Source organism: Acinetobacter sp. P1332, assembly GCF_044057475.1.
Classification (GTDB): Bacteria; Pseudomonadota; Gammaproteobacteria; order Pseudomonadales; family Moraxellaceae; genus Acinetobacter; species Acinetobacter johnsonii.
Map to the genome: position 1 here is coordinate 3452245 of NZ_CP171157.1, position 57671 is coordinate 3509915.

A 57671-nucleotide genomic window follows, 5' to 3' on the forward strand; every position below is an offset into this window, starting at 1 on the left:
GCTTTAATATTAGATGCTTTCCATAAATCGTCATCAATATCCAGCAAAATAACCCCTGTACCATCGCTGAACTCGTAGTGGTCTTCATTGAGATGTTTCAGCAGTGTCCCTTTTAAAGTGACCGCCGTTTCATCTTTGAGCTTTGCAATGGCTGACACAGAGACATGATTCTTTGCTGCTTCTTGTAAAATGATATGGTCATCTTTAGCCCATGCACCAGTGGCAAGACTTAAACTTGTAATACATAACCCTATTTTAAAAAGATTTTTTCATCTTATTTTCCTCATGTTTTATTGATCTTGATCAAAAAAAATAACGTCCACACCGTACTTTCTTGTAAATAAAAAAGCAGCATCCTGTATGCTGCTTTTCATTTTGAATTATTTTTCAATCAAATGATCTAGACTCATTTTTCCTGCACCATGCAGCATTAGAAAAAATAGACCACCTACCATGGCAAAATTTTTCATAAAATTAATGCTGACTTGTGCGCCATCGTGAAAAATAAACGCGGTAATAACACTAAATAGGTCTAAGCCAAACGCAGCAAAGCGGGCTTGAAAACCAAATAACAGCGCTAAGCCACCACCAAACTCAACTAAAATGGTTAAAGGTAATAGCGCTCCAAGTCCTCATCGACTCCATATACCCTAAAGTTACGCTATAAGCTGAAATTTCTCCCTAGCCTGCAACAAGGAAAATATAAGCCATCAGTACACGGGGAATTAAAGCTAAAACTGCATCGGTATTGGGTTGATTGACAATATTTTTGGCCACAACATTTCGATTAAATATTTTTACACCTTTAAATAGGTTTTATTTGAAGTTGTAGCTATCTTAATGTTCTCTATTTTTAGAATAAATATCCATTTTCATCACACATCGTTTTAAGATAAGAACACTGATAGCTAAATTTATTTACGTTTTAATACTGACTTCTGATAACGAGACTGCTAGGATTTCCGCACTCTTTTGCTTATTTGTGCCCCATGGAACTGATTGATTTTATATTACATGTCGATGACCATCTGCTTGAGTTTATCACCAACTATGGGGTTTGGATTTATGCAATTTTGTTTCTCATCATCTTTGTGGAAACAGGTTTGGTGGTCATGCCGTTCCTACCCGGCGACAGCTTATTGTTTGCCGCAGGTGCCTTAGCAGCATCCACAGGTGCAATGAATCCGTGGACTCTTGGTGTTTTACTTTTTATCGCGGCCGTACTGGGCGATACGCTGAATTATCACATTGGTCGTTATATTGGACCGCGCGTTTTTGAAATCGAATCCCGTTTCATCAATAAACAACATCTGATTAATACACAAAAATTCTTTGAAAAACATGGTGGTAAAACCATTATTTTTGCGCGTTTTATTCCTTTTGCGCGGACTTTTGCACCTTTTGTAGCAGGTGCAGGAAAAATGGATTACAAATTTTTCCTATCTTATAACCTAATTGGCGCATTCTGCTGGATTGGTTCATTCATTACTTTAGGCTATATTTTTGGTAATGTGCCTGTGGTCAAAGATAATTTCACGCATCTGATTTTCGGCATTATTATTATTAGCATCTTGCCGGGAATCATTGGTTTTATTCGTGCCAAATTAAAGAAAAAATCAACCACTGAAGCTTAAGCAAAAAAACGTAGAATCACGGGAAACATACACACCACCAACAACATGGCCGATCCTTTATATAAGAGATCGGCTTTTATTTGTTTGGACTCACCCGATAAAATGGCACGGCCAAAAGACATCCAGAACAGTGCCGTTGGCAATAACACCAGACTAAACACCGCAAACACCAAAAAGAAATTGGTGGGATTATCCCAGGCTTCATAGGGAAAAATACCCGCAGCAAATAAGACCGCTTTCGGATTTTTCAAAGTAGAAAAAAACAATTGTTTAGGTCGAATCGAGGTAAAACGTTGATTATGTTTTTCTAAGTGTGAGCTTTTCCACAAATGAAAAGCCAGCCAGAACACATAGACTGCACTGAGTGCATGTAAAAGGTCTATCAGATAAGGCCAAGTCGGGGTGCTAAGATGAATCAGGAGTGCCCATAAATTGATGGCATAGAAATACCCTAACAGTTCTGCGGGTACAAGTAAGCTGGTCTTCGCCAGACCTTGCTGATGTGCAGAGCTTGCGAGTAAAGCATTGGTTGGTCCCGGAATCATCAAGACAGCAATCATTGCCAATACAAACAGCCAACTCTCAATCATAGACATCCAACAACAGCATTAAAGATGCGCAATTTAGCCGAAAAAGAGCGGTTTCCTCAAGCCAAAGTCGAAAAAAATACAGAACCCATGAGGTAAAAAAGTGCGTGTTAAAACGATAGTCTATTGTTTTATTGAAATTATTTTCGAAACATTTTGCTAAGATTTTAATGACTGCTGAAAGGTTGAACCCTTCAGCAGGATGAATAAATGCGGCATTAATTCGTCTTATTTTGCACGGTAATCGCACAGCCTTTGAATTTTGCAGCCTGTACAATCGCCTCTTGCTGACCCAAAAGTCGTGAAATTTCAGTTTTTTTAGTATTCGATGATTGTCCCATATTCACTGAAACGCTTGGACCAAAGCCCCAACCGCCACCATGACTCCATCCACCACCCAGACCTAGACCCACGCCGACACCCGTACGTTTCGCAGTAGGTACACCTTCATCTAAATGTTGCTGAATCCGATTATATTCCGCTTGTAACTGTTGGCAGTTCAAAGCTTGATACTGTGTAGGAGAGACATAAGTCGGTTTAACCGTTGTGGCGCAGGCGCTCAATAACAGCGTAGTGCCCATTAAAAAAGCAATTGTGATCTTTTTCATGCTGAATCTCGCAATTTATTATTCTCAATCTCATTGAACAATGATTGATAGGCCTGCGTCAATTTATGATCGTGTGCCAAATGAATTAAGGGTAAATTTTTGTGATGCGATTCTTTCATCAGCACCGATGGGGGCAACATACTTTCTAGTACAGGAAGACCTTCATCCTTCAGCTGTTGCACCACTTCACGCGGAAGTTTGGCCTGCGCTTGGAACTGATTCACGACAATGCCTTCAATTTCCAAATGATCATTATGATCGTCTTGAGTTTCAAGCACATTTTCGATCAAAGTTTGCAGTGCACGTTTAGAAAAGACATCACAATCAAACGGAATCAGGACTTTATTAGCTGCAATCAGTGCCGACAAAGTAAAGAAGTTAAAGGCTGGCGGTGTATCGATATAAACACGATCATATTTTCCAGCAAGCTGTTGTAACGCATCACGCAGTTTATAAATTTTATGTTTTGACTCTAACGCATAAGCCAATGCCCCAAGGCTTGGGCTGGCTGGAATCACATCCAAATTTTTAAAAGGGGATTGGTGTACATAACTTTCTAAGCCTTTAGCTCGTCCTTTGAGGATCGAACCAATGGCACTGCCCAATAAACTTTTATTTTGAGTCATTCCAAGCACTTCTTCAAAATAGTTTTCAATATTGGGTTCTAAAGCTGGTTTGTCTGCCGAATACGTTGCGTCATCGCCCAGCACATACTGACTCGAATTCGCTTGCGGATCGAGATCAATCAATAAGGTTCTTAGGCCTTGATGTGCACTAATTGCCGCCAAATTTACTGCAATACTGGACTTACCGACACCACCTTTTTGATTAAATACCACACGTGTATGCATGAAATCCCCTCCTTCTTGTTATTTTTCCGCTATAGATAGCAGTGTAGCGCAGAACAATCGCTGTGCCGATGATTATGTCTAACAATTAGCCAAAGTTTGGTTTAATCATGACTAAACCTAAAATGGATATCATCGCAACCACGGCCAAGAATAAGCCCGCTCGGCGCTGTGTAAGTAAAATGCTGTCTTCTTTTTTATAAGCCTTCGACAAAGCGGACAACATCACTAAAAATAAAACCACTTTGGCATAAAACCATGTTTGCACATCAAAGTTTTTCATCACTAAAAGGACAATCCCGGTCAGTACAATCACCAGCATACTTAAATGCTGAAGAGCAACAAAAGCCGTTCGACCCGCTGGATTAGGCTGATTGCCTTGGACGCCTTTAAATAGCGTCATGGCACGCGCCAAAATCACGACACATGCCAAGCTGACCGCACTCATATGCACGATCTTAATCAATAATTGTGTTTCCATGACTGAATCTCTGCTTAGCTTTTCGGGGCATGTGCACAATTTGGACTAGAAGTGTCTTGTCCTTGCCACTCCTCGGGTAAAAAAGCATGTATAGCCAAAGCATGAATTTTACCAGGACTGAGTAAGTCTCCTGCTACCGCATAAATTTTTTGATGGCGCTGAACTAAGCGTAATCCCGCAAAAATCTCACTCACCACGATCACTTTAAAATGTGATTCTTTACCTGGAAAATAGCCGCCATGACCAGAAGATTCATTCACGACTTCTAAATGTGATGGGGAAAGCTGTTGTAAGCGTTCAATCAATTGCTGCTCCAAGCTCATACCTGTCTCCAAAAATAATGATTCGTTCAGAGTATACCTGTTCCTTCAAGATGTTGAATGCATAAAACCCTTTCAGCTAGCATGAGGCACAACTTTTCACGAGCAAAAGTTAAAAAAATCTCAAGGCATCGTCTAAAACTGGCTTTATTTTATGCAATTAAACTCAGCTTTTTCATAAAGCTATTGACCCTGAACTTGCTTGCTGTATCATACAGCGCTATGCGGGAATAGCTCAGTTGGTAGAGCACAACCTTGCCAAGGTTGGGGTCGCGAGTTCGAGTCTCGTTTCCCGCTCCAAATTTTTTTCAGTGTAAGTTTTAGCAAAAACTGCTCAATACGCGGGAATAGCTCAGTTGGTAGAGCACAACCTTGCCAAGGTTGGGGTCGCGAGTTCGAGTCTCGTTTCCCGCTCCATTTTTTAGTGTAAGTTTTAGCAAAAACTGCTCAATACGCGGGAATAGCTCAGTTGGTAGAGCACAACCTTGCCAAGGTTGGGGTCGCGAGTTCGAGTCTCGTTTCCCGCTCCAAATTCAAAAAAGCCCTCATCGAAAGATGGGGGCTTTTTTATTAGATTTTTTAGGTGGTGTTTTAAAAAGTATGCTGACATTAAATGAAGCCATTATTGATGTAAAAGAAGGTTAAGTCGAAGGCTTTAAAATGGTTTTCAAGCATTTTGGAGAAATTGCAACTTCTTCTAAAACCACGCCTTATTCGATGCCTTATTTTGCAATTATTACCTTCAATTCCTACAGTAAAAAACTTACCAATACTTTGCTTGCAGTTTTTAAAAGCAGTGATGAAACTGTCCCAATGATCACTTGCAATTCGGGTGTAGTGAATACCTAATTGTTTAAGCTTTGTCTTCAACCTTTGGACTGTAGCTAAATCTCTCTTACCCCAAACATAAGCAACAATCTCACCTGTTTTTCGATGGTAGGCGTAAATAAGCCATTGTTTATTATTTTTATTTCCAACAAAAGTCCAGAATTCATCTACTTCGAGAGATTCATAATGACTTTGTTTAGGCTGAATTTGATAGGCCGATTCAGTTAAAGTCCGTAAGACTTTACCGATACTAATGCGCTCAACTTCAGCGATATCTCGTATACCGCTGCCTCTGACCATTAACTGTAATATTTTACGAGTAATGCCAGAATTACATCCTAGACAGCTCAGAGCATGGTCACCAATAAACTGACGTTTGCAGTCTTTGCATTGGTAGTTTTGTTTCCCATCTACTTTGATACCATTTTTCTTTATACTGTCACTGAGGCAGGTTGGACATTTGATTTCTAGAGTTATTTGCATTTCTCTATTTTATCAAAATTCAACCTGCTTTTTTTTAGCATACTTTTTGATACACCACCTAAATTCTATGTATCAGTAACCTCTGAAACAGAGATCAGTTATGCGTAAAACATTAGAAAAAATTGCAAAACAAAAAAAGGTATTGTCTAAATCTGTTTTATCAGCTGCAAAACAACTTGGTTTGACACAGGATCAGCTTGCTATCGTTCTCAATTTAGATTCAGTGGAAACTTTAAATTCGCTTGAGTTAGATCCCGTTTCAAGTCAGGGAGAACTCGCAATTATTTTAATTCGTATTGCGATATCATTAGATGCTCTAACAGGTGGAGAGGCTAAATGGATGCAACATTTTATGAATGTCACCCAATAAATTGTTGAGTGGTATTCCAATAGAACAGATTCAGAACCCTCAGGGATTGGCCTCTGTTTTACAATTGGTGGAAGGCCTTCAGACTAAACTTTAAGATAAGCAAAGTATTACAGAAAAATTTGAAAGTGATAGTCCTCTCCAATAATTCAAATGCGAGGTATAAGAATCCCCTCTTCTTTTCAAGATGTATATGTCTGACCTAATTCCGTCAATAATACAGTCAGCAAAGCTGAATGGCCTAGATCCGTATGCCTATTTAAATGATGTGCTGAAAAGGCTGCCGACACATAAATGACCCAAATAGAAGAATTACTAACACACCGCTGGAAACCTGAACCGAATTAAAAAATAGCTATGGGGTTCAGCGGACGCTTACGTATTAGATTCCTTTAGATTTTAAATATCTAATTAGACTCCTTTAATCTAATAGGATCTAATCAGCCCATTAAGCACCTCATTACCGATCAACTAGCACAGTTAATAACTCCATTATTTTGTGGTTTAATACATATATATAGACATAAGATACAATATTATGGATTTAAAATTCAAAAAACCTGAAGAGGTTGTTACTTCATTATGTGAAAGGCTTCGCAAAGAACGACTTTATCTGGAAATGACTCAGGCAGACGTCGCTACACGTGCTGGTGTTAGTGTGAATACAGTATCTAATCTGGAAGCTGGTCGAAATGTTTCATTTGAAAATTTAGTACGTGTTGCCATGGTATTAGGCCGATTAAAAGAATTAGAGGAACTCTTTAAACCTCATTTAAACAGTGTAAATGACATTCTCCGCTATGAGAGCAATACGGCTCGCCAACGTATCAAAAGGAAATAAGTCCATGCTCAAAAAACTTAATGTTTACTACAATGGATGGGGTGAATATTGGCTTTGGGGTACACTGGTCTCCTCAACCGCAATCACAGGTCGGCCATTAATCGCCTTTGAATACAGTGCAGAAGCGATCAGTAAAGGTTTAGAACTTTCCTCTTACCTACTTCCGTTAAAAGGTGACCCATTAAGAACGAACTTTCATGCACATCAAATGGGATTGCCAGGTCCTATATATGATGCCTTGCCCGATGGTTGGGGCATGCTTCTTATGGATCGCTTATTTAAAAAAAATGGATTTAATCCTGCACGGATTGGGCCATTAGAAAGACTCACGTATATTAATACACATGCGATGGGAGCATTATCCTTTGAACCTTCAGCAACTGAGTTAGCATTAACTGAAAATATCCCACTGATTAAACTCGCTCAAGAAGTTCAGGAAGTTCTCAAAGGAGAAGGTGCAGAATTTTTACAGCATTTATTAATTATGGGTGGATCTCCACAAGGTGCAAGGCCAAAAGCGCTCATCTATCGTGATTCTGTCACCAACGAATTCTCAACAGTTAGCTCACATCAACATGAAGCTTGGCTGATCAAATTTCCCGCTCAGCAAGAGCATCCTGAAGTTTGTGCAATTGAAGCTGTTTATGCAGAATGTTTGCGTCATTGTCATATTGATACCCCTGACACTCAATATTTTACTCTTCCGAATGGATTAACCGCATTTGCATCAAAGAGATTTGACCGCCACGATGGCATGCGTATCCCTATGCAAAGTTTAGCGGCCTTCACCGGAGCTGATTTTAAATCACCAGGGAGTTTAGACTACAGTACCTTTCTTCGCGCTGCACACTTTTTCACCAATGATGTTCGTGAAAAAGCAATTGCATTCAAGCGAGCTGTTTTCAATGTAGTCTTCAATAATCGAGATGATCATTGCAAAAACTTTTCATTTCTGATGTCCCAAAATGGGCAATGGAAACTATCCCCTGCCTATGATGTTACTTTCTGTGAAGGGCCAGGTGGATATCATCAAATGGATATCATGGGTGAGGCACTGGATATTCCTCGACAAGCTCTTGTAAAACTTGGTACTCAGGAAGCGGAACTTTCTGCCCAAGAAGTCGATGAAATTATTAGTTCGATTTGTAAGGTTGCAATCCGATTCAGCAATATCGCTCATGATCTATTACCTGGACAAATTCAAGCAGAGACTATCCAAATGATCCAAAATAGGATTGAGCATAATATCAATTTATTGCACTAAATAGCTTTTACAAAGCTTGAACCGTACCGGGTTTGTCGGAGACCAAACTTTCTGAGATGAGACGCATTGCTTCGCAAGACGTAGCGAAGCGTAGTGATCCGATGAAAAACCTAAATATACCCCTGAAATCAGAGATAGAGCGGTTCAATTATTGATTGAATTTGAAAAAGATTATCCATCGAATTGGGCTGCGATTGTGCCTAAAATTGGTTGCACTCCTGAAACTTTACGAGTTTGGTACCAAAAATATTTAGATCAACAAAATTCAATTAAAGTACAGCAACTTCCATATCAAGAACGTATTAAACAGCCCGAACGTGAAAATAAAGAAGTGCAACGTGCGAATGAAATTCTCCGTAAAGCAGCCACTTTTTTCGCCCAGGTGGAGCTCGAACGCCCACACAAATAATGCTGGATTTCATCCATAACAATAAAGACCTATATGGCGTTGAGCCGAATTGTAAGATTTTACCGATCGCAGCTTCTACCTATTAATTTAATTAAAAATGGGGGTATTACCCCTAGATCTAGTTGATGGGAAGCTTCGCTTCGCAAGGGAACATCAAACAAAGCGAGATCTACATGATTTGCATCATGCTGAATAAATTAAACGAATTTGGAAAGAAAGCTCCGGGCGTTATGGCATTTTAAAAACATCAGACAGCCTATCTAAGAGATTATTTATTGGTCTACTATGATAAGACTAACCCGTTAAGCTAGGTGGCCTAACTTAAATAAAAAAGTCTCCGACAAACCCGGTACAGTTCACCAAACTAAAATTTCTCAAACAAGTTCATCACGTCATTTTCCGTCAGTTTCGCTTCGCCCTCATGATCGGTACTTAGAATAGAGTGTGCCAGTTCTGCTTTATTTTGCTGTAAGGCAAGAATTTTTTCTTCTATGCTTTTATTGGTAATCAGCTTATACACAAATACTGGCTTGTCCTGTCCAATCCGCCATGCACGATCTGAAGCTTGATCTTCAGCAGCAGGGTTCCACCATGGATCATAGTGAATGACCGTATCTGCGGCAGTTAGATTCAGACCGACCCCTCCTGCTTTCAGACTGATTAAAAATATCGGCACTTGTCCAGACTGAAACGCTGTAATGACTTCATCTCGCTTTTTGGTCTTTCCAGTCAGCTTCACATAGCCAATTTCTGCGTGATGGAGGTGTTGCTCAATCAGTTCCAACATTGAGGTAAACTGAGAGAAGATAAGAATTTTTCGCCCCTCCTCCACCATTGGAACGACCATATCCATCAACTGTTCAAGTTTGGCAGAGTTTGCCTGCCCAATTTTCACTGAATCCAGCTTTAGTAAGCTAGGATGGCAGCACACCTGACGTAGCTTCAGTAAGGCATCTAAAATTTGAATTTGACTACGTTTAAAGCCTTTTTCTGCCACAATTTTCTGAATATTTTCCTGCATCGTGGCACGAACAGCCTCATATAACTTGGATTGCTGGTCATTCATATCAATATTGACTTCAATCGTGGTTTTTTCTGGCAATTCTTTGGCTACGTCAGTTTTCAAGCGACGTAAAATGAAGGGCTTAATCCGGTTGACCAGCTTTTGCCTTAACTGCTGATCACCGCGTTTTTCAATCGGATGACGGTACTTTTTATTAAAAATTTCTTGTGAATATAAAAATCCTGGCATCAGGAAATAAAATAGTGCCCACAGTTCACCCAAATGATTTTCCATCGGGGTACCTGTTAGACACAAACGATGTCGTGCTTTTAATTGCCGTACTACCTGTGCAGCTTTGGCACGCGGATTTTTAATATTCTGCGCCTCATCTAAAATGAGTTGATGATATTCATATTGCTTTAATTGTTCTTCATCTCTCGCTAGAAGCGGATAGGTGGTTAACACAATATCATAGTGCGGAATCTGCTCAAAATTCTGATGGCGGTCGGGCCCCTGTAGCAGCAATACCTTCAGCTGAGGGGTAAATTTCTCCGCTTCTTTGAACCAGTTATGCATCAGCGATGTGGGTGCAACAATTAAGGCGGGACTGTCCTGCAAATATCCAGCCTGCTTTTCCATGAGTAAATGGGCTAAAGTTTGTGCTGTTTTCCCCAAGCCCATATCATCTGCCAGAATCCCGCCATGCTGGGTTTCCCTTAAAAACTGTAACCAGCCTAAGCCCTGCTGCTGGTATGGACGCAACTCCCCCTGAAAACCTTGTGGTGTCGGCAGTTGTTGCTGATAGCCTTGTTTGAATTTCTGTACAAATTGCTGCAGGCGATCACTGACCTGCCATGTCATCCCAAGATTATGCTGCAATTCTAATAATTGACTCGCATCATAGCGATCAATACTGCGCTCTTCTTGCTGTAAAATGCTCTGCAGATGCAACAATACCGGCTTAATATCCCTAGCGGATAGAGCCAAATCAGGTTGATCAACTGCAGTTTTCACGGTGAAAATTTGACTGTCATGCAGATGAATAAACGTCCGCGGATCAAGTAAATCAGGATTTACTCGCACCAAAGCTACGAGCGCATCAAGCAAATTATAAGAATTGCCTGCACTGTCTTGAACCGTCGCCCCGATATTGAACCAGTCCTGCTGGCCTTCAGATTCAGTGATAGAAATATTTAAATTTTCAACATATTGCAGATTAAAGGGGCTGTTTTCCAGATGCTCTATCTGCCAGCCCATCAACTCAATTTGATTGATGGGCATCAGCTGTTTGATCCAGTCTCCATAGAAAGCAAAAACCATAGAATCAAGACGTTGTTTATCCAGTTTTAATTGATGGTCATAACTAAGATCTTTCACCCACTTCAGTGATTCGACCAATAGCTGTAAACGCTGGATTGACTGTTGTTCCTGAACTAAGTCCCGAAGCTGTCGCACCATTTTGCCATGCTGTTCATCAATAAAACTGTCACCTGATGTACCTGCTTTAATTCGCCCACCTGCATAGGAGAATTCAATTTCGGCACAAACAGACTCTTCCCATTTCCAATCAAATTTATTTAAAACACCGAAGCGTAAAATTGGCTGGGGACTTCCCTCAAGGACATCAATATGCTGAATAGACTCGGGCTGAGGCAGATTTTTCACGTCTGAATATTGATGAGTCAGTTTCTCAAACTCTGGCAAGAGCTTAGCTGGAAGATCAGGCATCTGTAAAAAATGGTACAGAAGATTTGCCGTATATTCACCATATAACTGGCCCACCGTGTTCTGTTGAATATCCACATAACATCGTGGATGGCTCGCGAGAATCTGAATATGAGGATTTGATTTTAAATCGAGCCGAATATCACCATTGACCAATTCAATGTTTAAATGCTCTGTCTGTTTGTTTAAACCTTGTTGCCAGATCAGTTCGATGTGATAGCCTTGTTCTGACCATTGAAGTGCAGTATGGCTCTTTTTTTTCCAGTACACATCGCCACTTTGAATAAAAGATTTGAAATGCTCCAATAAAATGCTTGAGATATCAAGATTGCTTTGATAAAAGCGTTCGTCACTGTTTATTTTGGCATAATAATAAATCTGGTTAAATAATTGTCGTTTTTGTTCAGGTAAAGTCAGATGCTTTCTGGTGATATTTTCATATTGGGTATAATAACTTTCCCCCGCAATTGAGCCGTTTTTATTGCGTCTGGCTTTCTGAACATCAACTGTCAATTTCTTTAAGCTGACAGACTGATCTAGCAGGTAAATTAAATAATTGTTTGTTTTGACAGATTGCTCTGGTTCAGTCTGTTGTAAATACCGTTTAAAATCATTCAACCAGCGCTGCGCCTGATCATCCTGCCGTTGGCGTTTTGCGATTCCCTGCGGGGATTGAGATTCAGCATAACGCTGTTGAAATTCCTGACGATATTCTTGAAAGAATAACCGCGCTAAAGCAGCAGCATGTTTACAGTTATATCCAACCGGACAAGTGCAGTCGTCATCGATTAAACGGTCTTTTTTAAGATTATAGGTAATCGCGGTATCGTAATAATCTGTCCCTTCAATTTGAGCATACATCGTGACATCATCATTTTCCTCAAAGAACTCAATTGTTTCTCTATCAATGTGTTTAGCATAGCTCAGACTGCGCTGAAGAGTTGCAGTACTAAAGCGAGATAGAAAGTTGATCAATGAGGACATAATTACCAGACACCAAAAATGTTTATACAATAATAACGGACAAAGCTGTCATTTCAGAACAGTAGTGCTCGCCAACGTATCAAAAGGAAATCAATCCATGCTCAAAAAAACTTAATGTTTACTACAATGGATGGGGTGAATATTGGCTCGATTTGTAAGGTTGCAATCCTATTCAGCAACATCGCTCATGATCTATTACCTGGACAAATTCAAGCAGAGACTCTCCAACTGATCCAAAATAGGATTGAGCATAATATTCATTTATTGCACTAAATAGCTTTCACAAAGCCTCTATAGAGGGCTTATTCTAACCGTTGTTTTATCACAGCATAAGCTACACCAGTCACCACACTTCCAATCGCAATCGCCAATAAATATTTTAATGGATAATTCATCGCATTCGGAATGATCAGTACCATTACACCGCCATGCGGAGTGACTAGTTCACATTTAAATAATGCAACCAAAGCCCCAGTTACAGCACCACCTGCGATCGCGCATGGAAGCACTCGAATCGGGTCTTTGGCAGCAAACGGAATAGCACCTTCCGAAATGAAACATAGGCCCAGAACTACAGCAGCCTTCCCTGCATCTTGCTCAGGTTTGGTAAATTTATACTTTGCTAGAAAAGTTGCAATTGCCATACCCAATGGTGGTACCATACCCGCAGCCATGGTAATCGCCATCGGTCCGTATGTTTGTGACGTAAGTAAGCCCACCGTAAAGGCATAAGCCGCTTTATTTATTGGCCCCCCAACATCAATACACATCATACTCCCAAGGATAACCCCCATGATCATGGCATTGGTCGTCCCCATATTGGCAAGGAAGTGTGTGAGTAATTCAAACAATTGTGCAACAGGCTGTCCAACCACATAAATCATGATTAAACCAACAGCTAAACTGGCCAATAGTGGAATAATCAAAATTGGTTTTAATGCTTCTAGGCTACTTGGGAGTTTAAGCTGTTTCGATAAAAATAACGCAATATAACCTGCAATAAAACCTGCAACTAATCCACCGAGAAAGCCTGCCTCTAATTGTGTTGCAAGTAAACCGCCAATCAAACCTGGAGTTAAACCCGGACGATCCGCAATAGAATAAGCAATGTAACCTGCCAGCATAGGTACCATAAGAGTAAATGCTGCAGCACCTATTTGCTTTAAGGATGCGGCAAAGCTTCCTTCAACAGGATTGAGGCCAAACATAAACGAGATGGCAATGATCAAACCTCCCGCCACCACCATCGGCAGCATGAAAGACACCCCTGTTAAAAGGTGTTTATAAATTCCAGTTTTTTCTTTGTTTTCATTTTCTGTCTTAGTGGCTGTTTGCTTACCCGTTTCAAGCACTTTGGCTTCAGCAATTGCATTTGCAAAAGTCTTATCCGTTTGCTTAAGGGCAAATCCTGTACTGCAGCGATATACACGTTTGCCTACAAAGCGATCTGTATTTACCTCAATATCCGTTGCTAAGATCACCACATCTGCTTTGGCAATACTTTCTGCCGATAAAATATTTTTAGCCCCAACCGATCCTTGGGTTTCAACATCAATCTGATAACCGTGCTTTACTGCACCTTGTTGTAAGGCTTCGGCCGCCATAAACGTATGCGCAACACCAGTTGGACATGCTGTAATGGCGACAAACCGTGTAACCCCTACATTGGCTGCAATAGTTTCATCTAAAACATCTGAATGCTCAAGAACCTCTTGCAAAAGCATGATCGCATCGTGTTGTGCGTTATTCAAACCAATGACTTTCACAACCTTGTCACGCAGTTGAGTCGCATCTGCCGACTTCTGTCCAACAAAAACAACCGTATCAATAACATTTGATAAATCGAGATGCTCAACTGATGTCGCCACATCATTGGAAATACCAAGTGCTGTTGCTGCTTTGGACAGTTTTTTGGCCAAAATCACTGCATTAATCGGCTGCTCGGGACTATGTGGCACAAATAAAATATGTTTAATCTCTTGCATCGTATTAACTCAATGATTGGACTGAGATTTGCGATTTCAAATCTTCAATAACAGCAAAGTCTGGAAGGGCAAACCCAATTTGGGTCACAGCATTGCTCGCAATTGCGGTTGCTGTTTTCAATGTTTCTTCTGGGGAAGTTGAACTCAACAAGCCATGAATCATACCTGCCAGCAAGGAATCTCCCGCACCCACCGTACTTTGGACGGTGACCTTCGGTGCAGTAGCATGCAGGGTTTGCGTGCGGTGAAGCCAGTTCACCCCGTTTTCACCCATCGAGACCACCATATGTTCGATCTGACTATTTAAACTGGCAAAAAGATGCTGCTGTTCTGCAAACGTTTCTGCTGGCAAATGGTAGGTTTCTGTCAACTCATCTGTATTAGGCTTAATCAACCAAGGATGGGCAGCAATTGCTGCTTTCAACGCAACACCACTGGTATCTACTGCGACTTTTTTACCCGCAGACTGTAACCATAGAATCAGTGTCGAAAGCTCTTCTGCAGAAAAACCTTGTGGCAAACTGCCAGCAATTACAATCACATCAACCTCTAAAATCAGTTGAGATAGGCGTTCACGTAGTTGTTGTTTTGCTGAGGTATCTACAAAAAAGCCCTTGCCATTGATGTCAGTCATCTGACCAGAAGCTTCTGCAACTTTAATGTTTTGTCGTGTTTGACCTGCAACATAAATAAATTGGTTATCAAATTGCTCTTGCTGGATATGATGGTCAAAAATTTGACGGTTTTCTTGCCCCAAAAAGCCACTCACAATCAGTTCATGTCCCAAATCCTTAAGGACCTGTGCCACGTTTAAGCCCTTACCTGCTGCATGGCTTTGAGCTGTTAACTGACGATTGACCTCGCCAACTTTTAGTTGATCCAATTGCACGGTGAGGTCAATTGCAGGATTCAGAGTAATGCTTAATATCTTAGCCATTCGGTAATTACTCCACCAATGAACGTACGGCAGACGCACTGTCACAACTTAAGGCTTGCTGTGCGACCTGTTGGCAATTTATATAGTTCAAACCACGAATTTGCGCCTTCACCAATGGAATACTGGTACTCGACATACTCAACTCATCCACGCCCAAGCCTATCAATACAGGCACAGCTTTTGGATCAGCAGCCAATTCACCACAAATGCCCACCCATTTACCATGCTGATGTGCTGCCCGAACAGTTTGATCAATCAATAACAAAATACTCGGATGTAAGCCATCAGCTTCGGCAGACAACAGTGGATGACCACGGTCAATCGCCAGAGTATATTGAGTCAAGTCATTGGTTCCAATACTAAAAAAATCAACTTCTTGAGCAAGAATTGGAGCCAATAATGCTGCCGCAGGAACCTCAATCATAATACCGACTTGTAAGTTTTCACATGGATGCTGTATGCGAACCTCATCCAAAATCGCTTTTGCTGCTCGCCATTCTTCAACCCGCCCAATCATAGGAAACATAATCCTTAATGGACGATTATCCGCCGCTTTCAGCAAAGCAACCAATTGTTGACGTAACAATTCTGGCTTACGCAAGGTCAGACGAATACCACGTAAACCCAAGAATGGATTTTCTTCCTTTTCAATAGGCAAATACGGCAAAGGCTTGTCTCCGCCCACATCAAGTGTACGTACCACCAATGGACGACCCGCCAAAGCATCTAACACCACCCGATAATCAGCTTCCTGTGTAGCCTCATCAGGCGCACTGCTGTGTGACATAAAGACCAATTCTGTGCGTAGCAAACCAATTGCTTCTGCCCCATCGGCCACAGCCTGTATCGTAGCGCCCACTTTGCCAATATTGGCTGCGATTTCAACTTGATGTTGATCCAGTGTGATGGCAGGTTCTAAACAATGCTGTTCCGCTTGTTCTCGTAACTCACGCTGGCGTTGGCGCTCTGCAATGGCATGATCAATCTGACTTTGCTCGGGTGAGACCACATACTCACCACTATCCCCATTAATTAGCACGGTGGCATGGTTCTCAATATTTAAAACAGCTACACCTGCACCTACGACTGCTGGAATAGCCAGAGCACGTGCCACAATGGCACTATGGGCACTCGCTCCACCAACCGCGGTCAAAATGCCTGCAACACGATCTTTATTCAGACGCGCTACATCACTCGGACCAACATCATGCATAATTAAGATATAAGGTTGCTCGGGTTCTGTGACATCGGCCACACCGCACAAAGCAGCCAAAACACGCTCACCAATATCCCTTAAATCAGCCGCACGCTCTGCCAGTAAACGATCGCTAAGTGCAGCCTGTGCGGTAGCAGCCACTTCAATATGATCATGCCAAGCTGCAGCAGCAGACAACCCCTGTTTTAAACCGCGTTGTACACTTTGGAGGAGGTCTGGGTCATCCAGCATTTCCAAATGTGCCATGAATATCTGCTTAATGGCAGTAGATTCAGTATGTGCAATGAATTGACGTAAGCTATTTTTCACCTGATGAAGTGCAATTTCAAGCTTTTCATTCTCAGCTTTAAAACTCTGTCCGCGACGTTCATAACTAAATTCACGTGGCTTCACCACATGAGCAGGACCAAAAGCAAGGCCAGTTGATGCCGCAATACCGCAGCTACCCGTATCGCCATGTGATTCAAAAGGCATTAATTCCAAAGTATTTACGACTGGGTCACTAATGCTATGCTGATGAGATACAAGGTCAACAGCTTCAACCTCTTCTCCTAAGCCCTGTTGAACTGCATCAATAATCTGTTCTAAGCCTGCTTCAGCATCGGTATCAGGTTGTGCAATAAAAGTCAGCGTTTGACCACGACGGCATCCCATGGCTAATAATTTGGTTAAACTTTTTGCCGAAACGTATGCCCCCTCATCTACAGCAACGAGAATATCCCCTGCAAATTTCTTGGTCATATTGACTAAGTGTGTCGCGGGACGCGCATGTAGACCATGAGCGTTAGCTAAGACAATACGACGAGATGGCCAATCAGGAATCAGTTCAGCACCAATTAACTGCGCCAACTGGTGACTATCTTGCTCTTGGTTGAGGGTATGAACTTGTTCAGTATCAAACAAAATATCCATTAACCGTTGAAACCGTTGCATATCCAGTTGCTCATTACTGGCAATGCACACCAATGTCTTGAGCATTTCCTGCTGATGGCTTAAAACCTGTTCCGCTTTTACCAAACTTACAGCTGGGCTCAAAACATGCTGGTTAGAAGTGATCGACCAGACCCCCTCCCCTAAATGAATCATGCTGTTTAGGTTTAAACCCGACAGAAAACCACACTCCACCATTTTTTGCTGTTTCAGCAACTGTGTTGCCTGCCAAATTAAATCTTCTACATCAAGTGCGGGAACTTGGGTGGCAATTAAATTTTCATGCAATGCCAAAGATGCGGGTTGGGCTTGTAATAATGCAATAATTTGCTCTGCAGATTGAGCCTGTTTCACTTGATCAGCGACATCATTAATTAAAGCTCGCGTCAAAATTTGTAAGACTTGCAAATGCTCATCTGATTTCGCAGCAATCACCACTGCTAAATAAATTTTATTTTCACCGTCCCAAACAACTCCTTCAGGAAAGTGCGCCAGACGAATCCCAGTTTTTAAAATACATTGGCGAGACTGAGGCGTCCCATGCGGAATGGCAATTCCTTGCCCTAAATACGTTGCACTTTGTTGTTCGCGCCCGGTCAACCCATGAATATAATCAGGTGTAACCAACTGGTCTTCGACCAAGATATCGACTAGACATTGCAACGCTTGTGCCTTATCAGTGGCGTGTTGTTTCATTCGAACATGTTGTATATCTAGCGCGAGCATAAAACGTCCTTGCAAAGCAGCATAGTGAGAAGCCATGCCTTTTTTACTGGAAAAAAAATAAAAGTCGAATTCTACTCAGGATTTACCCGAAAATCTGTATATTTTAGTCAATCATTTAAATGATTGTTATCGTGAATAAAGGTTTAATATTTTATGAAGAAAAATTTTCATAAATTATAAATAGTTAAGAATAGTTAAAAAAAGAGAAGGAAATATGTTCCTCCTCTTTTTATTTTTCAACTAGATATAGTATTGCGCTCTTTTTTTGGCAAATTTATCGAGCTGCTTTAAAAAGCCTTCAAAATAGTCTTTTTCTTTTTCTTCAGTACGATATCCAGCGTAGAGAGTACGACGCAAACCTTCAGGTGCTACACAGTCCAAACGACGTGAAGTCACCCAGCCTTTTTGTTCATATTCATTCACTACCCAGTCTGGCAACGCACCAATACCACGACCACTTGCCACCAACTGGATCAACATTTGAGTCAGATCGGTGGTACGGATTTGTTTTGGCAGAATATTGGCTGGAATAAACAGACGCGACATAATATCCAAACGATGTTTATCAACTGGATAGGTAATAAGAGTCTCTTCGGCAAGCTCTTGTACAGTAATCTCTTTAGCGCGAACCAAAGGATGGGTATTGGATAAGACCAAACGTGACTCGTACTCAAAAATTGGGAAATATTCTACCCCTTTTAATGCAATCGGATCGGCTGTAATCAATAGGTCAAATTCGCCCGTCTGTAATAATTCATGCGGGTTCGCCTCAAAGCCTGAAGCAAAGTCCAAATCAACATCAGGATATTGCTGACGATATTGATTTAACAACGGCATTAACCAATCAAAACAACTATGACACTCAGAAGAAAAGGTAATGCGTCCTGTTTGCCCATGTACGATACGGGTAATGTCGCTTTGTGCAATTTGTACCTGCGGCAATACTTCATCAGCCAGTTTTAACAAACGCTGTCCCACATTAGAAAAGCTAACGGGACGGCTACGACGGTTCACCACCTCCACGCCAAACCATTGATCAAGCTCACGCAACTGGTGCGATAGTGCTGAAGGGGTTAAACACAAATCCCCTGCGGCAGCAACCAATGAGCCATGCTCTCTTAAAGCGGTTAAGGTTTTTAAATGGCGGAGTTCTAACATCTGGCGCGGCCCAATTTTTTAATCTTGATGAATACGGTATAGCTTAACCTATAAAAGTGAGATTCACTTATTTTTTTTCACCTTAATATATTTTTAATTAGTTTATTTCATTTTAATATCTATGATCTGCAACAAAAACACTCGCCCCATTTACAGAGAATGAAAAAATTTAAGCATTCAAATTCACAATCTTCATGATCCGTACATGTGCGCCAATCGAGAAGTAAGGCTTTCTTTTATAACTGTGGATGACTTTTAAGCCCATCTCTTAATCATGCCTAGGTTGAAGCGTGATTCCTTCAGTTTTTTGAGAGGTACAACAACCGAATCCAGCCCACCAACTGTCCTATTTAACTCGTGGCTATGCATCGAACTCTTGTGATATGTCTACTTTGATATAATGAAATCATGTGACAGCAAGCAGCATGCTCTTGTACCTGAGTTAAATTCAGCTCAAATATTGAGAACTGATGATTCTGATCTTCTATCCAAATTGAGCAGGCTAAAGCGCTGAAAAAGCATAAAGTACTGGCGAGTAAAACTTCGAATAGCCCTAGTCTTCAGGCTTTTTTATGTTCCACGTGAAGCATTATGTAAACATCGAATAAAAGTCGCTTGTCTCTCAAACTGATGAAATGCAAAACAGAGCATACAAAAACAAAAAAGCTTCCGACTAGGAAGCTTTTTTTAGATCTTAGATTTAACCATCAATCGTGAGCTTTAAAATCTCAGCTTTGGTATAACCCCGTTCTTTTAAAAGATGTTGAATGGCTTTTTTCTCATCTTGATCTTCAAGGAATTTACAGCGTTGGATCAAACGCATATCGGTCTCATACTGAAAGTTATGACGACACTCCAATTCCTTATTGGAAGGCGTAGTAAAAAAATGAAGCACAGCTAGATACTCTCTTTCTTGCTGTTGAAGTGGCCCGCCTTCAACGAATACCTATCTAACACAACTGTTAAACACCCTTTGGGTAAATGATGACGAATCTCGCCCCATTATGCAAGTTTGGGCCTCTCAAATGTTCTCTCTCTACTCATCTTCAGCGTTCAATACAGGTCCTCATCATCTGCCAAAGTCGATTTTAATCATGAAAATTCATCAGCTCATCCTGAGAATTCTTCATCCAATCGTCGTTGATCCGCTCGTTAGACGTTTTAAACTGTCTGGTTTAAATAGATAAAAATCATTCAATATGTCGAAGCTCGAACGTCAGAAACTTAGCCTCCCCACAGGTCATGACAAACTGCTCTTGCATTCCTGCTGTGCGCCTTGCTCAGGTGAAGTCATGGAAACCCTCATTGAATCGGGTATCGATTTTTCTATCTTTTTCTATAACCCCAATATTCATCCTGTAAAGGAGTACTTGATTCGTAAAGAAGAAAATATTCGCTTCGCAGAAAAACATCATATTCCATTTATTGACTGTGATTACGACACAGACAACTGGTTTGCACGTGCCAAAGGTATGGAAAATGCGCCAGAGAAAGGTATCCGTTGTACCATGTGTTTTGATATGCGTTTTGAACGGACGGCATTATATGCAGCAGAACATGGCTTTAGCCTAATCAGCAGCTCTCTCGGCATTTCCCGTTGGAAGAATATGCAACAGATCAATGAGTGCGGGCACCGCTCTGCTTCACATTATGCAGGCATTCACTACTGGGACTATAACTGGCGCAAACATGGCGGTGCGGTACGCATGCTGGACATCAGCAAACGCGAAGAATTTTATCAACAAGAGTATTGCGGCTGTGTGTATTCACTGCGGGATAGCAACCGTTGGCGCATGAGCCAAGGCCGTGAACGGATCAAACTCGGACAAAAGTTCTATTCCAATGCCATGGATCAGGACAGCTGATTTCAGCCAGCAGCCTCCACATACCAATTTTTCCAAGAGCTGGTTCCACGCACCGTAATCGACACGGTCGGAATCAGTTTTTCTTTTAATATCTTTGTTTGTCCAACGGCTTTGGCTAAGCGTGCTTTGACGGAGTGAATGCATTCACGGTCACCAAATTCACAGCGGTCTAAGCTGGTTCCACCACAGGGCCCATTGGCCAAGCCTTTGGGGCAAGTTTCAGGGCAAATATACAAGGTCTCGCCTAAACGGCATTGACCACAACTTTCACAGCCCACCACCGCATGCTTACTCAAATGTTCTGTTTTCAGTAGTGCTTGATTGGCACGCGAGCGATCCCAAACATTAAAATTAAAAATAAACCGCCCCACGCCTTTGGCCAGTTTAGATTCAAATAAAGCATCATGCATCAAATGCAGATGTTGGTACTTAATAATCTGACTCGATGTCGCAGGCCGTGAATAATAAGCCAGCTTCGGATGAAACTCTGTACCGGTTTGCACCTGCCAAAGCGTATTCCAGAGTCGTTCACACTCAGCAAAACTCAAGTGCCGATATTCTTCAAGATAACGCTCCAGTAAGCTTTGTTCTTCAGGCTGATGGCAAGCCGATAAATACACCCCCGCAAAACCCAAATGTCGACACACTAGAATCTGTAATGCGCAGCGCACATAAACGCGATCACTTAAACCCTGTTCTTTTTCCTGTTGCAACACCTGCAACATATGCGGGGTGATCACTATACCAGCCACTTTATGCTTCAGCATAAACTTAGCCCGTGCCAAGGTCAGTGGCATGACGCAGACTAACATTTTCTGAGCATACTGATGCTGCACTAAAAATGCATGCGCATCCTGTAAAGCAGCCATGTCATAGCCCAATTGGGTAATCACATAATCGGCCCCTGCTTTCATTTTTTTATGCAGTTTTAAATATTGCGCCTCTTTTTCCGCTTCCGCATATTTAAACGGATTAAACGCGACACCAATATGAAAACCACCTTGGCGTTTGGCTTCCATGACAGCATTCACGGACTCCAAATAACGGGTCCGCGGTTCTAGGTCGTGGCTATAGCAGTGCTGTTTTAATTTATCACCCGTTAAGAGCAACAAGTTCTTTTGACCCTGTGTTTTTGCATCTTGCAAAAACTGCTCAAAGTCTTGTATATCGCGAGCCTTCCCCGAAAAGTGAATGACTTTTTCAATCTCTTGTGGATACTGTTTGGCGACTTGCAAAGGCGCTTCATCGTCATCTGCATGCACCCGATCGGCCAGCGTCATAGCCACAGGAAAGCCTGCAAATTCAGTTTTGACAGACCACTGGGCTTGGCGTGCGCTTAAGTATTCAACCAATACGCAAAATTGTTGCTGTGCAAAATATTGAGCAAGTAAGGACATCACAGGAGAAATAATCCAGAGGATTAAAAAAGAAGAATTATAGTACAAATCAAAAATAGATGACGAATCGTATGATTTTTCGCGACGGCACATTCAATATTTTTTAACTCATCCTCTACCCGATGAGTGAACTCAAATATCTACCCCGATCTGATTGATCAGTTGCAGTACCCTGCTAAAACTGAACCTAATGGTCAAATTCAAAAAAGAAGGTACTCCAACGCTCAACCACACGCCGCCCATAGCACAACATTTGTCTAGACCTCTTATTTACTACGCCGATTGACTTATTTTCGATAAGATTGTTTTTTTATGCTTCTCAATTGTTTAAAGCCTGAGCACATTTCAGCTTTTTAAAATAAAGGCATCTTTTCAAGCTGGGACTGACTGTGTATAACAATGAACGACTTAAGGAAATAATTCGCACATAGGCAAAAGCCTGAAAAAAGCTTAAACTATGTGCCAATGAAAACAAATGATATGTCGTCTATGGCGACAACGATGAAGGTGAAGGTTGATGCCGCTCAATACCGTTGAAGAGCTAGTTGCAGATATCCGTGCAGGTAAAATGGTTATCCTGATGGATGACGAAGATCGTGAAAATGAAGGTGATTTAGTTATCGCAGCAACCCATGTTCGCGCAGAAGACATCAACTTTATGATCACCCACGCACGTGGTTTGGTGTGCTTAACGCTCAGCCGTGATCGCTGTAAACAATTGAATCTTCCTTTGATGGTCGATGCCAATGGCGCACAACATGGCACCAACTTCACGCTTTCAATTGAAGCGGCAGAAGGGATTTCTACAGGGATTTCACCTGCGGAACGTGCGCATACCATTCAAACGGCAGTAGCAGCACATGCCAAACCATCAGACATCGTTCAACCAGGTCATATTTTCCCATTGATGGCGCAGCCTGGTGGCGTTCTACACCGCGCAGGTCATACCGAAGCAGGTTGTGATTTATCTCGTCTAGCGGGTTTAGAGCCTGCATCAGTCATCTGTGAAATCATCAATGAAGATGGCACAATGGCGCGTCGTGCCGATCTTGAAATTTTTGCTGAAAAGCATGGTTTAAAAATTGGTACCATCGCGGATCTGATCCACTATCGTATGACCAATGAACAAACCGTTGAACGGATTGATCAGCAAAGCATTGATACCGAATATGGCACGTTTGACTTATACCGTTACCGCGAATTAGGCAATCCAGATATTCACTTGGCTTTGGTGAAAGGTGAACCAAAAGAAGGGGTAACCACCGTTCGTGTTCATGGTTTCAACCCTGTTCGTGACTTGCTTAAGTTCAATAAAAAGGACGGCGAGCCAGCATGGAATCTCGACAAAGCGCTGCAAGAAATTGCAAGTAGCGATCGTGGTGTTTTGGTTTGGATTGGTCAACGTCACTTACAAGACCTAGGTCCAGCGCTAGACAGCCTTACAACACCAAAACCGACCAAATCCAATGCTGCTTTATCTCAGCAGTACCAAACCATTGGGGTAGGCGCACAAATTTTACGTGATTTAGGCGTAGAAAAGATGAAGCTTTTGAGCTCACCTTTACGCTTTAATGCACTCTCTGGGTTTAATTTAGAAGTGGTGGAATATATCACCGCACATCAAACAACTTAAAAAATCATCGAGGTTGCTATGGCAATTCGCCGTATTGAAGGTATGTTACATCTCGCTAGCGAAGGCCGTTATGCGATTTTAGTGGGTCGTTTTAATAGTTTTGTTGTCGAACATCTATTAGAAGGTGCAATTGATACATTGAAACGTCATGGTGTATCAGAGGATAATATCACTGTTGTTCATGCACCAGGCGCGTGGGAACTTCCTGTCGTGGCTAAAAAATTAGTGGCGTCTCAACGCTTCGATGCCATCATTGCACTGGGTGCTGTGATTCGTGGTAGCACACCTCACTTCGACTTTGTTGCAGGTGAATGTGCCAAAGGTTTAGGCGTGGTTGGCCTAGAATCTGGTCTTCCAGTGATTAATGGTGTATTGACTACGGATAGTATTGAACAAGCGATTGAACGCTCGGGTACAAAAGCAGGTAATAAAGGCGGCGAAGCTGCTCTTACTGCAATTGAAATGGTTAACTTGTTAAAGGCTATTTAACGCTATGTCGCAAACATTGCAAGCAACTTATGCAGCAAAACGTAAAGCACGTCGCTTTGCTGTACAAGGAATTTACGAATGGCAAATGAGCCACAATCCAGTCCATGAGATTGAAGCACGTACGCGTGTGGAAAATGCCATGCACAAAGTGGATCTGAGCTATTATCATGAATTGTTAACCCAAGTGGTTGCCAATCATGAAGCATTGGATGCGCTCTTAATCCCTGTGCTTGATCGCGAAGTTTCTGCGCTTGATGGCGTTGAACTTGCGACCCTTCGTTTAGGCGCATATGAACTCAAGGAACATCTTGAAATTCCATATCGTGTGGTTTTAGACGAAGCGATCGAGCTTGCTAAACATTTTGGCGGTGCAGACAGCCATAAATACATCAATGGTGTATTAGATCGTTTAGCAACAACTTTACGTGCAGCAGAAAAGCAACAAGCGAACTCACAGTAGTAGATTTGTTTGTATGGCTGAGTTTTCGATCATTGATACCTATTTTAATCGTAAGAGTCCTCATTCTGTCGATTTAGGCGTCGGTGACGACTCAGCCTTGCTCACCCCACCACCACATCAACAATTGGTCATTTGTGCCGATACCTTGGTTGCTGGACGTCACTTCCCGCTTGATACCAGCCCACATGCGATTGGCTGGAAATCTGTCGCGGTCAATTTATCTGATATCGCCGCAATGGGCGCGAAACCTCAGAGTATTTTACTGGCTTTGAGCTTACCCCAAATTGATCATGACTGGCTCAAAGGTTTTAGTCAGGGTTTATATGATTGCTGTGATCAATTTGGCGTGAGTTTAATTGGTGGAGACACCACCCAAAGCCCACATCTCACCATTTCCGTGACTGCACTGGGCTGGGTTGATATCGGTCAAGCCGTTACTCGCTCTGCCGCTCAAGTGGGTGATTTGATTTGTGTCAGTGGCACTGTCGGCGATGCTGCTTTTGCCTTGCAACACTTGGGGCACCCTCTCCAGCAACGTTTAGACTACCCCACCCCACGCTGTGAACTGGGGCAAGCACTCAAAGGCTTAGCGCACAGCATGATTGATGTGTCGGATGGCTTAGCACAAGACTTAAGTCATATTTTAAAAGCATCCCATGTGGGCGCGACCCTACAGCTTGATCAATTGCCCATCAACACCACGCTACAAGATTTAACACGAGAACAACAATGGCAATATGCTTTGGCGGGTGGCGATGACTATGAATTATGCTTTACAATAAGCCCGCAGAATTATGAAAAACTTTTGCAACAACAAAACCATAGCAGCATCAGTGTCATTGGAAAAATTGATGCCGAAAGTGGTCTGCGTTTTCAACAAAATGGCTTAGACCATTCCTTGCAATTTAATGGATATCAACACTTTGCATAAGCCCCCTATCCTCTTTCGTCAGATGTCTTGGTATGACCGTTTCATCGTATTTTGTGGTGTAGGGTTTGGCTCAGGGCTAGCACCCAAAGCACCAGGAACGTTTGGTTCTGCATTCGCACTGCTGTTCGTCCCGATTTGGCTTGCAATTGGCTTATCGAACACCATTATTGCCATCATCCTCATGTCTCTAATTGGCATTTATATCTGTGGGCATACTGCCAAAGTGATGGGCGTCCATGATGATGGGCGTATTGTATGGGATGAGTTTGCTGGCCAGTCCATCACCTTTTTGCCTGTCCTGTATTTAGGGCAAATGAATTGGCTCTGGCTGCTGCTGGGTTTTATTTTATTTCGTATTTTTGATGTGTGGAAACCGTGGCCGATTCGTGTCATTGACCAAAAAGTCGAAGGTGGCTTTGGTATTATGCTCGACGACCTGATTGCAGGACTTTGGGCTGCACTTTGTATTTGGATTTATTTTTATTTCACTGTGGCTTAGGCCATTTTTAGGATTAGAACATGTCAACGACTGTTATTATTCTTGCTGCAGGTAAAGGAACACGTATGCGTTCTTCTTTACCCAAAGTACTACAACCACTTGCAGGACGTCCTTTACTTGGTCATGTCATCGACACTGCAAAAAAATTAAATGCAGCCAATATTATTACAATTTATGGGCACGGCGGAGCACGAGTTCAAAAAACATTTACTCATGAAAAGATTGAATGGGTGGAACAAGCTGAGCAACTCGGAACAGGTCATGCAGTGCAAATGACACTCCCAGTCCTTCCACAGGAAGGCAGCTCACTGATTTTATCAGGCGATGTACCTTGCATCTCTCAAAACACGCTACAAAAATTACTCAATGCGACAGCCGAGACAGGCATTGGCTTAGTGACTTTAACTTTAGCCGATGCAACTGGTTATGGCCGTATTGTGCGTGAGAATGGGAAAATTCAAGCGATTGTTGAACATAAAGATGCAACCACAGAGCAGCATCAGATTAAAGAAATTAATACTGGTATTTACTGTGTCAGCAATGCCAAATTACATGAGTGGTTACCACGCTTAAGCAATAATAATGCGCAAGGTGAATATTACCTGACTGATATTGTAGCAATGGCCTTAGCTGATGGGATGCAAGTCGCATCGGTTGAGCCTGAACAAGCCTTCGAAGTTGAAGGAGTGAATGATCGTATCCAACTCGCCGCATTAGAACGTCAATTTCAAACAGATCAAGCCAAAAAGCTCATGCAGCAAGGTGTCCATCTGATTGACCCAAGTCGCTTTGACCTTCGTGGACATTTAATCGTTGGGCAAGACGTACGCATCGACATCAATGTGATTATTGAAGGTGAATGTGAATTCGGCGACCATGTAGAAATTGGTGCAGGTTGTATCATCAAAAACACCAAGATCGCAGCAGGTACAAAAGTTCAGCCGTATAGCCTCTTTGATAATGCTATGGTTGGTGAAGATGCGCAGATTGGTCCTTTTGCTCGTTTACGTCCAGGTGCAAAACTGGCGGCTGAAGTGCATATTGGTAACTTCGTTGAAGTCAAAAACACCAGCGTTGGCTTCGGTTCAAAAGCCAACCACTTTACCTATTTAGGTGATGCTGAAATTGGTGCAGGCTCGAACATTGGTGCTGGGACTATTACCTGTAATTATGATGGTGCAAATAAATTTAAAACCATCATTGGTGATGCTGCATTTATTGGTTCCAACAGCTCATTGGTTGCACCTGTCACCATTGGCAATGGGGCAACCGTCGGTGCGGGCTCCACCATTACCCGTGATGTTGCAGAGAATAGTTTAGCGGTAGAACGCTCTAAACAAGTTGAAAAAGAGAACTATCAACGTCCACAAAAGATGAAGAAATAAGAGGATTAGATTATGTGCGGTATTGTCGGTGGCGTTGCAGAACGTAGTATTACAACTATTTTAATTGAAGGTTTAAAACGCCTTGAATATCGTGGCTATGACTCTGCAGGTTTAGCGCTGGTCAATCAAGGCCAAGTTTTACGCGAAAGACGTGTCGGTAAAGTTTCAAATTTAGAAGAAGCCGTTAATCAATCCAATTTTCTCGGTTCTCTGGGTATTGCGCATACCCGTTGGGCAACCCATGGTAAACCCACTGAAGATAATGCACATCCGCACATTTCTGGCGATGTTGCTGTAGTCCATAATGGCATTATTGAAAACTATCAAGAACTCAAAGATGATCTTGAAGCTTTAGGCTATGTATTTACCTCACAGACCGATACCGAAGTGGTCGCTCACTTGGTGAAGGATGCCTTAAAGTCTACCCCAAGCTTGCTGGAAGCTGTGCAACAAGTCGTGCCTCAGCTTAAAGGGGCTTATGCACTAGGTATCGTACATACTGACCATCCAGATGAACTCATTACCGTGCGTGAAGGTTCACCTTTGGTGATTGGGGTCGGCATTGGTGAAAACTTTATCAGTTCAGATCAATTGGCTTTACTGCCTATTACCAATCGTTTTATTTACCTTGAAGAAGGTGATATTGCTCGTTTAACCCGCAATAGCATTGAAGTTTTTGTCGCTGGTCAACTGGTCGAGCGCCCAATCAAAGAATTAGATGCTGCCGTCAGCAATGCATCTAAAGGTGAATATAAGCACTACATGCTCAAAGAAATTTATGAGCAACCTGAAGCAATTCAACAAACCATTTCTCAAGCTCTAGATGGCAATGCACTGCGTGAAGACTTTCTTGCCAATGCAGTTGCTGATTTCCAAAAAATTCAGCAAATCCAAATCATTGCCTGCGGGACAAGCTACCATGCAGGCATGATTGCCAAATATTGGTTTGAACAACTGATTGATCTACCGTGCCAAGTAGAAATTGCGAGCGAATTCCGCTATCGCAGCCCTGTCATTGTCAATCACACGCTTTATGTCTGCATTTCACAATCTGGTGAAACCGCTGACACTTTAGCCGCACTGCGTGATACCCAAAAGCGTGCTGCAGCAAAAGGTGCTGACATTACTACCATGACTATTTGTAATGTCGCAACATCGTCTATGGTACGTGAGACCAATCATAGCTTGCTTACACTGGCGGGTCCTGAGATTGGTGTAGCATCAACCAAGGCATTTACCACACAGCTTGCAGCACTCATGTTATTGGTCTTAAAAATCGGTACAGTTAAGAAAAGCATTTCTGTACAGCATGTGGCTGAGATTACGGCTGAACTTTGGCATACCCCTAAAGTAATTTTAGATACCTTACGTAATGACCCTGAAATTTTACGTTTGTCTGAACTTTTCGTAGAGAAGCAGCACTGCTTATTCTTAGGTCGTGGCACGAATTTCCCGATCGCACTTGAAGGGGCGTTAAAACTCAAAGAGATTTCATATATCCATGCTGAAGGCTATGCCGCAGGTGAACTTAAACATGGTCCGCTCGCTTTAGTCGACAATGACATGCCTGTGGTCATTCTCGCACCGAAAGATGATATGCTCGATAAACTCAAATCGAATATGGAAGAGGTTCAAGCTCGTGGTGGTGAACTCTTTGTCTTTGCCGATGAAAATAGTGGCATTAAAGCCAAAGACCGTCAGCATGTGGTTTATGTACCAAGCATTAGCCCAATATTGGCTCCAATTGTTTATAGCGTACCTGTACAACTGCTGTCTTATCATGTTGCAGTCCTTCGTGGCACGGATGTCGACCAACCTCGAAACCTCGCTAAATCGGTCACTGTAGAATAATTATTTAAATAAAGGCTGGATATCTGTGTTCGCATAATTAAGTTTGTATCAAATAATTAAGTTTAGATTTAATTATTTAAGTTTGGATATTAATGAAGTAAACGAACGAAACCCTACCCTGTAGACCCAGTGATTCTTCACCAAGTCTACAGGGTTTTTAATATAAATAAATTCAAATTAGCATCACACCAGAAATATAAAATTATTTAATATATTCAACGATATAGATATATAAAAATCTCACCCTAGATTCAAAAGCATCCCTTTTTGACCTCATCTTGAAAACATTTCATTTTTATTTAAAGTATGCTTCGCCTTTCTGCGCAAGAATTCGCATTTTAAAGCGGAAGAATCTTATACAAACTTAATTTCATCTAAAATTAAAGATAGCAAATATTAATACAAACTTAATTTTAAAACAAAAAAACAACGAATAATATATATCAATAACTTAAGATAAAAAATAAAACAAACTTAATTAAATAACCATAATTAGACGCAGTATTTGGTCATAAAGCAAAATAAGGGATAAGGAACTATGTGCAAACTCTGAATAAGTCTATTAGCTATTCCTATTACTAGCTAGCAGCCCACCTTATTTAAAATGAGGTATTTCATTCACTGGATATATTAATGTTAATGGATTTGATGTTAATGAGATAAAGCCAAACCGCTGATAAAAACTTCATAGCTTTTTGATCCTTAGCATGTATTACAACAAAATTAACACCAATAATTTGAGCAACTTTTGAAACTTGTTTAAGAGCATGTGCTAAAAGTACTTTTCCAACTCCTTGCCCCTGTGCAGCTTGATCAACGGCAAAGCGCTCCACAACCACACAAGGTAAGGGATAACGAGGTAATCGTTTAGTGAGAACAGCATCAACCCCATCAAATCCTATAGAGGTACTTGATAGACAATAAAACCCCCTCACCTGTGCATCATCATCAATAGCAACATAGGTTTTACTTGTTCCTGATTTCTGATGTTGGGATGCGTATTGTTTTATGAACTTATTTAAATCATCTTGCCCACAATTAAATGATTTTTTCTGATGATGGGCTTGTAAAACCTCAATTTTCATCCAATAAACTCATTAAATTTTTCATCTCATCATTTGCAGGGCGCGGATTTTCAAGCAAATTCATTAACATATCACGATCAGCATTATTTACTTTTAACTCGTGATTAGATTTAAGTAATTCTTTTGCTCGTTCAAATGAGGATTGGATCATAAAGGAACTCACACTAAGACCCAATAAATTCGCAGCTTGCTCAATTACAATCTTTGCATCTACGGTTGAACGAACATTGATTCGTTCTGTTGCTAAGTTATAGTCCGCACGCCAAAAAACCAATACAATACCGATATGAGTTATCCAATACATTTTAGAAAGAAAATATTAGCCAAGCTTGAAGAAGGTCAATCTATCCGAGCGGTTGCTCAGCACTTCGAAATTAATAAAAATACAATTGTCGAATGGAAAAAGCGAATCGAAATAAAAAGAACTCGACCAAGAAAACCATCTAAAGTTGATGATGATGCCTTACGTGCAGATGTTGAGCAATATCCCGATGATTATCAATATGAACGCGCTGCTCGTTTTGGTTGTGCTACTTCTACAATTGGAGATGCGCTCAAGCGTCTAAATATTACAGTTAAAAAAAGACCTTACGGCACCCGAAAGCAAAAACAGAACTCAGAGAGCAGTATTTAAAAGATTTAAACCGATTAAGGTATCAACACCCGATCATCTATCTTGATGAAAGTGGATTTAAATCTCATGAACATAGACCTCATGGTTATTCAAAACAGGGAACTCCTTGTTATGGAACATATAATTGGCAATTAAAAAATCAAACCAATGCAATAGGAGCAATCCATGAGGGTAAGTTATTTGCAGTGGGTTTATTTGATAGCAAAGTAAATTCGGATGTATTTTATTTTTGGGTAGATCAGTTTTTATTACCAGAACTACCCTCGAATAGTGTAATTGTCATGGACAATGCAGCCTTCCATAAACGACCAGATATACAAGATCTATTAAGCCAACATGGGCATCAAATACTTTGGTTACCACCTTATAGTCCTGACCTTAATCCTATTGAAAAAATGTGGGCATGGGTGAAAGCAAAAAGGAAAAAATGGTTGGTTAACTCAATAGATAAGCTTTTTAGTCGTTTCTTTAACGAGTGTATGGGTAATTAAGCGGTTTGACTATAGCCATATTTTCCACCAATTTGTACATCATAATGATGTACAAATTTTAGCGGATTAAGGTAGTACTTTAAGATCCAAATTTACATATTTTGTTCTAAAATATTTGGAATAGAAAATAAACATTTTACTATGAACCAGAATGAATGGTCGGGTTTAAGTATGAATATGCAGTTGGTTTACATAAGAATATGCAACGATGTTTACTAAGATGTAATTTGAATACTTTTGCCTATCATTAACGTTTTTTAAACTCATTAATTGAGTACTAAAATACCAGATTAATTATTAAGCTAATGAATTAAAAGAATAATTAAATAAAAAATTATAAAATTTTGTTTGTATATAAATATATTTAAGTTTGTATGTTTTTGCCAAATACACAATTACCCCCATTCAGATATGATTAATTATCCACCAAAACCCACAGGTCTTCTGTATGGCAAAAATTATAAAAAACTATGAAGAACTAGTAACAGAAGGGTATGGCCAGGGCCATGGACGCGATTATAAACCTTGTAAAACTGTTCAAAACTTCAGTTCAATTGGTCGCTCTCACAGAGTACAAGGCCGTGTCAGTAAACGTCTTCATCACTTATTTTCTGATCTAGAGCTATCTACCTTTTTACTGCTTGACTGGAATCAGAACGTTACAGATATTCGCGAACATTATCCTTTGGATATCTATGATCTTAACTCCATCTGTTCTCGTTTCCGAATGAAAAAAGTATCGGTTGACTATATACCTTTTACCCTATCTTCAGATTTTTTAGTTGATTTTGGTAAGTTTTCTATAGCCCTTGACACTCTTTACAGCAAGGATCTGAATAAAGCTCATGTTATTGAGTCATTAGAAATTAAACGTCGTTACTGGGAAGAAGAGCACAATACGCCGTTCAAACTGATCACTGAAAAAGACATTCCTGCTACGGTACTAGAGAACATTAAATGGCTGTATGTAGAAAAAAATGACCTTGAAATAACAAATCACATGATTGATCAAGCAGTTTATTTTATGGAAGAAATTAGCCAGTACCCTCAAAGCTCATTAATCCAATTTTGTAAGCATTCTGACCAAACTCAAAAAATGGGTATCGGAGCGACGCTCGCATTGTTTAGAAAATTATTTGCACTGCGAATACTTCAATTTAATCTAGAAATTTCGTACTTGGAGCTTAAACTCTCTGATATTCATGCAAGTAATTTGCTCCAGAATGAGAATACAGTCCATGCAACTAATTAATTCAGTTTACATCTTGAATTCAACACAATACCGAATACTCAAATTCTTACCGCAGTATACGGTATGGATTGCGATTGATAATAAAAATGCTTTTCCTGAACTCATTTTGTCTAAGGAACTTCAAACTCTCTCAGATGATCAAAGCCTGATACCAGCGCAAGATCCTTATGAATACTTAAAACAATTAAACTTGAGTGAAGATTCTATTCAACTCAAAAAAAGAGATGAAAACTTTTTAATTATTCAAGATTTAATTAATGATGAACAAGTTCTTATCAATACAAAAATCAGGACTGCAAAAATTAAAACTATACATCTAGAGAAAGAAGTATCAATTAATAAAATTCTACGACTCCTAAGACGCTACTGGCAGCGTGGTCAAACTATAAATGCTTTGGTACCGGACTATGAAAACTCAGGTGGAAAAGGTCAAAAAAGAGCTATAGGTGATAAAAAAATTGGCAGACCACGCATCTATGAATCGAATGGAGGTAAGAATGTCACTGAACAGGTTGAATTATATTTTAAGAAAGCCATCGAAGAGTATTTAGTTCCTGTCAAAAAACAATCCATTAACGAAACTTATCTTCGGTTTAAAAGTGTATTTTCTAAGCACTTTCATCAAGTGCAAACCTCAGATATTCCAACCTATGCTCAATTCTATTATTTTTATAATACGCGATATAGAAATAAGAACAATTCCAAGGAAATTCTGACGAATCAGAAAACTCTGAAAGATCACAAACCTCTAACTTCAACAGCAACCAAGCAAGCAAATGGCCCTGGCGCACGTTATGAGATAGATTCAACAATCGCTGACATCTACCTTGTATCATCACGGGATCCATCACAGATTATTGGCCGACCTACCGTATATATTGTTATCGATGTATTCAGCCGGATGATTACTGGGCTTTATGTCGGTATGGAAAACAGTTCATTTAATACAGCCATACAATGCCTCAGCGTTGCAATCCAAAATAAAGTGACATTCTGTCAGAGTTATGGCTTGCAAATACAACCGGAAGACTGGCCTATTTATGGTTTACCTGGCGCCATACTTGCAGACCGCGGTGAACTAATTGGCTACCAAATTGAACTTCTTGAAAAAAACTTTTCTGTTCGTATTGAAAATGCGCCACCGTATCGAAGCGATGCCAAAGGTATTGTGGAGAGGGCTTTTGGAATCATTCAGTCACGCTTTAAATCCTACGAGAATATTGGTGTTGTTTCTGGATTCAAGGAAAAAAAGAAAGGCGGACATGATTATCGACTAGAAGCTTGTCTAACTTTGGAAGAGTTCAGAAAAATCATATTAAGCTGCGTCTTGTTACGCAATAATTTTGATATTTTGACGAAATATGATCGTAGTGCCGATATGCCGACTGACCTGCCTTCTATCCCCCTTAAGCTCTGGCAGTGGGGTCTACAGCACCGTACTGGGATGTTAAGACAAGTGGATAACAAATCACTATATGTTGGCTTGTTACCTAGGACCGACGCCTCCTTAAGTGACAAGGGACTTAAAGTCAAAGGCTTACTCTATCAATGTTTGGAAATGCATCAACAAGGCTGGTTTATTCGTAACACGACCAAATCCCGCCCGAAAAAGTTGCGGATTGGTTTTGACCCATACTCAGTAAATACCATTTATGTTTTCTTTGATGAAAATAAGTTGGAATACTGGGAAGCCCACTTAAGTGATACCTCACGTCAATATCAGCATCTGACCTGGTGGGAAGCTGAACAAATTCAAAAAGCAATCAAAACTGTTGAAAAACAGCATTCACAACTAAAGTCTGTAGCCATCAGTGAATTACAGGATTTTACTGACAAAATCATCCACACAGCACAGAGCCGGCAGGCTCAAGCAGGAGTTCACCAACTTTCTAAAGCACAACGTACTCGGGATATTCGTCAGAACAAACAAGAAGCAATTCAGGTGGAACGTGAGGAACATCTCCAAAATAGGTCCGTCAATTCTATCCGGACTATCCATCCCAACCAAGACAATCCTCCAGCCCCCCCATCTCACAGCAGCAATCTGGATTTGACCAGTCAACCAGACTTAATGAGACAATTATTTGAAGAGGACGATGAAGAATGAATAATAATGAACTCGCGGTCAACACATCGATAGAAGATATCTATGGGGATAATCCTCTCATTACTCAATTACCGCCTATCCTTGACACGAAATCGGTTATTAAACACCTACGAGGGAAACTGAAATTTATTCCAGAACAGCGTTTCTTACCCCAACCAGAAAGAATCCATCTGATTGCTCAGTTGCCTCATGATTTTTTTCAACCACTGACTAAACATCTATCCCTTGAACAAAAAATTTCTATCATGATCCGGCAAGGTTACGTGAGCAGAAACATCACTAATGGGGATAGACATCGACATTTACACGCTGCTTTTCAGCAACTAGAACCATCAAATGAAAGCTCTTACCGCTATGCACCTCCAGAGTCGACTGCAACTAGCATGTCAATTATAGGATGTTCGGGAAGTGGTAAAACAACGACAATGAACAAAATTTTGCGTTATTACCCGCAAGTGATTGAACATAGAGAGCTGGGATTAAAACAAATTGTTTACCTTAAAATTGATTGTCCGCATGACAGCTCTTTAAAAAACTTATGCTCAAACTTTTTTAGAGCAGTAGATTTAGCATTAGGAGATACAAACTTCGAGCATCGTTTCACCAGAAGTCGCTTAAATGTGAATGCTATGCTGCAGCAGATGAAAATTATCGCAAATAATTATTCTATTGGACTTTTAATCATTGATGAAATCCAGCATTTGAATACAAAAAAATCTGGCGGGGCTGAAATCATTCTTAATTTCTTTGTCACCCTTGTGAATGTGGCATCCATTCCAATTGTGATGATTGGGACACCCAAAGCCAATGAAATTCTGCAAGAAGATTTAAGATCAGCTAGACGCAGTGCAGGATTAGGCTCTTTAATCTGGGAACCTATGCGCAATGAAGCACCCACTCCCGATCCTAGCACCCCTGATCAAATGATCATTTCTGAATGGTATGCTTTCTCCAACAAGCTGTGGCAATATCAATGGGTTCAACAACCAGCTGAACTGACCGATGAATTAAGAAACACTTGGTATTATTATACGCAGGGCATTCCAGATTTAGTGGTTAAACTGTTCTGCTTGGTGCAGATTCATGCAATCACCATTGGTCTGGAAAAAATTACATCTGAACTTTTTAAAAAAGTCTACGAAGAACAATTACAGCCAGTCCACGATATTTTGGATGCACTCCGCTCAGGCAACCCCACACGTATTGCACGATATTCTGACTTAACGATCCCTCAAGTTCAAATTGAGGAATATGTTGAACAACACCGTTTCAAAGCTGCATTAAAAACGGAAATACAGCGTAAAGATCTAGGACCACATTATTCCACACTGATAGGTATGCTAACGGCCTTAGGTCACCCCGCTGCTACAATTGATCTGCATGTCACTTCTGCATTAAAAAAATATCCAAACGAGAACTTACAGGTACTACTCCAACATATTCTGGAAGTATTAGACGGCTCTGTAGCAAAAGATAAATTGGACCAGCCTCAGACCACAACTTCGGTAAGAAAACCAAGAACATCACGCAAAGTCATGAAAGCAGAAGAATGGAAGAGCACTGAAGCCAATGATTTACGGAATTTTTTCAGTCAAGCACAAGAAAAGGAAGTCGATGTTTATGAGTTATTAAAATCATCTCACTATTTGTTTGATCCCACCTCTCCTGTGTTGCATTAAACAAAAAATAGAGAGTAAGTGTATTATGATTTCAAATTTTCCAATACCATATCCAGATGAGTTAATTTACAGTGTGATTGCACGTTATGCTATTCACAATGGAATTTTAAGTCCCAAATACCTTACTGAAGAGTTATTCAACAACAGGAATTTGACACCAACTTATGATTTACCCTCTCATCTAGACAGGTTAGCCAGTTATTTACCAGACCATTATGATGCTTTTACTTTAATCAGAAAGCACACTCTACTACCAATTTATCAATTATTTCAGCCTGATACAGTGATAAGTTATGCTGTACAGGCATTACGAGGTGAACAGTACCAATCTCTGCATACTAAATTGGGAAAAAATGCATCGCGGGTGAAATCTGTGAGTTTTTTTCGGTTCTGTCCGCATTGTTGGCAAGAACAGATGGAACAATATGGTGAAGTGTATTGGAAACGTAGCTGGCAGATTACAGGATATGAATATTGTACAAAGCATGAATCTGCCCTTTTTGTCAGCGCTGTTCCTTGCAATGGGCTAGACCGAAGATTTTATAATGCTCATTTAAATGTCCTTATTGACTCCTCACAACTTTTTATTAATTCACAAGACTTTAAGCGCCATCTAGAGTTAGCAAAAATAATCGAGGATCTACTTATTCAATCGAGCCATATTGCAGTACAAGATGTATCGATTTTATCAAATGCCTACTTCAATCTATTGAAAGACAGAGGCTTACTGTCAGGTCAAAAAAATATCAATTACGAAAAAGTCCGTCAGCTTGTTGTCGATTATTGGGGCGAAAGTTTTCTTCAATATTATCAATTAGGTGATCCGAGCTCTGAGAACTGCTGGCTCAAGAATATCTGTAGAAAACATCGTAAAGCATTTTCTTATCTTGAGCATCTCATCGTATTAAAGGCACTTGTTCCCGAACAAAGTCCTATTTATACATACCAACAGTATTTGGATCTAGCGACAGTAGGTATAGAGGAACAAGCCATTCCGGTCACTGTAAAACACAAGACTTACCAAGTCCTGTCAGATGATCAACTGAAATGGATACAATTGATTCAGGATATGTCAGTCAAACTAGCTCGTAAACATGATGGTGCACTGTACGCACGTTTATATCGCAATCATAAAGATTGGCTGTTACAAATCAATCAAACCGCTATCATGACACCACTCTCTCTACCCAAACCACGTGTCGATTGGAGTATTCGGGATCGTCAGTTTATGAAACAATTGATTAAAATACGTGATGAATTATTAGAAGACTTAGACTCCCCACAATGGACCAAAAAGTTTTTAATTAAACAACTTGGGCATGTCAGCCTAATTGAAAAAAACTGGCATTTTCTGCCGTTGACCAAAGCATTTTTGGAGCGCTACGCTGAGTCGGTGGATTGTTATCAAATACGTCGTCTGACACGAACATATATTCGTCAACAAACTGAGAATAAATACTATCCACCGAGTGTTTTTTTACGTGTATCAGGATTAAGTGAGCAGCGATTAACGCCAGAAGCACGTCGATTTTTTAATAATATTTGGGAAGAAATAAAAAATGAGTGATTGTTCAACCGACTTTTTACCAAAAGAGATGATTTACTATACTGCGACAAAAATTAGTCGACGCGGTCAAACTCGGTTTGATATTGATACTCATTTGTTTAACCCTATTATTAACCGTCCTATTCAACTTAAATTACCGATTGAGAGTGTTCTTCTATACCGCTATAGAACCCAAATTGATGCCTCTCCTACAAAATTATTCACTCACACACTTGAACATGTAAATTTCATAACATTTAGAACTATTATTTTACCGGAGGGTGAGGATCAAAAAATACATGAAGGCCGGATATGTTTTGAATTTAATTACTACTCAACAGTTTTAAAGAAAAATATTACTATTCAAATACCTAAGCTTATCTTGGCCCGCGATTTATTTTTCTCTCATCCTTATTTAATTCGGGCGGCACTTTTTGCAGAAAATTATTCAACCGATGTTTTAGTGGATAGAAATGATGAAAAGGCTATTCATATTAATATAGCAAAAAACAAAAAAATTATGAACGCAGATGTTTCTGATCCTCATTTTTTGAAGAAGCTCGCTTTAATTTTATTACAGCCTGATTTAAAGAAAGCCTTCCTTAGTATTTATCAGAAAACAATTATTGATCAAAAAGGCGCTAAAAGTTTTAATTTTGACATGGAAGTACCTGATCTTAAAAATATTGATCTAACAGTAGATGGAATTTATGATAAAGAAACAGGTATTTACAGAATTGAGCGCATTACATCTTTCAAAAATCTTGATACAGCTATCAACCGCCCTATTCAATTTCATTTCACTTCAAAAAAAATCATACAACAGGTCAAAAATGCTCAAGGGCAAGGTTCAAACAAACCAAAACCAGCGAGTCAACCTAAAGAGAAATTGAATAAAAATGCTGAGGCAGATATCGATAAACTACTGGCCAAGCTAAGAAACCTACCTGGAGAAATTTATACAATTGAAGAATTAAAAATTTCTTTAGAGACACCTCCTGCTAAAACTGTAGTACTTAAAAGACGAAAGCAAATGGATAAAGATCAAAATCAAGAAGAAGGATTTGCTGGTGGAGAAGGAGATATAGAGGGTACAGTGTCTGGATTTACAACAGAATCAGAAATTCAACTAGAGCGAGTCACTTATAAAGACTTGATTAAACTATTGGAGCAAATTGAAGAAAAGGGATATAAAACCAAAGAAATCAAGAACTCACCTTTTAAGATATATAAACGTTTCAGAGGCCATAAGTTTGCAAACAATCAATTACGCTACTTTTATGTCTATAAAATTTTTAATATAGAAAATAACCATCAATTTTATTTGTGTGAAATTGATACTTCAGATGGTAAAAAAAATATCTCCACCTTATTACTCCCATATGAAGAAAAAACTCAACGATTAATTGAGACAGATTTGGATATATTAAACAATTCGATACTGTCTCAATCACTCAGTTGGCCTAAAAAGTTTCTATCTGAAGTGAGAGGTATTACTGCAATAACTACAATTAATCATCCTTCCAAAAAGGAAGAAATAGAAGATGTAAATTATTACACTGACTGGGCGGAGCGGATCTTGGCAAAGGTAAAATCGATATAAATTTCACTAAGGGCTAACATATAAAATAGCATGCTGAAGTACCAAACTTTAAAAATTAGATGAAAGAGCACTCTATACACTTAAACATCTATTTTTAAAGAAGATATAAAAGTTAACCAGTAACTTGGCATATAGGAACTATTTTCCTCCTATAATTATACTTCCCTCACTTCTCAGAAGTTATTTAGAGAATTCAGATGACAGAACTGACTTGCTTCAAAGCCTATGACATTCGCGGCAAACTCGGCACCGAGCTCAATGAAGAGATTGCCTATAAAATTGGCCGTGCTTATGGACAGATTTATCAGCCTAAAACGGTGGTCATCGGCTGTGACATCCGGCTCAGCAGTGAAGACTTAAAACAGGCCACCATTCGCGGTTTAAATGATGCAGGTGTCAATGTTCTGGATCTGGGCATGACCGGCACTGAAGAAGTCTATTTTGGCACCTTCCATCTGGATGTGCAAGGTGGTATTGAAATCACGGCCAGCCATAATCCGATGGACTATAATGGCATGAAACTGGTTCGTGAAAATGCCCGTCCAATTAGTGCCGATACTGGTCTTAAAGAGATTCAGGCTTTAGCAGAATCAGATGAATTTATTGACGTCAGCAATAAAGGCCGTACTGAGAAATATAATATTCTGCCTGAATTTGTAAATCATCTGCTGAGCTATATTGATCCGGCAAAAATCCGTCCGATAAAACTGGTCATGAATGCCGGGAATGGAGCAGCAGGCCATGTGATTGATGCCATTGAGCAAAAGTTTCAACAACTCAATATTCCGGTCGAATTTATCAAGATTCATCATGCAGCCGATGGCACTTTCCCGAACGGGATTCCCAACCCGATTTTAACTGAAAACCGTGACAGTACCCGTGATGCGGTCATTCAGCATGGCGCAGATATGGGCATTGCCTGGGATGGTGACTTCGACCGCTGCTTCCTGTTCGATGAAAAAGGCCAGTTTATTGAAGGCTATTATATTGTCGGCCTTCTGGCTCAAGCGTTCTTGCTGAAGCAATCTGGCGAAAAAATTGTACATGATCCCCGTTTGGTCTGGAATACACTGGATATTGTAGAGAAATATCAAGGCATCCCTGTTCAGTCGAAATCAGGACATTCCTTTATTAAAGACACAATGCGTGAACACAATGCGGTTTATGGCGGCGAAATGTCTGCACACCATTATTTCCGCGATTTTTCTTATTGCGATAGTGGAATGATTCCATGGTTGTTGGTTGTTTCTGTACTGTCTGAAACTGGACAATCGTTGTCTTCATTAGTTGAAGAGATGATTACTAAATTCCCTTGCTCAGGGGAAATCAATTTCAAAGTCGCAGATACTCAAGTCACAATTCAAAAAATCTTTGATCACTTCGCAAATCAAAATCCAAGTATTGACCACACAGATGGTGTAAGTTTAGATTTTGGGGCTTGGCGCTTTAACGTACGTGCTTCAAACACAGAGCCCCTATTACGTTTAAATATTGAAAGCCGTGCGGATAAAAATCCTAAAAAAATGCAAGACTATGTGGATGAGCTGACCCAGCTGATTCAAGGCAGCTGAAGTCAGAAAAAAAAGAGCCACATCAAAATGGCTCTTTTTTTATTCTTGATACTTATCTGAACAAATTAATCGCTATAGCCTTGTGGATTCTGCTTCTGCCAATTCCAACTGTCTGCCAACATATCTTCTAGTTTATATTTTGGTTTCCATCCCAGTTCACTCACCGCTCGAGCATTATTCGCAAAAGATGTTGCCACATCACCTGAGCGACGTGGCGCAACTTCATAAGCAACAGCAACGCCATTCACTTGCTCAAAAGTATTTTTCACTTCCAGAACAGACGAACCATTACCCGTTCCCACATTCCAAGCTCTACAACCTTTAGCTGCCAAACGATTATTCAATGCACATAAATGCGCATTTGCCAAATCTACAACGTGGATATAATCACGAACACCAGTACCATCAACCGTATCGTAATCATCGCCATAAATTGAAAGTTTTTCACGACGACCAACCGCAACTTGCGTCACATAAGGCATCAAATTATTTGGAATACCTTGAGGGTCTTCGCCAATACGACCACTTTTATGCGCACCAACTGGATTAAAATAACGTAAAAGTGCGATTGACCAACGCCCATCAGCAATAGAAAGCTTTTCTAATAATTGTTCAACAATCAGCTTAGTATACCCATAGTTATTGGACGGCATACCTGTCGGCATCGTTTCATCCAGAGGTGAAATATTCCCTTCATCATAAACTGTCGCTGAAGAACTAAATACCAAATTAAATACATTGGCACGTTCCATTGCTTGAACCAATTGTATTGATCCTGCAATATTATTATCAAAATAAGTTAGTGGTATTTGCTGGCTTTCACCTACTGCTTTTAATCCAGCAAAATGAATCACCGCATCAATTTGATTAGACGAAAAAACTTGATCTAAATCACTTTGATTACGAATATCGCCCTGAATAAACTTAAGCGTTTTTCCAGTTAACTCCTGAACACGTTTTAACGACTCTTCCGAGCTATTAGAAAGGTTATCGAGCACAATCACATCATGTCCAGCTTCAAGGAGTTCAACACAGGTATGTGAACCGATATAACCCGCCCCACCAGTCACTAAAATATTAGCCATCTATTTTTCCTAATAAAATTTTTAATAAACCCTGAGTCGAAACATCTAATGTAGATAGATCTTGTTGATGACCATTTAAAATAGGCAGCAACTGGTTGGCAATTTCCTTGCCTTTTTCAACACCCCATTGATCGAAAGGGTTAATATTCCAAAGTACGGATTGTACAAATACTTTATGTTCATACATCGCGATGAGCATACCTAAGCTATAAGGATTAAGCTCTTGCATTAAAATAGTTGAACTCGGCTGGTTGCCTGCATACTGCTTATAGGTCGGTAGGCCGGCCAGTTCACTGGCATCAAGCGCCTGATTACCAAAGGCCAGTAGCCGCGACTGTGCCAGACAGTTGGACAGGGCCAAATGATGCTGTTCAATCAGCGCATCGGCATTATCCACATAGGTAAACTGATTTGCGTTATAACGTTGTATTGGTGCAATGAAGTCACAACTCACCGAATGTGTCCCTTGATGCAACAGTTGATAAAATGCATGCTGTGCATTCGGTCCCACCTCGCCCCATACAATCGGACAGGTATCCCATTCAACTTTTTCACCATTGCGTTGGATCGACTTACCATTCGATTCCATCTCAAGCTGCTGTAGATAGGATGCAAAGTACTTGAGGCGACCGTCATACGGTAAAACAGCATGGGTTTGAATGTCTAAGAAATTATTATTCCAAGCCCCTAAAAGCCCCATCAAGACAGGAATATTCTGCTCAAAAGGGGCATGTTGAAAATGCTGGTCAATCGCATAAGCACCCGCTAAAAACTGCTTAAATCCATTAACTCCAATAGTTAAAGCAATTGGAAGTCCAATACACGACCATAAAGAATAACGACCACCCACCCAATCCCACAATAAAAATTGATTCTCTGGCGCGATCCCCCAAGCAGTCATTTTTTCAGGCTTGGTCGATACGCCAATAAAATGATGCTTTAAGGTTTGGGCCTCTTGACCCAATGCTTTTTCAAGCCACTGACGTACCGTTTGAGCATTGGAGAGTGTATCAATCGTACCAAATGACTTTGACGAGATAATAAATAATGTGGTTTCTGGACGCAGCTTATGCAGAAGTTCTGAAAGCTGACTGCCATCTATGGTTGAAACAAAATGCAGATTTAAAGGCTTTTGTGTCGATTTTTTAAAATCAGATAAAGCATGGCTGACCATCAGCGGCCCTAAGTCAGACCCCCCCACACCAATATTCACCACATCTTGAATCACTTCACCAGTCGCGCCACGGTATTGGCCCTGGTGAATTTTGTTGACCAATGCATACATTTTTTGCAGTTGTTCATGAACCTGATCAGCAATAGCCTGATGCTTTTGATCGTATTGCGGTAAACGTAAAGCCCAATGCATGGCTGAGCGCTGTTCTGTATAGTTAATTGCTGTACTTGAGAATAAGGTTTTAATCCAACTGGTTAAATCTCGTGCCTGCGCCCACTGTACTAAAGAATCAACTACGGTTCGATCAATACGATGTTTACTAAAATCAAAAATAATCGGCTCTAATACGACAGAGAGCTGCTCAAAACGCGTCGAATCATCTGCAAAAAGATCATTCAGATGATGCTGTTCAAAATGAGCTTTCAAGCCCTGCAGTCGGGCAATGGCTGTATTAATATCTTCAACGGGATATGGTTTATTTTGATGCTTCATCGCCCTACTCCCTGATAGGCAAAGCCTTGAGCTTTGACATAGCATGGATCATAAATATTTCGACCATCTAAAATCAGTGGGTGCTGCATTTTTTTGAGTAATTCTGTGTAATTAGGACTCCAGTACTGCTTCCAAGCGGTTAATAAGCACAAAGCATGTGCTCCCTCAACGGCCTCATATTGATCGGTACAGTAAATCAAATCTTCTCGATACCCATAATGTTTTTCAATTTCGGCCAATGCCTGAGGATCATGCAATTTGACCACCATATTTTGTGCCCAAAGCGCTTTTAACATGGCATGAATTGGAGATTGCTGAATGCGAGACGTGTTTTCTTTAAATGATGCACCCCAAATCGCAACAACCTTACCCGCTAAATCCCCATGATAATAATTCCATAATTTACGAAAGAGAATTTCTTTTTGCTGCTCATTGATATCCCAAACTTGTGCCAATAATTGGCTCTTCGCTCCAGTCCCTGAAACAGTATTTGCCAATGTTAAGACATCATGAGAGAAGTTTTCACCGCCAAAGCCAGCACCTGGATAAAGATATGAAGCCCCGATTCGACTATCCGCCGCCAAGCCTTGACGTACATACTCAATATCGATACCTAGCTTTTCAGCCACCACGGCTAAATCGTTAATATAGCTGATGCGGGTTGCCAACATGCCTGAAACACTGAGTTTAGTAAACTCAGCATCTAAAACAGGCATAAACAAATATTGTTGTTCTCTTGGAAATAAGGGACGAAGTAACTCTCGAATTTTAATTTGGCTTGTTTCGCTTGAGCAACCTACAGTCAACTGTTTAGCCTGTAGTAAACTTTGCAAAGCGTTACCCTCTTGGATCACGTCAGGCAAATATACCCAATCATCATCCGTTAATATTTTTTCAAATTTTTCAGTGCCATGTAAACCCAAAGTCGATGCATTGATCATCAATTTAGGATGAATAATAGGACGCTGTTTGAGCTCTTTTAGAATTTCAATGCCTTGTGATTCTTCTGTCGGACTCAGGCTAAAAAAGTAAGCATCAATATCGAGAGGAATAGCATTAAAATTGCAGTATTGCAGAAATCCACTTTTTTCTTGTTTACGGAGTAGATTGATCACAGCATCATTTTGTGTATAGGCTTGCTCTGAGGCAGGTCTTTTTAAAACATCGCACCAAAAGACCTGATGTCCACACTCAGCCAACAATGCTGCCATAACACCTGAGTACAGGGTTTGTCCAAATACTGCAACTTTCATAAGAGTTTCCCGCTGATCATTAAAGCTCTTGAATAAGCGCTTTAAATGCATCACCCAACGTCGGGTGATCGATCCCATAATGCAAAACGGCTTTTAAATAACCCAGTTTACTTCCGCAGTCAAAGGTTTGGCCTTTCATACGATAGGCTTCAACCGTATTGGTCTGTTGTAGCATGGCAATTGCATCAGTTAATTGGATTTCGTTACCCGCACCTTTCGGTGTTTGTTCCAAAAGGTGCATAATCTCAGCGGGCAAAATATAGCGTCCGACCACAGATAAATTAGAGGGTGCTGAACTCACTGCTGGTTTTTCAACAATACCTTGCATCACTACACTTTGACCTTCATTGGGTACAGAAGCTACATCAACAATACCATACTGATCGACCAAATGATCAGGCACCGCTTCAACCATAATTTGTGAAGCATGTGTTTCATTGAAACGCTGAATCATTAAGCTCAAATCATTAGTTGGATCAGCATCTTTAACTAGAACATCAGGTAACAGCACAGCAAAATCATCGTTCCCCACAATCGACTTTGCACATAAAACTGCGTGTCCAAGTCCTAAGGGTTGTGGCTGACGCACACTTACTACGCTGACATGTTCAGGTAAAATATTCTTAATCTCTTTGAGTAAATCAAATTTTTGCTTTTGCTCAAGTGTCGTCTCTAATTCAAAGTTACGATCAAAATAATTCTCAATCGATGCTTTAGATGAATGCGTGACTAAAATGATCTGCTCAATACCCGCCGCGACAGCTTCTTTCACAACGTACTCAATCGCTGGGCGGTCAACGACTGTCACCATCTCTTTCGGAATGGACTTACTTGCAGGTAAAAAACGGGTTCCTAGACCCGCAACAGGAAGAATGGCTTTTTTAATTGTCATCACAGATCCAGACATTTGCGTTCATTAAATCATTAAAGCTTAGTTTACCTTAACTTCTCGACTTCGGTGATAGCCATCAACATAATGTTCTAACTGAGTAAGTGCCCAGTCAATGTCTTGATCAATTGCAGTTAAGCCATAAATGCGTTCGAAAATCGGCAATAATTCATCTAAAGAGAAATGCTTTTCAAATGAACGTAAGATTCGACTATGCTCAGTTAACTGTGTATCTTCATGATCAATTAGCAACTCTTCATATAACTTTTCACCTGGACGTAATCCAGAGTATTCAATGGCAATGTCGCCAATATCCGACCCTTCTTCACGCATTTTTAAGCCACTCAACGCGATCATTTGACGTGCTAAATCTTGAATACGAACAGGCTCTCCCATGTCCAGTAAGAATACATCTCCGCCAGCACCTAGAGCACCAGCCTGAATGACTAACTGTGATGCTTCTGGAATAGTCATAAAATAACGCGTCACTTCAGGGTGTGTCACTGTAATTGGGCCACCTTTTGCTATCTGCTGTTTGAACAGAGGAACAACGGAACCTGAAGAACCTAATACATTCCCAAACCGGACAATACTAATTTGAGTTTGCTGCTGTGCTTCTGCCATCGCTTGACAGTACAGCTCAGCCATTCGCTTAGACGCTCCCATTACATTGGTCGGACGAACAGCCTTGTCTGTTGAAATCAGTACAAAAGTCTCTACACCTTTTTTAATCGCAGCATTCACACTAAAGGCTGTACCAATAGAGTTATTTTTTAGTCCTGCAATTGGATTACACTCGACCAATGGCACATGCTTATAAGCCGCTGCATGGTATACAGTTTGTACATTATACTGCTCAATCACACGCTCAAGTTTAGCTTCGTCGAGGACTGTTCCTAAAATCGGAATAATTTCTATTTGTGACTTAAGACGTAACTCTTTATCAATACTATACAGTGCAAATTCACTAAGCTCATAAATAACTAATTTCTGCGGATTGTTCTTAATAATTTGTCGACAAAGTTCTGAACCAATAGAACCACCTGCCCCTGTGACCATCACTACTTTATGTTGAATATTTTTGGCCAATAATTCAGGAATCGGCGGAACAGGATCACGCCCAAGTAAATCAATAATGTCTACTTCTCGGATGTCTGAGACTTTAATGTCGCCATCTACAAGCTTTGTAAGCCCTGGGATTTCTGTAATTTTAATATGTGCAGGTTCAAGAAATTGAACAATTTCACTTTTTCGCGTACGCCCTACAGATGGTAAAGCAATGAGAATTTCATCAACTGTTTCTCTTTCCAGACGTTTAAGCGCATGTTCAGCATTATAAACTTTTAAACCACCAATAATTTGCCCTGATAACGACTGTTCATCATCAATAAAAAATAAAGGAAAATGTTCATCTGAACGATTCAACATTGCCGCAATTTGTTGGCCTGCATATCCAGCCCCATAAATCACGATTTTTCTTTTTGGAATATCAGTCTGCAAACATGCCCGCACAATAAATCGAATAGCACCACGACTGAACCAAACCCAAGAAAACATAAAGAAACCAAACATCAAAGGAATTGATGTCGGAATAAAAGCCTCTGTACAATATGCCAGCCCGAAAAGTCCAAGGACGGTTAACCCTGTTGCAATTGCTAAGCGTGTAAAGAACACCTCATTGAATGTACGAACAATAAAATTATATGTTCCAGAAATCAATAACATAGTGATTGCTAAAACACTTACCCAGAGTGATCCGAATGAGATATTAGGAACAACTTCTGCCCCTAAGTTAAATTCACGTAATGCGTAGCTCAACCAAATCAAGACAGGAAAAACTAAAAAATCCAAAAGGATTAAAAATAATTGTTTGGCATATCGTGGCGATGTAACCAAAGGCAGAATGACTGATTTCACAGGGTGAGTCTTCTCTATGCTATTTATATAAGTAAACTAAATGTGTTTTTAAGTTATTTGCTACCCACAAACAAATGTAAAAATGTAAAGTGAATGCAAAAGCGAAGCATTCACTTTACATCAAAGCATTTAAATTCTAATAAGTACTTGTTCAATAGCAGAAATAGTTTGATTAATACTATCTTCACTCAAAGTTGGATGAACTAAAAACATTAAACTATTTTCACCTAGTTTTTGCGCATTCTGAAGCCGTTGAGCAGGGCGCCAAGGCGTATTGTCAAAAGCATGCTCTAAATACACTTCTGAACAAGAACCACTAAAGCAAGGAACACCTAATTCAGCAATTTCATTCATAATACGATCACGAGACCACCCTTCCGGTAATTGATCTACATTTACTTGAACATAACACTTATAAGCGGCATTTACATAATCATTCGAAGGCTGAAAAACGGTTATATATGGGGTCTTTTCAAATGCTGAATAAATGCGCTGCATATTATGATTACGAATTTCAGTCCATTCAGCCATTTTTTTCAATTGAATACGCCCAATGACTGCTTGCATTTCCATCATGCGCCAGTTGGTGCCAAACGAATCATGTAACCAGCGGAAACCTGGCGGATGTTGTTTGTTATAAATACTGTCGAAGTTTTTCCCATGATCTTTATAAGACCACATTTTTTTCCATAACGCTTCATCATTGGTGGTGACCATCCCCCCCTCACCGCCAGTAGTCATGATTTTATCTTGACAAAAAGACCATGCACCAATATGCCCAATAGAACCCGCAGGTTTGCCCTTATATTCTGCGCCATGTGCTTGCGCACAATCTTCAATCACATATAAACCACGCTCAGCTGCAAGTTGCATGATTGGATCCATATCACACATCCAACCTGCTAAATGAACACAAATAATCGCTTTAGTATTTGGCGTTAGTACCGCTTCAATAGTGCGAGCCGAAATATTTTGTGAATCCAATTCAACATCTGCGAATATAGGATTAGCGCCAGCCGTCACAATCGAGCTTGCAGAAGCAAGGAAAGTCCGTGAAGTGACAATCACGTCATCACCAACTCCAATTCCCAGAGCTTTTAAAGCGACATCTAGGGCAACGGTACCGTTGGTTAAAGCCACTGCATATTGTGTTCCTGCAAATGTTGCGAATTCTTTTTCAAATTCACGGCATTCTTGACCCGTCCAATAATTTACCTTATTCGACAACAGTACTTTAGATACAGCATCTGCTTCTTCTTGCGTAAAGCTTGGCCATGGTTCAAATGCAGTGTTTAACATATTTATTTCCTAGTTAAATTCTTACAAAAATCTTTATTTTTTCTCTAAAATTCGGGCTGGATTACCTATGACGGTAACACCTGCGGGAACACTTTTGGTGACTACCGCCCCCATCCCAACGATTGCACCTTTACCAATAACCAATGGTTTGTCTGGTGTGCCTTGTTTGATCACAGCGCTAGTACCGATATAGGCATGGTCTTCTATATGAATATTGCCATTACATTTCACACCCGGAGCAAAGGTAACATAGTCACCAATGATGCAATCATGTTCTACATAACTGTACAAATTTGCATGGAAACATTTGCCGATTTTTATATTTGATGTAATTGAAACAAAAGGGCTTAGTGCTGCTCCTTCCGCTATTTCAATATTGTCCATCATTACCACATTATCAGCTTGGACAGTCCACAATTGAAGACCATCCATGACGAGCTGATTAGCAAGCTTTTCACGAATTTGACTATTTGCAATGGCAATCAGTACAAACTTTTGAGCAGCATTTAAATTTTTAAAAGACTGGTAGTTTAATGCAATATGTCCATTTACAATCTGCTGTTCTTGTAGACTGTCATCAATAAAATAGATTTCGGCCGAAACACCTAAACGCTGTAATTGTTGTCGTGCCACAGACATTAAACTACGACCACAACCCGATGCTCCATAAATCGCATAGACAGGGCAACTCATGTATTATCTTCCGACTTTGAGCCTGTAAATTTTGTCATCGTTGCCTCACCTTCCGCACTGATATCATCTTTTGCAATGACTTTTTGCACAGTCTTAAGCATGATTTTAAAATCTAATACTGTTGACTGGTTTTCGACATACCAGGTATCCAGCTTAAACTTTTCTTCCCAACTAATCGCATTACGGCCATTCACTTGGGCATAGCCGGTCATACCGGGGCATACATCATGACGTTTGGCTTGCTCTTTATTGTATAAAGGTAGATATTCCATCAGTAACGGACGTGGACCTACAACACTCATATCTCCTTTAATTACATTCCAGAGTTCAGGCATTTCATCTAGGCTAGTCGAACGTAACATTTTGCCAAAAGGTGTTAGACGTTCACTATCGGGTAATGGGTTACCCTGCTCGTCAATCGCATCCTTCATGGTGCGGAACTTGATCATTTCAAAAGGTTTACCATGCAAACCTGGACGAACTTGACGAAATAACACTGGCGAACCTAGATTTTTTTTCACTTTATAAGCAACGAATGCATATAACGGTGAAAGCAGGATCAGGGCTATAGAGGCGATGATAATATCGAGTAAGCGTTTTAACATTTATATTAAACCCATTTCTTGCATCATATGTGCGTTTACCTGATGTACATCATATTTATGAAGTGCGATTTCTCGGGAGCGACTTCCCATTTGAGCAATAAGCTCTGGCTGAAGAATCAGTTTCTCCATGGCTTCTACTAAACTTTCCACGGATTTTACTTCAACCAGAAATCCGTTATCACTATCAGTAACAGTTTCACGACAACCAGGTGCATCGGTGGTAATAATTGCCCGACCCATTGCCATGGCCTCTAAGACTGTACGGGGCGTACCTTCACGATACGACGGCAAGACATAAACCGAGCTTTCTGCAATTGCAGGGCGAACATCGGATAGTTTCCCCCAGTATTTTAATGTATTGCTGGCTACCCATTGATCCAATTCTTGCTGACCAATAGCTGAAGGATTTTCATCAATCCAGCCCACCAGATTAAACTCTACATGCGGATATTTATGTTTGATAATTTTTGCTGCTTCGACATATTCACGAACACCTTTATCTACCAGTAGACGAGCAATCAGTAAAAAGGAGATTTTTATTTTTTGATCAGCCGTGACAGGTAAAGGTAATACATTAAAGTCGGCAACATTGACCCCTGAACCGTTCACTACCACTGTATTTATTTGAGCTTTTAGAAGCTTTAAATCCTGAAAAAGTTTTAGGTCATCCGGGTTTTGGAAAAATGCCTTATGACTGCGTGATAAAGCCTGCTGGTATAAACCATGAACCAATTGCTGAAAAATACTACGCTTACTCTGAGTTTCTACATTTTGAAATGCATAACCTAAACCTGTAATTAAAGCGTAGCGATTTGATACTTTTGCCAGCCACGCAGCCAGTGTTCCATAGATCACCGGCTTGATCGTATAAGATAGAACATAATCAGGTTTGATTTTTTTTATAAGCGTATACATGCTCCCTAAGGTTTTTAAGTCTGCTACCGGGTTGGTACCTGTACGCTGCATGGAAACATCATGTACGAAATAACCTAAATCTAGTAGTTTTTCATGCTCAGCAGAAAAAGAAGTCAGATCAGGTGCAATAATATGGATTTCATAGCCTTGCTGATAGATCGCTTCGAGTAACTTCCCACGGAAATTTAATACTGAAGGGAGAAAACTAGAAATAATTAAGAACTTCATTATTTTAAACTCTTAACTAATTCTTTATTTTTAGTACCAATAACACTTAATAATAAAAATATTAAGCAGGGTAAAAACATCCACTTTTGTCTCATAGCAATACCTAAATTCGCTGTAGTAGTAGCTAACATCATCAAACAAATAAAAAAGTATACCCATAAAAAAATACGATTTGACTCAATTGAAGGCTTAGATTTCTCTAAGTAGGCAACAATCCCTAAAATTAATAAATAAATTAAAATAATATTGTCTAATGAAGCAATTAGTGCAAATAGTGTATGAGCTTCAAATGGTAAGGGTCTAAATAGATAGCTTAGCATTTGCATTGGCAAGCTCATTGAGGCTATATCTAAGCTACTACCGCCACTTAAATTGGAATTCTGTCTTTTATCTACGTATGCATCTACATCGGACAACCCATCTGCTTCTGACAAACCAATATAATTTATCATTATAGGAATAATAAAAGCTGTAATAATAAATGCTATAGTTCCAAAAAAAACTTTTATATATAATGATGTTCTTTTGTCGAAAATAATCGAAAAAGCAAATGCAATAGCTAATGCAGCACCTATGTGAGGTCGTACCATAAACATAGAAAAAATTGAAAAAAATAATAATAATTTTCGTTTTTTAAAATCTAGTGCAGACCATAATGCTAAACCTAATGCCATAAATGAAATAGCATCTTTTCCGAGTGCAGTAGTCCAGAAACTTATTGATGGTAAAAAAACAATTACCCAACCTAGTAATTTAATATTTTTACTTTTATATAATGTTGCTTGCTTTATTGATCCTGCAAATGCTAATAAGCCAATATAACCAATAAAACCATGTATTAAAAATTGATCAACATAAGAAAAACCTAGAAAATTATGCAAAAAATAAGTAAAATATATGATAAAAGAAGTACCAAAATTAAAATCTCTGTTATCAAAATTTAATGCATTATAATAATATTTGTTTGAATCCGCCCCAAAATTTAAAGCAAACCATATATATACTACACAAAATAAAGTATGCCAAAGATATAAAGACAAACTTAATTTGTAATTTATCTTAAAGTAATTACAAACCTTTAGAGATAAAATTAAAAATATAGAAAATAATATAGGCGCCCAAATAATATTTGAAAAAGCATCAAACTGATACATCACATTCCCTTTAAATAGATTTCTTCATATAAAATTACAATACGAGATAAAGGAAATTCTTTCAAAATTCTTTCCTTATTTTCAGTTATAACTTCTGAAAAATCTTTTATACTACTTAATATATCTTCTAATATACTTAAAATTTTCATTTTATCTTGTGCTATAAATTTTTCATTATTTAATAAATATTTAGAGTCTCCAACATCTAATGCCGTAACTAAAGTACCAACAGCCATAGCCTCACCTAAAACATTTGGAAATCCTTCAGTCTTGGAATGTAAACAAAAAATATCCATAGCTTTTAAACAACGTGGAATATCATCACGCTGCCCTAGTAGTCTAAAATTATTAATTAGGTGATACTCTCCAAGCCAACCCATTAATTCATTATTATCAGCAGTATTATCACGACCAACAAGCATAAATATTAAATTAGAATCAGTCTTAACCAACTCTCTAGCAACTTCTACAAAAAATTTTTGATTTTTTACAACATTAAAACGACCAACAGATCCTATTACGATAGCATCTCTTGGAATATTAAATTCTTGGCGAATTTTATTTCGATCTTCTTCTGTCGCAACTAACCTGTCCAGCTCAAATCCATTTGGGACAACATGAATTTTACTTGCGTCATAACCGATTTTAATGTGAACATCTTTTGATACATGTGCAGCACATACTATATCTGTTGGAACTGAATAAGATAATTTCGCACAAATTTTACGCAAACCTACAGTTAATCTAGAACCGCCTTGCGTTACATCAGTTGTACGAATACCCCAGATAATTTTTTTTATTCCTTGTCTTTTTGCTGCTAACCCACCCAGAAAGTCAGCATGATACATCCATGTTTGCACAACATCTGGTGCCAGTTTTTTTAATAACTGACTTAACTTAAAATAGGTTTGAACCAATGAAAAAGCAGAATTCATGCCCAGCACATGTACAGGAATACCCTGTGCCTGCAAGTCAGCACCAATTAAACCCAGTTCTGTTAATGAAATAACCTCATGCCGAAACTGTCCTCCCTGCTGACTATGCAAAACTAAACGTTTCAACATCAGTTCTGCACCACCAACATTTAGCCCAATAATCACATGCACAATTTTTTTCATTTAAAGCTTTTCTCAATTAGACTTTTGAGTGTAAGTTCCTGTACCCAAAATTTACCAGGTCTAAATTCAAACTGATTTTCAGATACACGTACGTATTTACCAGCTACACCATTTATTGAGAGTTGCTCACAAGTATCAATCCCAATAAATATAGAAGATTCAATAATTAAAAACTTTTTGCGTTTTTCACTATATACAAAATCTGTAGCCAAAAAAGTAGAACCAAACTTTTCTTTAACCTGATAAGCCAGTTCTAATGCTTCAGATGGAATTTCTTTTTTCTCATAATTACCTGCACCTGATGCCCTAAAGTCACCTTCATTTGGGTAACGATAATAACCAAGGAGGTCGCTTCCTACTGATATAATACGTAAATCGAAAGCCGCATCCTCAATAAACTCCTGAAAATAAACATAATTTTTCTGACTAACATATTTAAAATAGGTTTCTTTCCCCTTATAGGAAAAAATCTGATCAACAACTTTTTTAGCCTGATTAAAATCATCGAGTTTATCTACACCATAGGATGCAGATCCAGTAGATAATTTGGAAATTACTGGGTAATTAGTTTTTTTTAAATAATCTAGAACCTCAGTATACGAATGACTAATAAACGTCGGTATAGCAGGTAAATTATATAATTCATATAAATAACTCGCTCTGATCTTATTTTCATAAGACCATATTTCATCATATGAAGGCAGGCATCTTATAGACATTTTTTCTAAAATTTGGATTTTGCTTTCTGCAATTTCCTGAGTTGATGGATCTGAATCTGTATGCCAGATAATCAGATCATAGTCTTCGGCCTTTTCCATCCAGTCAGATCTATATGGATCAAAATATGAGTAATTTACGTTATTATTTTTCAGAAAACGCTCATACTTAGGATAGTAAGCTCTTTCTTTCACTAAACCTTCATCAGCATAATTATCAGAATCTTTAACTAGACCTACACGAATATTAACAGGTAACTCTAGAAATACCTTTTCAGCATTATCCAAATACTTTTCAAGTTGTTGTGCATTCATTAAATCATTGGTGGTTTGGCTTCGTCTTTTTAAATATATTTTTTTCAGCCATGGGGTCGATAGCACTAACTCACGTAAATACATTTTTGACATTACAATCTTCCCTGAAACTGATTAATGCGCTGATCTACAATTCTGCCATCTTTAACAACAGTTGCCTCAGTTAAGACCTGATCAGGATTTTCACTAATTAAGCTATTAAGATATGAAATAATATTTTCACTCAGACTCTCTGAAATTGTTTTATAAAACAATGTCGGGGTATGATCTACTGCATAATGAGTAATGCCATCAACCGTGTATACAGGCTTATCAAGTGTGGTTGGTACTGATGTTTCCACTCCACCATTACGGTCACAAGAAATATCAATGATCATTGCCCCCCTCTTCATTTTCAGGAGATCTTCTTTATAAATAATATGATCTTTCCGGCTAGTATCCCATAAAATACCATTTACAAATACATCATAACTTCCTATTTCATCCCGCAATAATTTTTCTGTACGTCTATCATAAACAGTAACATCTGCACCCATCATTGTCAGGATTTTTAAGGCTCCTCTGGCTATATTCCCTCTTCCTAATAAAGCAACTTTTGTATTATAGGGAAATAACCCATGCAAAGTATAAGCATGGACAATAGCAGCCTCTCCTGCAATTTCATTATTTCGCCAGAAGATATGTCTCCCAGACTCAAACATATCCTCCCATGCAATTGCTGTAAGCGTATTATTAATTAATTTATCCGTAATATTTCTGTTCTGTACCGCATGAACCCATCCAAATATTGCTTGGTTATTAAGCTGATTCAAGTAATTGGCATCGCCAATTTTAGGATCACAAATAATATCCTGCCGTAATACTTCGTCACGGCTTACAATATTTACACCATATTCAGCATACTCAGCATCTGTATATCCAAGTACTTTGCCATAGTTTGTTTCTACATAAATTTTGCTTGTGTGTTCAATTCCCTTCAAATGTTCTGGAACAAGGGCTCTGCGGTTTTCATTCAGTTTATCACTGATTGGAAATCCTAATGTTTTCACTACATACTCTCCATATATTTTTCAATAGTCTTAAAACTAACCAATATGATAAAAAGCTCATTCAACTATTTTTATGAATTTTTAAATAATAGAAATACGAAAGTATTCCCATTAAAAGTTGAGCTACTGCAATATTTAGTGCTCCACCTAAAGAGCCAAATACTTTAATTAAAGGATAAGAAGTAACTAAGCCCATAATCGATATAAAAATTGTGTTTTTCATAACAATTCTGTCATACCCTCTTGGGATTAAATAATTTGTCGCATACAAACTATATATTGCGATAAAAAAAACACCTATCAAAAACAATATGAATATAGTTGATGCACTATCACCACTGATCCCAACCCATTGAAATATATATGAGTGAATTGCCATCATCCCTATAATTAAAATAAAGAAAACCAAAATATAAAGTTTTGAAAATAATTGAAATTTTTCTTTTTTTCTTAATAAATATGGATAAAAAACTGTTGAAACCACAGCATTAAAAACACTTGCTATATTTGCAATTTGTCTGACTGCGCCAAATATCCCAGCCTCAACTTTTCCAAGAAGCATACCCACTAAAAATGTTGATGTATTATTGTAAAAATTAGGCATAAACTGATTAATAAACAGTGGGAAACCTGTCTGTAAATTTTTAATTATTTTCACTGGGTCAACAAAAGAAAATTTAATCCCATATACTTTAATCACTATATAATTTGAGTAAATAGCGACAAATATGAAACTTATGCCATACAATAAAGGATAAAGCCAATAATCTTGTGGTTTTTTTATTAATAAAAAAACACCTATTGTAAAGGCTGTTTTCACAATCACATCCATAAATGTGATATATTTCATTTTTTCTATACCACGAAAAAACCACTCTGGCAGTAAAGTCTGACCAATCAATATCAAACACATTAACAGATAAACACTACTATCTTCTTGAAATTTTGGTACGAAAA

General features: G+C 39.6%; 46 protein-coding genes, 3 tRNA genes, 9 pseudogenes and 1 other annotated feature (2 of these 59 only partly in view). Of the genes and pseudogenes, 26 read left to right on the plus strand and 32 right to left on the minus strand.

The genetic code is table 11. The annotated features are described in order from the left end of the window. Nucleotides 1–254: the 5' portion of a NirD/YgiW/YdeI family stress tolerance protein gene (locus tag ACFN7Z_RS16920; protein ID WP_058952394.1), read on the minus strand. Its footprint begins 94 nt before the window's first position; 254 of the gene's 348 nt are visible here — the first part of the coding sequence; it begins with the start codon at nt 252–254; the stop codon falls past the left edge of the window. A gap of 126 nt (nt 255–380) precedes the next feature. After that, nucleotides 381–795 (minus strand): annotated as a pseudogene (locus tag ACFN7Z_RS16925) (DoxX family protein). Nucleotides 796–989: 194 nt separating this feature from the next. Here ACFN7Z_RS16925 and ACFN7Z_RS16930 point away from each other — a divergent pair. Continuing rightward, nucleotides 990–1634 carry a DedA family protein gene (locus ACFN7Z_RS16930; protein ID WP_058952395.1) on the plus strand — a complete coding sequence of 215 codons (645 nt, stop codon included), beginning with the start codon at nt 990–992 and terminating at the stop codon, nt 1632–1634. Here ACFN7Z_RS16930 and ACFN7Z_RS16935 read toward each other — a convergent pair. The 5 genes from ACFN7Z_RS16935 to ACFN7Z_RS16955 form a co-directional block, all read right to left on the minus strand. Next, entirely contained in the window at nt 1631–2224 is a 594-nt protein-coding gene (locus tag ACFN7Z_RS16935) for a LysE family translocator (RefSeq protein ID WP_058952545.1), read from the minus strand. The two genes, ACFN7Z_RS16930 and ACFN7Z_RS16935, sit on opposite strands and share 4 nt — an antisense overlap. A gap of 215 nt (nt 2225–2439) precedes the next feature. Beyond that, nucleotides 2440–2829, minus strand: coding sequence for a hypothetical protein (locus ACFN7Z_RS16940; protein ID WP_058952396.1), 390 nt, complete (start codon nt 2827–2829; stop codon nt 2440–2442). Then, complete coding sequence (locus ACFN7Z_RS16945; RefSeq protein ID WP_058952397.1) at nt 2826–3680, minus strand: ParA family protein; 855 nt, start codon at nt 3678–3680, stop codon at nt 2826–2828. Before ACFN7Z_RS16945 ends, ACFN7Z_RS16940 begins: the two co-directional genes overlap by 4 nt. Nucleotides 3681–3765: 85 nt before the next feature. After that, on the minus strand, nt 3766–4158 hold the full coding sequence (locus ACFN7Z_RS16950; RefSeq protein WP_004983982.1) for a SirB2 family protein: 393 nt from the start codon (nt 4156–4158) through the stop codon (nt 3766–3768). Nucleotides 4159–4172: 14 nt separating this feature from the next. After that, a complete protein-coding gene (locus ACFN7Z_RS16955) occupies nt 4173–4481 on the minus strand; it encodes a BolA family transcriptional regulator (protein WP_058952398.1) in 309 nt (102 codons plus the stop codon). A gap of 221 nt (nt 4482–4702) precedes the next feature. Between ACFN7Z_RS16955 and ACFN7Z_RS16960 the strand changes: the two genes are divergently transcribed. The 3 genes from ACFN7Z_RS16960 to ACFN7Z_RS16970 all read left to right on the plus strand — a co-directional run bounded on the left by ACFN7Z_RS16960 (nt 4703) and on the right by ACFN7Z_RS16970 (nt 5008). Continuing rightward, nucleotides 4703–4778: transfer RNA gene (locus tag ACFN7Z_RS16960), tRNA-Gly, on the plus strand. A 41-nt stretch (nt 4779–4819) separates the two neighbouring features. Then, nucleotides 4820–4895: transfer RNA gene (locus ACFN7Z_RS16965), tRNA-Gly, on the plus strand. Between the two features lie 37 nt (nt 4896–4932). Continuing rightward, nucleotides 4933–5008: transfer RNA gene (locus ACFN7Z_RS16970), tRNA-Gly, on the plus strand. Nucleotides 5009–5087: 79 nt separating this feature from the next. Here ACFN7Z_RS16970 and ACFN7Z_RS16975 read toward each other — a convergent pair. Continuing rightward, nucleotides 5088–5789, minus strand: a complete 702-nt coding sequence (locus ACFN7Z_RS16975; RefSeq protein ID WP_131229815.1) for an IS1 family transposase — start codon at nt 5787–5789, stop codon at nt 5088–5090. A 100-nt stretch (nt 5790–5889) separates the two neighbouring features. Between ACFN7Z_RS16975 and ACFN7Z_RS16980 the strand changes: the two are divergent. From ACFN7Z_RS16980 to ACFN7Z_RS17000, 5 genes and pseudogenes are all read left to right on the plus strand, one after another. Next, nucleotides 5890–6253: pseudogene (locus ACFN7Z_RS16980) on the plus strand (MbcA/ParS/Xre antitoxin family protein). Between the two features lie 108 nt (nt 6254–6361). Beyond that, nucleotides 6362–6504 (plus strand): annotated as a pseudogene (locus ACFN7Z_RS16985) (transposase domain-containing protein); the annotation flags it as partial. A gap of 190 nt (nt 6505–6694) precedes the next feature. Then, nucleotides 6695–6997, plus strand: coding sequence for a helix-turn-helix transcriptional regulator (locus ACFN7Z_RS16990; RefSeq protein WP_004681114.1), 303 nt, complete (start codon nt 6695–6697; stop codon nt 6995–6997). A 4-nt stretch (nt 6998–7001) separates the two neighbouring features. Next, complete coding sequence (locus ACFN7Z_RS16995; RefSeq protein WP_159151651.1) at nt 7002–8261, plus strand: type II toxin-antitoxin system HipA family toxin; 1260 nt, start codon at nt 7002–7004, stop codon at nt 8259–8261. A 127-nt stretch (nt 8262–8388) separates the two neighbouring features. Beyond that, a pseudogene (locus ACFN7Z_RS17000) lies at nt 8389–8947 on the plus strand (transposase); the annotation flags it as partial. Further along, nucleotides 8628–8744, plus strand: a sequence feature (AL1L pseudoknot). It overlaps the preceding pseudogene by 117 nt. Before the next feature lie 87 nt (nt 8948–9034). Here ACFN7Z_RS17000 and ACFN7Z_RS17005 read toward each other — a convergent pair. Next, nucleotides 9035–12382 (minus strand): DEAD/DEAH box helicase, encoded by a 3348-nt coding sequence (locus ACFN7Z_RS17005; protein WP_058952402.1) that lies wholly within the window; start codon nt 12380–12382, stop codon nt 9035–9037. A 141-nt stretch (nt 12383–12523) separates the two neighbouring features. On the opposite strand from ACFN7Z_RS17005, the pseudogene ACFN7Z_RS17010 reads away from it, so the two are divergent. Continuing rightward, a pseudogene (locus tag ACFN7Z_RS17010) lies at nt 12524–12655 on the plus strand (serine/threonine-protein kinase HipA); the annotation flags it as partial. 29 nt (nt 12656–12684) lie between these two features. On the opposite strand, the gene ACFN7Z_RS17015 reads toward ACFN7Z_RS17010, so the two are convergent. From ACFN7Z_RS17015 to ACFN7Z_RS17040, 6 genes and pseudogenes are all read right to left on the minus strand, one after another. Beyond that, on the minus strand, nt 12685–14367 hold the full coding sequence (locus ACFN7Z_RS17015; RefSeq protein WP_058952403.1) for a fructose-specific PTS transporter subunit EIIC: 1683 nt from the start codon (nt 14365–14367) through the stop codon (nt 12685–12687). 4 nt (nt 14368–14371) lie between these two features. Continuing rightward, nucleotides 14372–15304: a 1-phosphofructokinase gene (gene pfkB, locus ACFN7Z_RS17020; RefSeq protein ID WP_058952404.1), complete on the minus strand. Its 933-nt coding sequence runs from the start codon at nt 15302–15304 to the stop codon at nt 14372–14374. A 7-nt stretch (nt 15305–15311) separates the two neighbouring features. Continuing rightward, nucleotides 15312–16961: pseudogene (gene ptsP, locus ACFN7Z_RS17025) on the minus strand (phosphoenolpyruvate--protein phosphotransferase); the annotation flags it as partial. A gap of 86 nt (nt 16962–17047) precedes the next feature. Next, a pseudogene (gene fruB / locus ACFN7Z_RS17030) lies at nt 17048–18176 on the minus strand (fused PTS fructose transporter subunit IIA/HPr protein); the annotation flags it as partial. Nucleotides 18177–18416: 240 nt separating this feature from the next. Continuing rightward, entirely contained in the window at nt 18417–19334 is a 918-nt protein-coding gene (locus ACFN7Z_RS17035; RefSeq protein ID WP_058952405.1) for a LysR family transcriptional regulator, read from the minus strand. Between the two features lie 700 nt (nt 19335–20034). Further along, the gene (locus tag ACFN7Z_RS17040; RefSeq protein WP_004684300.1) at nt 20035–20157 is read right to left on the minus strand and encodes a hypothetical protein; all 123 of its coding nucleotides are present in this window, start codon (nt 20155–20157) and stop codon (nt 20035–20037) included. 376 nt (nt 20158–20533) lie between these two features. Here ACFN7Z_RS17040 and ACFN7Z_RS17045 point away from each other — a divergent pair, with 376 nt between their 5' ends. Beyond that, nucleotides 20534–21199, plus strand: coding sequence for an epoxyqueuosine reductase QueH (locus ACFN7Z_RS17045; protein ID WP_081316847.1), 666 nt, complete (start codon nt 20534–20536; stop codon nt 21197–21199). A gap of 2 nt (nt 21200–21201) precedes the next feature. On the opposite strand, the gene ACFN7Z_RS17050 is transcribed toward ACFN7Z_RS17045, so the two are convergent. After that, nucleotides 21202–22596, minus strand: coding sequence for a methylenetetrahydrofolate reductase C-terminal domain-containing protein (locus tag ACFN7Z_RS17050; RefSeq protein ID WP_094148735.1), 1395 nt, complete (start codon nt 22594–22596; stop codon nt 21202–21204). A gap of 517 nt (nt 22597–23113) precedes the next feature. On the opposite strand from ACFN7Z_RS17050, the gene ribBA reads away from it, so the two are divergent. From ribBA to glmS, 7 genes are read left to right on the plus strand one after another with little or no spacing between them, the layout of a single operon-like run. Next, nucleotides 23114–24229 carry a bifunctional 3,4-dihydroxy-2-butanone-4-phosphate synthase/GTP cyclohydrolase II gene (gene ribBA, locus ACFN7Z_RS17055; RefSeq protein ID WP_094148734.1) on the plus strand — a complete coding sequence of 372 codons (1116 nt, stop codon included), beginning with the start codon at nt 23114–23116 and terminating at the stop codon, nt 24227–24229. Nucleotides 24230–24247: 18 nt separating this feature from the next. After that, nucleotides 24248–24718, plus strand: coding sequence for a 6,7-dimethyl-8-ribityllumazine synthase (gene ribE / locus ACFN7Z_RS17060; RefSeq protein WP_094148733.1), 471 nt, complete (start codon nt 24248–24250; stop codon nt 24716–24718). 4 nt (nt 24719–24722) lie between these two features. Beyond that, complete coding sequence (gene nusB, locus ACFN7Z_RS17065; RefSeq protein ID WP_004983920.1) at nt 24723–25178, plus strand: transcription antitermination factor NusB; 456 nt, start codon at nt 24723–24725, stop codon at nt 25176–25178. Nucleotides 25179–25191: 13 nt separating this feature from the next. After that, nucleotides 25192–26109, plus strand: coding sequence for a thiamine-phosphate kinase (thiL, locus tag ACFN7Z_RS17070; protein ID WP_094148732.1), 918 nt, complete (start codon nt 25192–25194; stop codon nt 26107–26109). Next, on the plus strand, nt 26087–26608 hold the full coding sequence (locus ACFN7Z_RS17075) for a phosphatidylglycerophosphatase A (protein WP_004983912.1): 522 nt from the start codon (nt 26087–26089) through the stop codon (nt 26606–26608). The genes thiL and ACFN7Z_RS17075 overlap by 23 nt, the downstream gene beginning before the upstream one ends. A gap of 20 nt (nt 26609–26628) precedes the next feature. After that, on the plus strand, nt 26629–27993 hold the full coding sequence (gene glmU / locus ACFN7Z_RS17080) for a bifunctional UDP-N-acetylglucosamine diphosphorylase/glucosamine-1-phosphate N-acetyltransferase GlmU (RefSeq protein WP_130235526.1): 1365 nt from the start codon (nt 26629–26631) through the stop codon (nt 27991–27993). Nucleotides 27994–28005: 12 nt separating this feature from the next. Then, complete coding sequence (glmS, locus tag ACFN7Z_RS17085; RefSeq protein WP_130235527.1) at nt 28006–29844, plus strand: glutamine--fructose-6-phosphate transaminase (isomerizing); 1839 nt, start codon at nt 28006–28008, stop codon at nt 29842–29844. Between the two features lie 595 nt (nt 29845–30439). On the opposite strand, the pseudogene ACFN7Z_RS17090 reads toward glmS, so the two are convergent. Continuing rightward, nucleotides 30440–30929 (minus strand): annotated as a pseudogene (locus ACFN7Z_RS17090) (GNAT family N-acetyltransferase). After that, nucleotides 30919–31233, minus strand: a complete 315-nt coding sequence (locus ACFN7Z_RS17095) for a DUF1778 domain-containing protein (protein ID WP_395442281.1) — start codon at nt 31231–31233, stop codon at nt 30919–30921. Before ACFN7Z_RS17095 ends, ACFN7Z_RS17090 begins: the two are co-directional and overlap by 11 nt. Here ACFN7Z_RS17095 and ACFN7Z_RS17100 point away from each other — a divergent pair. The 8 genes and pseudogenes from ACFN7Z_RS17100 to ACFN7Z_RS17135 all read left to right on the plus strand — a co-directional run bounded on the left by ACFN7Z_RS17100 (nt 31216) and on the right by ACFN7Z_RS17135 (nt 41812). Next, nucleotides 31216–31563 carry an IS630 transposase-related protein gene (locus ACFN7Z_RS17100; RefSeq protein ID WP_039890557.1) on the plus strand — a complete coding sequence of 116 codons (348 nt, stop codon included), beginning with the start codon at nt 31216–31218 and terminating at the stop codon, nt 31561–31563. The two genes, ACFN7Z_RS17095 and ACFN7Z_RS17100, sit on opposite strands and share 18 nt — an antisense overlap. Nucleotides 31564–31580: 17 nt before the next feature. Continuing rightward, nucleotides 31581–32054, plus strand: a pseudogene (locus tag ACFN7Z_RS17105) (IS630 family transposase); the annotation flags it as partial. A 448-nt stretch (nt 32055–32502) separates the two neighbouring features. After that, entirely contained in the window at nt 32503–33306 is an 804-nt protein-coding gene (locus ACFN7Z_RS17110) for a heteromeric transposase endonuclease subunit TnsA (RefSeq protein WP_060513852.1), read from the plus strand. Beyond that, on the plus strand, nt 33293–35413 hold the full coding sequence (locus tag ACFN7Z_RS17115; protein ID WP_159151653.1) for a Mu transposase C-terminal domain-containing protein: 2121 nt from the start codon (nt 33293–33295) through the stop codon (nt 35411–35413). The genes ACFN7Z_RS17110 and ACFN7Z_RS17115 overlap by 14 nt, the downstream gene beginning before the upstream one ends. Continuing rightward, nucleotides 35410–37092, plus strand: a complete 1683-nt coding sequence (locus ACFN7Z_RS17120; RefSeq protein ID WP_159151654.1) for an AAA family ATPase — start codon at nt 35410–35412, stop codon at nt 37090–37092. The genes ACFN7Z_RS17115 and ACFN7Z_RS17120 overlap by 4 nt, the downstream gene beginning before the upstream one ends. Before the next feature lie 25 nt (nt 37093–37117). Further along, entirely contained in the window at nt 37118–38659 is a 1542-nt protein-coding gene (locus ACFN7Z_RS17125) for a TnsD family Tn7-like transposition protein (protein ID WP_159151655.1), read from the plus strand. Beyond that, nucleotides 38652–40241 carry a Tn7-like element transposition protein TnsE gene (locus ACFN7Z_RS17130; RefSeq protein WP_159151656.1) on the plus strand — a complete coding sequence of 530 codons (1590 nt, stop codon included), beginning with the start codon at nt 38652–38654 and terminating at the stop codon, nt 40239–40241. The genes ACFN7Z_RS17125 and ACFN7Z_RS17130 overlap by 8 nt, the downstream gene beginning before the upstream one ends. Nucleotides 40242–40438: 197 nt before the next feature. Then, nucleotides 40439–41812: a phosphomannomutase CpsG gene (locus ACFN7Z_RS17135; RefSeq protein WP_159151657.1), complete on the plus strand. Its 1374-nt coding sequence runs from the start codon at nt 40439–40441 to the stop codon at nt 41810–41812. Between the two features lie 65 nt (nt 41813–41877). Here the strand turns inward: ACFN7Z_RS17135 and galE are convergent, their stop codons facing one another. From galE to ACFN7Z_RS17205, 14 genes are all read right to left on the minus strand, one after another. Next, on the minus strand, nt 41878–42897 hold the full coding sequence (gene galE / locus ACFN7Z_RS17140; protein ID WP_159151658.1) for a UDP-glucose 4-epimerase GalE: 1020 nt from the start codon (nt 42895–42897) through the stop codon (nt 41878–41880). Beyond that, nucleotides 42890–44563: a glucose-6-phosphate isomerase gene (pgi, locus tag ACFN7Z_RS17145; RefSeq protein ID WP_159151659.1), complete on the minus strand. Its 1674-nt coding sequence runs from the start codon at nt 44561–44563 to the stop codon at nt 42890–42892. The genes galE and pgi overlap by 8 nt, the downstream gene beginning before the upstream one ends. Next, the gene (locus ACFN7Z_RS17150) at nt 44560–45816 is read right to left on the minus strand and encodes a UDP binding domain-containing protein (RefSeq protein ID WP_159151660.1); all 1257 of its coding nucleotides are present in this window, start codon (nt 45814–45816) and stop codon (nt 44560–44562) included. Before ACFN7Z_RS17150 ends, pgi begins: the two co-directional genes overlap by 4 nt. Before the next feature lie 19 nt (nt 45817–45835). Further along, nucleotides 45836–46708 (minus strand): UTP--glucose-1-phosphate uridylyltransferase GalU, encoded by an 873-nt coding sequence (gene galU / locus ACFN7Z_RS17155; protein WP_159151661.1) that lies wholly within the window; start codon nt 46706–46708, stop codon nt 45836–45838. 39 nt (nt 46709–46747) lie between these two features. Continuing rightward, nucleotides 46748–48622 carry a nucleoside-diphosphate sugar epimerase/dehydratase gene (locus ACFN7Z_RS17160; protein WP_159151662.1) on the minus strand — a complete coding sequence of 625 codons (1875 nt, stop codon included), beginning with the start codon at nt 48620–48622 and terminating at the stop codon, nt 46748–46750. Between the two features lie 129 nt (nt 48623–48751). Continuing rightward, on the minus strand, nt 48752–49921 hold the full coding sequence (locus tag ACFN7Z_RS17165) for a DegT/DnrJ/EryC1/StrS aminotransferase family protein (protein WP_159151663.1): 1170 nt from the start codon (nt 49919–49921) through the stop codon (nt 48752–48754). A 33-nt stretch (nt 49922–49954) separates the two neighbouring features. Continuing rightward, complete coding sequence (locus tag ACFN7Z_RS17170) at nt 49955–50614, minus strand: acetyltransferase (RefSeq protein ID WP_159151664.1); 660 nt, start codon at nt 50612–50614, stop codon at nt 49955–49957. Then, nucleotides 50611–51219, minus strand: coding sequence for a sugar transferase (locus tag ACFN7Z_RS17175; RefSeq protein ID WP_159151665.1), 609 nt, complete (start codon nt 51217–51219; stop codon nt 50611–50613). The genes ACFN7Z_RS17170 and ACFN7Z_RS17175 overlap by 4 nt, the downstream gene beginning before the upstream one ends. Beyond that, nucleotides 51220–52362, minus strand: coding sequence for a glycosyltransferase family 4 protein (locus tag ACFN7Z_RS17180; RefSeq protein WP_159151666.1), 1143 nt, complete (start codon nt 52360–52362; stop codon nt 51220–51222). Next, entirely contained in the window at nt 52362–53516 is a 1155-nt protein-coding gene (locus tag ACFN7Z_RS17185; RefSeq protein WP_159151667.1) for a hypothetical protein, read from the minus strand. Before ACFN7Z_RS17185 ends, ACFN7Z_RS17180 begins: the two co-directional genes overlap by 1 nt. Next, nucleotides 53516–54634: a glycosyltransferase gene (locus tag ACFN7Z_RS17190; RefSeq protein ID WP_159151668.1), complete on the minus strand. Its 1119-nt coding sequence runs from the start codon at nt 54632–54634 to the stop codon at nt 53516–53518. The genes ACFN7Z_RS17185 and ACFN7Z_RS17190 overlap by 1 nt, the downstream gene beginning before the upstream one ends. Continuing rightward, entirely contained in the window at nt 54631–55758 is a 1128-nt protein-coding gene (locus ACFN7Z_RS17195; RefSeq protein ID WP_159151669.1) for a RimK family alpha-L-glutamate ligase, read from the minus strand. Before ACFN7Z_RS17195 ends, ACFN7Z_RS17190 begins: the two co-directional genes overlap by 4 nt. Then, complete coding sequence (locus tag ACFN7Z_RS17200) at nt 55758–56714, minus strand: N(5)-(carboxyethyl)ornithine synthase (RefSeq protein WP_159151670.1); 957 nt, start codon at nt 56712–56714, stop codon at nt 55758–55760. The genes ACFN7Z_RS17195 and ACFN7Z_RS17200 overlap by 1 nt, the downstream gene beginning before the upstream one ends. A 61-nt stretch (nt 56715–56775) precedes the next feature. Continuing rightward, nucleotides 56776–57671, minus strand: partial view of an oligosaccharide flippase family protein gene (locus ACFN7Z_RS17205; protein WP_159151671.1) — the 3' portion only. 349 nt of this gene lie beyond the right edge of the window; only the last 896 of its 1245 coding nucleotides appear in the window; its start codon lies off the right edge, out of view — the gene reads right to left on this strand; the stop codon is at nt 56776–56778.

Bases quoted from the DNA above. Each gene is read 5' to 3' on its own strand.
- ACFN7Z_RS17125 (WP_159151655.1), top strand. From the start codon at position 37,118: ATGATTTCAAATTTTCCAATACCATATCCAGATGAGTTAATTTACAGT.
- ACFN7Z_RS17100 (WP_039890557.1), top strand. From the start codon at position 31,216: ATGAGTTATCCAATACATTTTAGAAAGAAAATATTAGCCAAGCTTGAA.
- ACFN7Z_RS16990 (WP_004681114.1), top strand. From the start codon at position 6,695: ATGGATTTAAAATTCAAAAAACCTGAAGAGGTTGTTACTTCATTATGT.
- ACFN7Z_RS17165 (WP_159151663.1), bottom strand. From the start codon at position 49,921: ATGTTAAACACTGCATTTGAACCATGGCCAAGCTTTACGCAAGAAGAA.
- nusB (WP_004983920.1), top strand. From the start codon at position 24,723: ATGTCGCAAACATTGCAAGCAACTTATGCAGCAAAACGTAAAGCACGT.
- ACFN7Z_RS16945 (WP_058952397.1), bottom strand. From the start codon at position 3,680: ATGCATACACGTGTGGTATTTAATCAAAAAGGTGGTGTCGGTAAGTCC.
- ACFN7Z_RS17040 (WP_004684300.1), bottom strand. From the start codon at position 20,157: ATGCGTTTGATCCAACGCTGTAAATTCCTTGAAGATCAAGATGAGAAA.
- ACFN7Z_RS17185 (WP_159151667.1), bottom strand. From the start codon at position 53,516: ATGTATCAGTTTGATGCTTTTTCAAATATTATTTGGGCGCCTATATTA.
- galU (WP_159151661.1), bottom strand. From the start codon at position 46,708: ATGACAATTAAAAAAGCCATTCTTCCTGTTGCGGGTCTAGGAACCCGT.
- ACFN7Z_RS16940 (WP_058952396.1), bottom strand. From the start codon at position 2,829: ATGAAAAAGATCACAATTGCTTTTTTAATGGGCACTACGCTGTTATTG.
- pgi (WP_159151659.1), bottom strand. From the start codon at position 44,563: ATGAAGCATCAAAATAAACCATATCCCGTTGAAGATATTAATACAGCC.
- ACFN7Z_RS17035 (WP_058952405.1), bottom strand. From the start codon at position 19,334: ATGTTAGAACTCCGCCATTTAAAAACCTTAACCGCTTTAAGAGAGCAT.
- ACFN7Z_RS16950 (WP_004983982.1), bottom strand. From the start codon at position 4,158: ATGGAAACACAATTATTGATTAAGATCGTGCATATGAGTGCGGTCAGC.
- ACFN7Z_RS17150 (WP_159151660.1), bottom strand. From the start codon at position 45,816: ATGAAAGTTGCAGTATTTGGACAAACCCTGTACTCAGGTGTTATGGCA.
- thiL (WP_094148732.1), top strand. From the start codon at position 25,192: ATGGCTGAGTTTTCGATCATTGATACCTATTTTAATCGTAAGAGTCCT.
- ACFN7Z_RS16955 (WP_058952398.1), bottom strand. From the start codon at position 4,481: ATGAGCTTGGAGCAGCAATTGATTGAACGCTTACAACAGCTTTCCCCA.
- ACFN7Z_RS17005 (WP_058952402.1), bottom strand. From the start codon at position 12,382: ATGTCCTCATTGATCAACTTTCTATCTCGCTTTAGTACTGCAACTCTT.
- ACFN7Z_RS17190 (WP_159151668.1), bottom strand. From the start codon at position 54,634: ATGAAAAAAATTGTGCATGTGATTATTGGGCTAAATGTTGGTGGTGCA.
- glmU (WP_130235526.1), top strand. From the start codon at position 26,629: ATGTCAACGACTGTTATTATTCTTGCTGCAGGTAAAGGAACACGTATG.
- ACFN7Z_RS16975 (WP_131229815.1), bottom strand. From the start codon at position 5,789: ATGCAAATAACTCTAGAAATCAAATGTCCAACCTGCCTCAGTGACAGT.
- ACFN7Z_RS16930 (WP_058952395.1), top strand. From the start codon at position 990: ATGGAACTGATTGATTTTATATTACATGTCGATGACCATCTGCTTGAG.
- ACFN7Z_RS17195 (WP_159151669.1), bottom strand. From the start codon at position 55,758: ATGTCAAAAATGTATTTACGTGAGTTAGTGCTATCGACCCCATGGCTG.
- glmS (WP_130235527.1), top strand. From the start codon at position 28,006: ATGTGCGGTATTGTCGGTGGCGTTGCAGAACGTAGTATTACAACTATT.
- ACFN7Z_RS17180 (WP_159151666.1), bottom strand. From the start codon at position 52,362: ATGAAGTTCTTAATTATTTCTAGTTTTCTCCCTTCAGTATTAAATTTC.
- ACFN7Z_RS17095 (WP_395442281.1), bottom strand. From the start codon at position 31,233: ATGTATTGGATAACTCATATCGGTATTGTATTGGTTTTTTGGCGTGCG.
- ACFN7Z_RS17170 (WP_159151664.1), bottom strand. From the start codon at position 50,614: ATGAGTTGCCCTGTCTATGCGATTTATGGAGCATCGGGTTGTGGTCGT.
- ribE (WP_094148733.1), top strand. From the start codon at position 24,248: ATGGCAATTCGCCGTATTGAAGGTATGTTACATCTCGCTAGCGAAGGC.
- ACFN7Z_RS17120 (WP_159151654.1), top strand. From the start codon at position 35,410: ATGAATAATAATGAACTCGCGGTCAACACATCGATAGAAGATATCTAT.
- pfkB (WP_058952404.1), bottom strand. From the start codon at position 15,304: ATGGCTAAGATATTAAGCATTACTCTGAATCCTGCAATTGACCTCACC.
- ACFN7Z_RS17130 (WP_159151656.1), top strand. From the start codon at position 38,652: ATGAGTGATTGTTCAACCGACTTTTTACCAAAAGAGATGATTTACTAT.
- ACFN7Z_RS17015 (WP_058952403.1), bottom strand. From the start codon at position 14,367: ATGCAAGAGATTAAACATATTTTATTTGTGCCACATAGTCCCGAGCAG.
- ACFN7Z_RS17050 (WP_094148735.1), bottom strand. From the start codon at position 22,596: ATGTCCTTACTTGCTCAATATTTTGCACAGCAACAATTTTGCGTATTG.
- ACFN7Z_RS17075 (WP_004983912.1), top strand. From the start codon at position 26,087: ATGGATATCAACACTTTGCATAAGCCCCCTATCCTCTTTCGTCAGATG.
- galE (WP_159151658.1), bottom strand. From the start codon at position 42,897: ATGGCTAATATTTTAGTGACTGGTGGGGCGGGTTATATCGGTTCACAT.
- ACFN7Z_RS16995 (WP_159151651.1), top strand. From the start codon at position 7,002: ATGCTCAAAAAACTTAATGTTTACTACAATGGATGGGGTGAATATTGG.
- ACFN7Z_RS17045 (WP_081316847.1), top strand. From the start codon at position 20,534: ATGTCGAAGCTCGAACGTCAGAAACTTAGCCTCCCCACAGGTCATGAC.
- ACFN7Z_RS16935 (WP_058952545.1), bottom strand. From the start codon at position 2,224: ATGATTGAGAGTTGGCTGTTTGTATTGGCAATGATTGCTGTCTTGATG.
- ACFN7Z_RS17175 (WP_159151665.1), bottom strand. From the start codon at position 51,219: ATGTTAAAACGCTTACTCGATATTATCATCGCCTCTATAGCCCTGATC.
- ribBA (WP_094148734.1), top strand. From the start codon at position 23,114: ATGCCGCTCAATACCGTTGAAGAGCTAGTTGCAGATATCCGTGCAGGT.
- ACFN7Z_RS17110 (WP_060513852.1), top strand. From the start codon at position 32,503: ATGGCAAAAATTATAAAAAACTATGAAGAACTAGTAACAGAAGGGTAT.
- ACFN7Z_RS17135 (WP_159151657.1), top strand. From the start codon at position 40,439: ATGACAGAACTGACTTGCTTCAAAGCCTATGACATTCGCGGCAAACTC.
- ACFN7Z_RS17115 (WP_159151653.1), top strand. From the start codon at position 33,293: ATGCAACTAATTAATTCAGTTTACATCTTGAATTCAACACAATACCGA.